Source organism: Phyllobacterium sp. MT110 (genome assembly GCF_058792715.1).
This window is the reverse complement of record NZ_JBXAFE010000007.1, coordinates 171,509-225,439: the sequence shown is the minus strand read 5'-3', so window position 1 is coordinate 225,439 and position 53,931 is coordinate 171,509. Positions and strand designations below refer to the sequence as shown.

Sequence of the window (53,931 nt, the reverse complement as noted above, 5' to 3'; positions counted from 1 at the left end):
TCATATGCCGAAGCCAGAAATGCGGGAGTCTCGATCACTGTTTGCATAATTTCTTATACGGAATTTCCGCACTTCTGTCAAGGGTTAATACGGGATTTCCGTACATTGGTGGAAGGGCGGCTTGCGTCGCCCTCTACTGTCATTCTGCTGCTTCCTCGAAATCGCCCGCGTCGAAATCACCTGTCTCTGACGGATCGATTTCCCCATCGTCCATGCTTTCCAGACTGGTCCCGATAGTGCCGTTCGGTTGCTCGATGCGCACATATTTCGGCAACCAGCTGGTGTCCTTGACCAATCGTTCGGCAATGATAACCGCTTCCGCGTTCTTCTTGACGCTGGCAACGACGCTTGCCGCCTATTCTCCGGCTGCTTGCGTCTCGAAGAATGTCAACAGGAATGATTATCGCGGTACGGATACGACAACGCCGATCACGGCCGGGTGACTAGATGAAAACTTTCGGTGAAGGCGTTAAGAATGACTTGGAACTGCACGGTGCAGTGTCCATAGTGCGGAAGCAAGGACAATCTGGATCTCGCTTGTTTGAAGGCTGAATGTGTTTGAGCATGGAATAGTGACCCAGTTTGTGGCCTGATGCGCACCGAATTTTGATCCACTTCGGGAATGGTCTGATCATCCGCTTTTTGCGAACGGATGGAGCTCAGCTACCATCGTAGGCATCGAAGTGACCCACATCATCCGCAAGAACCAGTTTGCAAACGACAGCCGCTCGCCATTTCAGGTCTTTGCGGAACTCGCAGCATAATTGCGTCCAGGGATAAGGACGCGTCTATCTGACCGAAAAATCTGCCCCAGAGCCATTTTTTGCACTGTTTCGTATCGCCGCTTCGCGCCCAGTCTAAGCGACTTGTAGAGGCTTTAGCGTCCGGGGCCCCTATCCTCAGCAATCTTGGCCATGCCCCTTGCCTTGGCAACCTTGCCCAGTGCTGTAATAAATGCCTCCGGATCATTGCGCTCGATGGCAGCTGACAGGTATTCAGTTATCACTTCCTCGCTATCCAGAAATTCTGAAGCATCATATCTGGAAAATTCGATCATGATTTTTCCTTTCCTATTTCCTTAGCCATGGCGATGGCTCGCTTGATATCTCGTGATTGTGTGGATTTATCGCCGCCGAGTAATAGCAAATAACCTACCTTCCCTTTGCGCGTGTAATAGAGACGGAATCCGAATTCGTAATGGATACGCATTTCTGAAACACCTTCGCCTACCGGCGCGCCGTTGCTAAAGTTTCTTCCTTCAGCAAAGTCGGTGCGATCCAATATGCGAGCCTTGGCTCTCTCATCAGATAAGATGTTCAGCCATTTTTTTGATTTGCAGGGATGGCGAGAATCCAAACATACGCCTGGTATCCCTGAAGATACTTTTCGTCAAACACCTATTGAACTATTCAGCGGTATAATTTCGAAGGATTGGCATGATTCAGAAACTGGCACCACCGTTCCAATGATGAAGCAGAGACTTGAGAACTATCGCATTTCGTGTTGTTTTGTGATTTTTCCTGATCTTCTCTCACCAGACCACGTTGCAGAACGCAACGACCGTGCAGACGGGAATAGCAATGTTGGCGTTTATCAGGTGGGCTCTGAAATTATGCCATCCATGCCTTGAAGTCCATCATTGGCCAAACACGTCGCTTGGTACGCGATGATCCTGCTTGAGCCGATTGTTAAGATGCTGGCTCTGGCGAATACACATCGGTTTCAGGACCCATGATGATCGATCCGGCATACGATCTTCAGCATCGCCCGCAATGACTTTGCCTCCAGCAACGCGCAAAGTCATTGCGGGAATGCATCCTCCGCTATTACCACTTCCGCAAACTTGGTAATGACAACGGTGACGAAACGTGTTATTACCAAACCCGCAACAATGGTAATAACAACGATGCAGCCACTCGATCACACATACCAAGTACTCTATTCCGAATTGACCCAACGTGCACTGGATGCATCATTCACCAGCGATTTTCCGATCCATGGCCGCTTTGTCTCGATGCAGAGCAGGGAACGGCGATACTGGTATTTCGATACGGCCAAAGAGGGGGGAGGGAAGCACCGCCGCTATGTCGGCCCGGTTGATGATGCGGAGATTACGCGTCGCGTCGAGAATTTTCGTGATTTGAAAGCTGATGCGCGGGCACGCCGCAAGATCGTATCAACACTAGTGCGGGAGGCTTACCTGCCGCGCCCTGAACGGTTCGTTGGCGATGTCGTCGAAACCCTGGCCGAGGCGGGCTTCTTCCGGTTGCGCGGTGTTCTCATCGGCACGGTTGCATTTCAATGCTACTCGGCCGTCCTTGGCATGCGTCTACCCAACACGGCGCTGCAGACGGCCGATGCCGATTTTGCCCAGTTTCATTCCATCTCCGCCGCAGTCGGTGATGCGCTGCCACCCATCCTTGACGTGCTGCGCAAAGTGGATCCGACATTCCGGGAAATTCCGCACCAGACGGACAGCCGTCAATCAACTAAATTCACCAGCCGTTCGGGCTACAAGGTGGAGTTCCTGACACCCAATACCGGCTCAGATCAACACAGCGGAAAGCCTTCGGCCATGCCGGCTCTCGGTGGCGCTGCTGCCGAACCATTACGCTTTCTGGACTTTCTCATCCATCAGCCTGTACGCGCCACGCTGCTGCACGCATCGGGCATTCCAATTCTCGTGCCCGCGCCCGAACGCTATGCCGTTCACAAACTCATTGTAGGGTCAAGGCGGCGCGCCGATACAGAAGGAACAGCCAAGAGCCGCAAGGATCGTTTGCAGGCCCAGATTCTGATGCAGGCCCTGATCGACTCCCACCAGGCGGCGGCCTTGGCCGACACATTCATGGAAGCCTGGGATCGTGGTGAGGCTTGGCGCGAGGCCATCACCACAAGTCTGAGTACGATGCAGAAATCCCTGAGAGAGAAGCTCGTGGCGAGCTTGGCTCAGGCGATCTCGGAATTAGGCGGAAACTCCGAACTGTACGGCATGGGTCAGACTGGCTAATAGTTCCATAATGTATATTATGCAACTTTGGCGTGTAGCACCGGGTTACAGATTGCAAGCGCGGCAATGCCAGCGCCTGCGAGAGAAAGTAGGACTGATTTGAGCATTTGAATTTCCTTTTAAGCATGTCGAACCGAGACGTCCGCACGTGCGTTCGAATTTCCGTGTCCCCATTTGGCCAAGGAGCGCGGCCGGTCGAAGGACTCTGAATGCCATTTTACGGAGCGTCGCTGCGCACCCGCGGTCTCAGAACTCCAGCAAGAGTGTCGCGATGAATACCAAGAACAACAGACAAACCGCGATCACGCCAACCCAGATCGGCAGCAAAATATGAGGAGGGCCTTTGATTTCCTGCTCTGCCCTTACTTCCGAACACGATGTCCTCAAGTGCTCCGGATGACCTTCCTCGCTGTAATCCGCCTTTAGCACCGCGCAACGAACCCTTTGCTCCGGGTGATCACAACTGGACGCATTTCCATTGGATCTCTGTTTCATCATGACACCGCCAGCTCCCGTTACGATGTAGTCAACACTGTCATCGGGCGCCACTCACTTGCGTTTGGAAGGCCGCTCGGCGAGCTGTTTCCAATAAAAATGCTTAGAAGTAATTCGGAACTGGTCCCATTTTGGGAGCATTTCAAATTGAAGAATGCTCGGATCCTCCAACCTACTGAAATTACTAAATTGTTATGCTTTCACAATGGAAGCGATTGTAAGCGATCAGCGGTCCTAGGGCACTTGCTGGGTGGGGGACCACGAGGAATTGTGGCGCAGGCTGAGACAAAATAAGTCGTCGGCATTGAATTTCGGCATCCCGCTTGACTTCATTTCGAAACCCGCCTAGTAAGTTGTAGGCCTAACCCTACAATTGGATGCCATGACCCAATCACCACACAAATCAACGTTCGCGTTGCCCCTGGCAGATTTGCCGGGACTGGACACGCCCATTCGCCGGCTGCACCATCCTGGCCGCTGGCTCAGCGGCATCGCCGTCATCCTGCTGCTTGCAGTGATCGGTCACGCCTTTGCCGTCGGGCAAATCCAGTGGCCCGTGGTCGGACAGTTCCTGACGGCCGGTGTCATCATCACGGGTTTCGGCTGGACCCTGTTGATCTCGGCCTGCGCTCTGGTGCTTGGTGTTGTGTTTGGCTTTGCCTTCGGCATCATGCGTCTTTCGGAAAACCCGATCCTGCGTTTTGCCGCCTGGCTTTACGTCTGGATATTCCGCGGCACGCCGGTGCTGCTGCAACTTCTCATCTGGTTCAACATCGCGCTCGTCTTTCCGCGGCTCTATGTTCCGGGCCTTGTCGATGAGCGCATGGTTGATGTGGTGACGCCCTTTGTCGCCGCAGTTCTCGGTCTCGGCGTCAATGAGGGATCTTATCTGACCGAAGTCGTGCGCGGTGGCATCGGCTCGGTCGATCGCGGTCAAAAGGAAGCGGCTCACACGCTCGGAATGACGCCCGGCCAGACGATGCGCCGTATCATCCTGCCGCAGACCCTTCGGCTAATCCTGCCAGTTCTCGGCAACAGCGCCATCGGCATGCTGAAATTTTCCTCGCTCGCAGCAACCATCGCCATGGGCGAAATGCTGAACGCGGCGCAGCGCATCTACTTCATCAACGGCGCGGTCATCGAACTGCTGTTCGTCTGCGCCATTTGGTATCTGGCCGGAACGACGGTGCTGTCCATCGGCCAGTACTATCTGGAGCGCTACTTCGGCCGCGACGCCGCAGCAGCTACCAGCAACCGGCACTGGTTCAAGGTTTGGGGGCGGCGCCCGGCCGTCGAGGGGGAAGCATGAATCTCGCGGTCAAGGCGGTTGGTATCCGCAAGAGTTTTGGTAGCCACGAGGTGCTGAAAGGCCTTGATCTGGAAGTTGCCTATGGCGAGGTGCTATGCATCCTCGGTCCGTCGGGCAGCGGCAAGAGCACGTTCCTGCGCTGCATCAACCATTTGGAAACGCCGAACAGCGGTTATGTCTGGGTCGACGGCGCCATCATGGGATACGAGTTGAACCGCGGCGCACTGCAGGAGTTGCCGATCAAGCGGCTGCGCGCCCAGCAGAGCCAGCTTGGCATGGTGTTCCAGCATTTCAATCTGTTCGCGCATCGCACCGTACTCGGCAATGTGATCGAGGGGCCGATGGTGGTGCGCGGTCTGCGCCGCGCTGAAGCCGAAGTCCGCGCCATGGACCTGCTGGAGCAGGTCGGCATGGCCGGGAAAGCGTTAAGCTATCCGTCGCAGCTTTCAGGAGGCCAGAAGCAGCGCGTGGCGATCGCCCGATCGCTGGCGATGGAACCGCGCGTGATGCTGTTCGACGAACCGACCAGTGCGCTCGACCCGGAACTGGTTGGCGAGGTGCTGGAGGTCATGCGCAACTTGGCGCGGGGCGGAACCACCATGATCGTGGTCACTCATGAGATTGGCTTTGCCCGTGAGGTTGCTGACCGTGTCGTTGTGATGATCGACGGAGAAATTCGCGAAACCGGCGCGCCGGGTCAAGTCCTAAGCAACCCCGGCGATCCGCGCGTGCGCACATTCCTCAGCCGCGTGCTGGCCTGACATTCATAACTTTAAAATGGGAGAACGAAGAGAATGAAACAACTGCTGCCAATGCTACTTGGACTGGCCTCCACAACGTTCATCAGCCTCGCCGTATGCGGTGCGGCCCATGCCGCCGATACAAAGCTGGCCGCAGCCCTGCCTGAGGCCGTGCGGGCCGCCGGCAAGCTGAACGTTACGATCAGCCTTGCCTATCCGCCGATGGAATATAACGAGGCCGGCTCGACGGAGCTGAAGGGCTTCGATATCGATCTCGCCAAGGCCATTGCCGAACACCTCGGCCTTTCGGCAGAATTCCAAAATGTCGAATTTCCTCAGCTGATCCCGCAGGTCGTCACCGGCCGATCGGATGTGATCATGACGGCCTTCTCCGACAAGGTCGAGCGTCAGAAGCAGCTCGATTTCATCGACTATTTCCAGACCGGCAACGTCTTGTACTCGACCGTCGACCACCAGAGCGAGATCAAGACCGAGGCCGATCTTTGCGGCAAGACCGTGGCTGTGGCCACTGGCACAAGCTGGGTCACCTGGACGGAAGAACTCGGCAAGGCCAAGTGTGCGAAAGACAAGCTGATCACCGTCATCCAAATCCCTACCCAAGCCGAGCATATCATGCAGATCCGGCAGGGCCGCGCCCAGGCCTCGGTGATTGGACTGGAAGGTCTTCTCGACTTGATGAAGCAAGAGCCCGGCAAATTCTATCAGATCGGCGAGGTCGGCGACGTCAACCACTACGGTATCGCCTTCGCCAAATCGAACGGTCAATTGCGCGATGCCGTGCTTGGCGCCCTTGACGCTCTGAAGGCCGATGGCACGTATACAAAGATCCTTGACCGCTACGGCTTGAATCAAGCTGGTGTGAAAGAGTTCAAGGTAAACGGAACCACGAAGTAACCGACCCATCGGGGAGCCAACGTTGACCCATCCTTCCACGCCAGAAGCCTCCATCTCTACGGGCGAACGCCCCGACGACAGGCTGTCCCGGCTGCGGCTCGATCTCTATTCGAGCGAGCAGCTCTACCGGCAACTTTACCGGGCGTTGCGCGCCGCCATCCTCAGTGGCGATTTCTCCGAGGGGGAAGCCATCCCCTCGGAGAACCAATTGCGCGATCAGTTCGGCATCGCCCGAACGACAGTGCGTAACGCGATGGCGCTTCTGGTGTCGGAAGGGTTGGTCCAGCAGGTTCGCGGCCGCGGCACGATCGTTTCGCATCGGCCGATCAGTCACAACATCTGGAATTTCGGCAGCTTTACCGAACTGGCGCGTCGGCAAGGCCAGCGCCCGGTGACGCGCGTACTCGAACACCGGGTGGATAACGGCGAGCTGCTGCTGGTGCGAGCCCGCGGCCTTGCCAATGGTGAAACGGTGAACTGGTTGAACGTCGATACATCGCGGCTTGATCTTGCTCTTTACCCCGGCATCGACCGCAACGACTTCGCGGCGCAATCGCTCTATGAGATATTGCGCCGCGATTATGACCGCCATCCCCTGCGCTCGGAACTGCTGCTGACGGTTGTACCGGCGTCCGATCGTCTGCGGGAGGTCTTTGCCCCGGCGCTGGATGTGCCGGGCTATCTTTGCGCCAGCGGGGACGTGCTCGACGCCGACGACCAGTTGGTAGAACGAACGTCGATTGTCTACTCGCCGGCGGTCCAGATGAAATTCGCAACCCGTTGGGGGCGTGATACCGCGCCGGCTTGAAAGCGGCGCAACGCAGGAGAAGAATATATGAGCCGTTTCGACGAGACTTTTACCAACCCAAAACCCATCCTCGGCATGCTGCATCTGGCCGGAGAAGGCCCCGCGGCGAAACTCGTCCAGGCCGAGGAGGAAGCCCGCATCATGGCCGGCGAAGGGATCGACGGTCTTGTGGTCGAGAACTATTTCGGCGATGCCGAAGATGTCGAACGAGTGCTGGAGCGGCTGTGCGGCCTTGATCTCGGCACACGCATCGGTGTCAACGTACTGCGAGACAATGAGCGCGCTTTTGTGCTTGCCAGACAGTTTCCGGTCTCTTTTATCCAGGTCGATTCTGTCGCCGGCCATCTGCCGCCCGAAGGGGACGCGCCCTTTGCTGCTGATCTCGCCGCTCGCCGTGAAAGCGTTTCGGCACTGTTGCTCGGTGGCGTGCGGTTCAAATACCAGCCGATCCTGTCCGGACGGCCGGAGGAAGAGGACGTGCGCATCGGCGCAACACGCTGCGACTGCCTTATCGTGACCTCGGACGCCACCGGCCAGCCGACTGACATGGATAAGGTGGCACGTTTCCGCACGGCCACCGGCGGAACAGTCCCGCTCCTGATCGGTGCGGGCCTGACCGAAACCAACGCGGCCGAACAACTGGCGCAAGCCGACGGAGCCGTCGTCGGCAGCTGGTTCAAGCACGACCACAAGGATACCGGCCGCGTCGAGGCCGCCCATGTCGGTCGCCTGATGCGGGCCGTGCGCGCAGCAAGGCATAGCGCATGAGCACCCCCGATGTTGTTGTCGCCCATCTGGTGACACCTGAGAATTTTGCCCGCTTCGGCACAGTCTACGATCTCACCAACGATATCGACGCCAAGGCGATCTGGACCACAGGTGATGGCTGGCGCGACGGCTTTACCAGGACGCCGCTGATTGAGGGGGCCGGCCATCTTGGTGTGACGCGCGGCGGCGGCAGCCCCTGGCTCTGTGCGTCAATGGAACGGCACCCCGGTACAGAAGAGGCGATCTTTTGCGGGGCACAGCCGGTCATCCTAGCGGTTGCCCCTGCATCGGATGCCCACGCGGCAAATCGCGACGACATCGAAGCCTTCGTGATTGTGCCCGGTCAAGCTGTCGTGATGCGACGCGGCGTGTGGCACGATGCCTGTCGGGGTGTTTCCGGTCCGGCGGCCTATTACTGGATGGCCGTTTGTGGTCTCGGCGAAAACCCCTGGGTTCCGGTAGCCGGCGGATCAAGGCTGGTGCTAGCGAAATTGAACGAGGAGCAAGACACGTGACCGCCTTCTTCATCGGCGATGTGGCAATCGACGAATATTACACCGCCGATCGCTGGCCCGGCCGCGCCGACAAGGGCATGGTTATCGAATTGCCCGATGAAATCGGCGGTTCTATTGCCAATGCCGCCGTCGTCCATGCAGGCCTTGGCGGCAAGACGCAGTTCATCTCTCTGCTGAACAACAGCCCGCTATCGCAGCGGCTGATTGCCGATCTGCGGGAGAATGGCGTCGGCGTCGATCACATGCTGACCGATCCGTCGATTGCAGAATCGCGCAATCTGATCTTCCTCGTCGAGGGCGAGCATATCGTGCTGACCGTCGAAATGGGTGAGCAGCCGATGTGGCTGACATCAAAGTGCCTTGAGGCGCTGCGCCAACCGGGCTTCCTTTATACGACACTTTACCGTGTTCGTCGGTTGCATGCCCAAACCGAAGACGGCGTTTTGAAACAGGCCGCGCTTCTGGCCGATTTGCGCCGGCATGGCCGCCGCGCGATCTTCGATCTCGATGTCGGCGGCTGCATGCCCGAAGACATGCCCTATCTCGCTGGTGCTGCAGTTGTCATCTTCAATCAGGTCGGCTTCCGCGCCGCCTTCGGCCATGACGATATCACCCGTATCGGCGATTGGGTGCGGAATCACCAGATCAGCTGGGTGGTGCGCACGCTCGCCGCCGACGGTGCCGAGGCAAGCAACGGCAAGACAGTCCTGCGCACCGCCGGGTTTCCGGTCAATGCCATCGACGTCACCGGCGCCGGCGACACATTTGGCGGCACGCTGACCTGGTGCTTGGCAATGGGCCAACGATTCGACGATGCACTGGACTTTGCAGTTGCAGCGGCCTCCAGGGCCGTAACGATCCATGGCCCGCGTGGCGGCAAGGCATGCGCTGACGAAATTCATCGTTGGCGCGACGAGCAGCGTTGGAAACCGCGATAACTTCGCCCTGTCCGAGGGCGAAATGGTCGCCATCCATGGCCTGGCAGGTATCGTAAATTTAAGGTGCCGGCCACTTAGACATGGGATCTGGGTTTATGACCCCAATAGCCAGTGATCTGCTCTATCGTCGTCACCGATTTCCAGCTGACCGGCAAAGGGTAGGCGCTACCGACGGACCAGACTTCACGATTGCCGTTTAGCGGCTGAAAGACGCAACGGTTTTCAGTGCGCCGTCGAGTGCAGTTCCCTTCTCGTCCTTGAGCGCCGCTTCGCGCAACCGCCTGATCCAATCAGCAGCATCAGCACGCCCCCTCAAATCATCAAGGCTTGAGAGCACGCGATCAAATTTCGACTGCCCGCGCACGTGCGTATCGCTGTATCCCTTGATCAACCGACGGCAATTAATGATTTCGACACCAAGCGCATAGTCATCCGCCGCATGATCCAGCGCGAGTTTGTACCAGCGCTGGAGATGATCCATCTCTACCTGATGACGCAGGAGCGAACGGCGCCAGCGGCGCAGTCCGCCGACGAACCAGAGCATGGCAAAGCCCGACATGCTGTCCGTTCGGATATGCCGGCCACGATTGATGCGCCGGTCCACCCAGGCAAAAAGTTGCGGCCGCTTTTCGATATAACGGCCGATAGCAAGCGGAAGTGTGCCACAGAATTCTTCCGCCCGCGGATGAAAGTACTCGGTCAGCTGCAATACCGCCGCGTCATCGATGCCGACCTCGGAGCGAACGCGGCGATCCCGTTTGGACCGTGTTTTCAGATCAGCCACCCGGATCATGTCGTCATAGCACATGGCGTTGGCGAGATGCTTTGCAGCGGCAATCGACAGTGCGTAGGCTTCCGCCGCAAGGTCCGCCTTGACGGCCAGATCCAGACGATCGAGATATTCCGACCCATAGGCAAGATCCTGATAATCCGTGACTTTGCGCAATCCGCGCAGCGCCATGTCCTGAACGGGCATCGGATAGGCCGCGACGCGCGCATTGAGCTGTTGCCACTTTGCGAGAAGCCGAGGAGGGCCCTTTGCCTGTTTCCCTATTGGTCGCGCCTCTGTCGCCGCTGCCGGTTCGGCTTGGCCTGCCTTGCTGGTTTGGTCATAGGCCGCTCCAAACGCCCGCATGCTGGCGGCTGCCCCTCGGCCCGAACTATTTAGGACGCTCTCATAGCTCTCGCGGTTAAATGGCAATGCACCCGACGCGGCCAGTGCGCCGAACAGACTTGCCGAGATCATTGATCCCGCTTCAAGCGCGACTTTTTCCAGATCAAGACAAACCAGATGCCGCGCAGCATTCTTCATCGTTGCCATCACCTGGTCCGGCGCTGCCCGCCCGTCGCCGGGCTCGATCTTCTCCGAAACCGCAGCGATGCGGTGGGAAGAGGCAATCAATGTCGTGCGGTTTGGCGTGACGAACCCCCGCATGACGGCGCGTCCCGCCTCCATCAGCTCAGCCGCAATCAGGATGTCCACATCCCCTTGAGCCGGTGCCAAGGCAAAAACCGGCATGCGGCCGGTATCCCGGCACATCTCGACATAATAAATGGTCGCGCCGGTGCGCTGGGCGACACCTGCCACCGATGTGGATTGCGCCCGGTAGCCATTGTGTTCGGCAACGGCGGTGATCCAGTCGGCCAGCACACCGCCGCCTTGGCCGCCAACCGCCAATATGGCGAGCTTGATGATCTCACCGGTTTCGTGCTTGATGTTGCCAGTGGCTGATGGGCCAGTCATGTCACGCATCCATAAACTCCAGCCGCCGTTTCTCGCGCCTGTTTTGCATCGTTCTGATTATCTTCCGGCGCAGTCTGTCAGCAAACCGCCGCCACGGGCCAGGATTGTGAACCACATCGGCCCTGTAGAACGATGGGCACAGCACGGCGGCATCCGCCACCTCCCCGCAATTGCCGCAACCAACACAGCTCTGGTCAATGTGGGCCACAGGATCATCCCTGAGCGGATCATCCAGTGTTTTTACCGACAGCGACGGGCAGCCGGACAGCCGCATGCAGGCATGGTCACCGGTACAGATATCTTCATCTATGCCGAATTTCGGTTTGACGACGGTCTGTCCTGCCTTGATCGCCGTGTCTATCAGGGGTTTTTCCCGGCGTTGCCGGTTCAGCATGCACTCGGACGAAGCAATGATGACTTTCGGGCCGGTTTCAGGCGTGGACAGGGCTTCACGCAAGGTGTTGCGCATCCGGGTGACATCATAGGTGTTTTCAATGTGGCGAACCCATTTAACCCCCATGCCCTTTACGGCTTCGGTAATCGGATGCTTCGTTGATTTTGACCGGTTATTGGCACGCGACGAGAGAATGTCCTGACCGCCGGTCGCTGCGGAATAATAATTGTCGACGATAACAATGACGCCGTCATTGCGGTTGAAGACGGCGTTGCCAATGGACGATGTCAGACCATTGTGCCAGAATCCGCCATCACCGACAAACGAGATCGAGCGGCGCCTGGCGTCCGGAGAATTGAAGGCAGAGGCCGAAGCCGGGCCCAATCCGTAGCCCATTGTCGTTGCCCCGAGCTCGAATGGCGGCATGATCGAAAACAGGTGACAGCCGATATCCGATGCGATGTGGTGCGGTCCAAGTTCCTGCTCGATCAATTTGGTTGCAGCAAAGATGGGTCGCTCCGGACAGCCGGTGCAAAAGCCGGGTGGCCGTCCCGGCACAATGGCGGCCAGATCGGAAATGTCCTGGGAAGTCTCTGTCGTGTTGGGTGCCCGGATGTGAGCGGGCAGCAACTGCGATGCGCGCGCGCGCAGGAACGCGCCAATGCCATCGAACATGACCTGACCCGTGTATTCTCCAGCCATCGGCATGACTTCCTTGCCGATGGCCCGCGTGATGTGACCGGCCTTGTGCAGCATGGACGCGAAGGCCTGCTCAATATAGTTCGGCTGCCCCTCCTCAATGACAAGAACCGCATCCTTGCCATCGCAGAAATTCAGGAACTCGTCTTCAACCAGGGGATAAACGGCATTCAGCACGTAAAGCGGCACGCTGGTCTCGCCGTAGAGATCGGCAAGGCCAAGGCGCTGCAGGGCACGAACAACACCGTTGTACATGCCGCCCTGAAGCACTATGCCGACCCGCGCGATATCCGGACCAAAAACTTCATTGATCTTGCGCGAGCGGATAAACTCCACGGCGGCCGGCCAGCGCTTCTCCACCTTCTCTTTCTCATGCAAGAAAGAGGCCGGCGGAAGAACAATGCGCTTGGTGTCCCGCCTTGGCGCATCCAGCGCATCCGCCACGGTCATCCGAGGCCGCTGATTGTCCTTGGCAATGAATTGCCCATGGACATGGCAACAGCGAATACGCACCTGCAACATGACCGGCGTATTGGAGGCTTCGGAAAGCTCAAAACCATCTTCCACCGACTTTACGATCGATGGAAGATTGGGGCGCGGGTCGAGCAGCCAGACCTGGCTTTTCATCGCGAAAGCATGGCTGCGTTCCTGCATGATCGAGGAACCCTCACCGTAGTCTTCGCCGACGATGATCAGCGCACCGCCCGTCACACCACCCGACGCCAGGTTGGCAAGGGCATCGGAGGCCACATTGGTACCGACGGTGGACTTGAAGGTTGCCGCCCCTCGAATGGGATAATGCACCGAGGCCGCAAGCATTGCCGTGGCCGTGGCTTCGGACGCGCTCGCCTCGAAATGCACTCCCAACTCGCCAAGAATATCCTGCGCATCGGCAAGAACGTCCATCAGGTGGCTGATGGGAGCCCCCTGATAGCCACCGACATAACCGACACCGCACTGGAGCAAAGCCTTGGTGATCGCAAGAATGCCCTCACCGGAGAACTCTTCGCCCGCGCCGAGCCGAAGTTTCTCCACTTCTTTTGCAAAGGATCGTTCAGCCATCGGAAAGTCTCCTGTATCGGATTGCCAGTCCGGGTGCCGCTAACCCAACGCTTTCGGGACGAGCGCCAGCACGCGGGTCGGGCTGCCGGTGCCATTCCTGATCTTCAGCGGCGCCGCGATAAGGATTGCACCCTTTGCTGGCAACCGATCCAGATTGCACAGGCTGGCAAGGCCGTAGCGGTTGGCCTGATGCATCAGGCTGTGCGCCGGAAATGGCGGGGTCATACCGCCGGCCTGTCCCGCGTCGGTGCCGATGGTCTCGCTGCCCCAGCCGATTGCGCCCGTCGCAATGATGTACTGAATGGCTTCGGCCGTTGGTCCGGGCGTATGCGGACCCGTCTCGTTGGCATTGAGGAAATCAGCCTCGGAGCCATTGCGCTTGTACCAGTCCGTGCGCATTGCGACCCACTCGCCGGCACGGATGGCACCGTGCTTCGCCTCCCATGCCTTCACATGATCGGCAGTCAGGAGGAAATCATGGTTTTCAGCGGCTTCCCTTGAACAATCGATGACATTGACGGGCGCGACGAAGTTTTTGACCGCTATGGTATCGGTCGACCCGTCGGCGTGATCCTTGCCAGTGATCCAATGGCGTGGCGCATCAAAATGCGTGCCGGAATGCTCGCCGAGTTTCAGCCAGTTCCATGCCCACCACGGACCATTCTTGTCATAGGCCGATATTTCGTGAATCTCGATCTTTGGCGTGTCCATCGCGAGTTCCGGCGGCAATTTGATGAGGGGCGTTTCCGGACTGAGTTCCGCGGCAAGGTCGACGACCTCCACGCCGCCGGACAGCAGCAGTTCAGCCAATTGGCCAAGCAATTCATTGGTCTTCATTGAAGTGTTTCCTCTCGTTTTCCGCGCTCTTTCAGTCGCTGTTCCCGCCGGTCGATGCTACCGCGCAATCGCAGCCTTTGCACCTTGTGATTGCGTTCCATGCCGGTTGATCAGGATGTGGAGCGCCTTCTCGAACCGGTGGATTTCCTCCATCGTATTATAGTGCACGAGGGAGAGCCGCACTGCTCCGCTGTCCATGCTCAAATTCAGCCGCTTCATCAGGCGCGGTGCATACATGTGCCCGTCGCGGATGCCGATCATCATGTCGGACATTGCCTCGGTGACGAGCTTGGGCGACAGATCGCCAATATTGAAGCAGAAGGTCGGAACCCGCTGATCGATACGGGCCATGTCGTCAATGCCATAAATCGTTGCGCCGCAATCTTTCAGAACGCGCAACATCTCGGCCGCGAGCTGAAGTTCATAGGCGCGGATTTTGTTCATGCCTGCAACGATGTTGTCGCGGCGCTTCCTGTTGTTGGATGGAGCAAAATTACGGCCGATGGACTCGAGATACCGGACCGCGGCATCCATCCCGGAAACATTCTCGTAGATGAATGTTCCAGCCTCGATCTTATGGGGCGGTACATCGGGAATGAAATCCTCGCGAAAGGTCGGCAGGCGTTTCAGCGTTTCGAAGCGTCCCCAGAGAAAGCCCATATGCGGCGAAAAATTCTTGTAGCCGGAACAGACGAGGTAATCACAATCCCAAGCCTGGACGTCGATCAGCCCATGCGGCCCGTAATGCACACAATCGAGGAACACTTCCGCGCCGGCCGCATGCGCAACCCTGGCAACCGACGCGACATCGACGATCGACCCGATGGAATGGGCGGTAACGGTGCAGGCCACGAGCCGGGTGCGGCTGGTCACCAGCGGCACAAGGTCGTCAACATGCAGGTTGCCGTCTTCGCGCATGCGCCACCAGACGAATTTTGCCCCGGCCGATTCCAGCGCCAGCCAGGTGGCGATGTTGGCATCATGATCCATGTCGGTGACGATGATTTCATCGCGATCACCCAGCATCTGGCCGATGCCGAGGCTGACCAGGCGGATGAAGGACGTCGCATTCATCCCGAAACAGACTTCCTGCGGGTCGCGCGCATTGATCAGGAGTGCCACACTTTCCCGCGCGTCGGCAACAGCCTTGTCGACCTGTACGCTGCGCCCATAACGGCCGCCGCGTTGAACGTTGAAATCGACCAGATGCGATTGAACGGCATCGAGTACGCTTTGCGGGATCTGCGCCCCGGCAGCGTTGTCGAAGAAGATGAACTCGCCAGCCTTCTGCAAGGCGGGAAACATCGATCGGACGGTGCCGATCGGAAACTCAATTTCGTTGGTATTGGCATGGGGCATGACGGGTTCCCTGGATGTTCGGCGTTTGAGCCGATGTGTCGAATTGTTGATGTCGGTTGCTTATCTCGAACGCTGCTGTTTGCTTCGCTCCTCAAGGTGGCTGACCAGCCGCACCAGCGGCCAAAGAAATGCGAGATAGATGACGGCCGCACCGATCAGAGGCGTTGGATTGGCCATGAGTGCCTGGGCATCGGTCGCCTGCTTCAAAAGATCCGGCATGGCAACGACGGAAGCGAGCGACGTGTCCTTGTAGATCGATACGCAATTGCTGGTGAGCGGCGGAATGACGATCTTGATCGCCTGCGGAAGTATGACCTTGCGCATGGTGATCCAGAACGGCAGGCCGAGAGCGGAGGCTGCTTCGAACTGCCCGCGCGGGATGTTCTCGATGCCGGCACGGCATACTTCGGCGGTAAACGCCGCCAGCACCATGGACAAGGCGATCGTGGCGGAGGTGAACGATGTAAAGCGGATGCCCGCCAGAGGCAGCGCGTAGTAGATCAGGATGAGGATGACCAATATGGGCAGAGCGCGGAAAATATCGATGTAAAAAATCGCCGCATATTTCAGCCAACCCGGCCCATAAAGCCGCATCAGACACAGGACAAGGCCGCCTGCGCAGCCAAAGACGATGGCGGCACACCCCAGAAATATGGTGTTGCCAAGCCCGCGCAACAGGATTGGGAATGACTCAACCAGAATTTCCCAGTTGAAGAATGTATTGATCAGTTCCATCGAATTACCTGCGCCTTGAAGAGGCCCCTGGTCAGCACGCGGTTAAACTGGCCGGCATGGAAGCCGGCCAAATAGTGTGCCAGTCGCTATTCCGCTTTGGGGACCGGCAATACGCTAAGCGTGCTGGTACCCGGCTCCGGCGCGGTGCCGAACCATTTCTTATGGATCCCGGCCATTGTGCCATCGGTTTTCATCGCGGAGATCGTCGCGTTGACTTTCTCGACCAGCGGGCTCGTTTTCTTCGCCATCATGGCAAAACGCTCGCCGGTGGGAATGCGCACCAATATCTTGAGCCCCGGCATTTTTGTCATGGCATATTGAAAGCCGGCAAGTTCGCCTGCGCCCCCGTCAATCCGCCCATTTTGCACTTCCATGAGAAGGTCTTGCTGCGTGTTGTAACTCTTGACCTCGGTGATGCCGAGCTTCTGGGAGTTGGCCTTTGCCCAGGCGTCCCCGGTAGACCCGGCAACCACGCCAATGGTTTTCCCCTTCAACTCATCGAGCGACTTGAGCGCCGAGCCGGATTTCCCGACCACGGTGCCATCGCTGTCATAATAGGGCTGGGTGAAAGACTGATTCTTCAGCCGCTCATTCGTGATCGAGATCGAGGAAATCGCAAAATCGACGCGACCCGAATTTGTCGCCGCAAACAGCGCCTGAAATCCCATGTCCTGAAAATCGGCGGTCAGGTTGAGGCGTTTGGCGACCTCGCGAACAACGTCGATTTCATATCCTTCAAAATCGCCGGATGCCGTTTTGTATTCCCATGGCGGATTTGCCGGATAGGCTCCGACGACGATAGATTCAGCGCTGGCCGAGGCGGCTGCGAAGAAACTCGTTGCAACAAGAATTCCCATTAGACGTGAGCGGTTCAGCATTTTTGTTTCCCTCTGTTTTACCGTTTCTGTTGTCTTCTCTCAGGCTTGTGCCCTCATCTTCATTCGGGCTTCATTTGCTCCCATCGGGCGTTTATTTCATTGGATCATTTGCTTGAGCGAATGACACAGCTCTTCAACGTCGCTGCGGCTCGTCACAAATCCGGGGGAAAGCCGCAGGGTTGATCCGCGTGCGTCACAATAAAGGCTTTGCTCGCGCAAAGCCGAAACAAGACGGGCTGCATCAATAGTCTCCGGCAATGAAAGCATGACGCTTCCGCCACGCTTGCTCTCGTCCAGCGGCGAACCCAGGGACCAGCCGTTTTCCAATGAGTGCTCTACAATAAGGCCGGTCAGGGCGGCATTCTGGGCGGCGATGGCATCGACGCCCGTATCGATTGCCCATTCAAGGCCCGGCAGGGATGCTGCAGACGCCAGTATGGCTGGCGTCCCATGATCAAAGCGGCGGGCATCCGATGCGTAGGAAAAGCGGTTCAGGTCCCAGGAGAAGGGGTTTTCCTGGCTGAACCAGCCGCGAAGTTCCGGCTCGCAATTGGCAAGCAGCTCCGGCTTTACCTGCAGAATACCGGCACCCGAGGTTCCGCACAGCCATTTGAGCGAGGTGGAGACAACAAAATCCACATTGTTTGCGGTGAGCGAGAAGGGCGCAACGCCGACGCCTTGCGTGATATCGGCACCGACAATCGTGCCCATGCGACGTCCATGCTGTGCCAGCCGCCCGATATCGGAACGGTGTGAGGCAGTGGAGGTCACGAATGTCAGCAGCGCGACACCGACGTCGTCCTGCCAGCGCGCAAGGATATCGTCATCGCGAACCCATTTTTCCCCCGGCCGCAGCGGCACGGTATCGAGGGCAAAACCAAAACGGCCGGCAATCCTCGCCAGCATGAAATGCAGGCTCGGAAAGCAGTCCTCGGCAATCAGGAAGCGGCGCCCGGAAAGTGCCGCTCTGGGAAGTCCACCAATCAGGCTGTACAGGGCGGTCGTCACATTCTCAGCTGTTGTGAGCGAGCCTGCCGGTGCGCCGATCAGTCCGGCCCATGCATCGATGAACCGCTGCCGAGCGGCGAGTGCCGCAGGCCACTGCCCGTCATTTTCCGCACACCATACTTGCGAAAATTCCGTCAGCGCCATGCTTACGGCGGCTGCCTTGCCGGGAAACGTGCCGATCGAATGGTATAGAAAATAACCTGACATGCACCGCCTCTTGCCAATTTGTGATCATTTGATCACAAATCTAAAAAAGCGTCAATTGCCCCCTCACCTGCATCTTGCAAAAACGGTTCTGCGCATTCAGCTTTACGGGCAAGATGTCAGGCGGATATGCTGCAGCCTTGGGTTCCTCAAAGAGATTCAGTCCTCTCGGACTTGCAGTGCCTCGTGACAGCTTTGCTTGATTGTAATCGTCACCCGTTTCAGGCTATCAGCCATGAATTGAACAGCCCGGCGGATCTGTTCCTGAACGCAAGGGAACACACGCTCGCGCAGCGAAGAAGGAAATGTCCAGGTGGAAATGAGTTTTGGGCCGGTTTCTTCACGCACCACCATTCAGGATGGCGTTTATCAGCAATTGCGCCAGGCTTTGATGAATGGACAGTTCGATCCTGCTCAAAGCCTGACCATAGCCGGCCTGGCCGAGACCTTCGGCACCAGCAACATGCCGGTGCGGGAGGCACTTCGCCGCCTTGCCGCAGAAAATGCGCTGGAGATTGCCTCGAACGGTTCAGCGCGGGTTCCCATCGTTACCGTGGCACGGCTCGACGATCTTTGCCGCGCGCGCATTGCCGTGGAGGCTTTGGCAACGGAACTTGGAGCACCGCTTTTAACGGAAGCGGATCTCGAGGTTCTGGAAAGGATCGTTGCGGAGCAGCGGGCAATCGGCCGACAGGAAAATATCTACACGCTCATCGGCAAGAACCAGCAGTTTCATTTCACCATATACCGGGCTTCCGGGTCCGACGTCCTCAATCAGCTTATTGAAACATTGTGGCTGCGTTTCGGACCTTACATGCGCATGCTCTCGACCCATGTGGCACCCTTGATCCGTGCGGGCGAGTCAGAACCGTCCGGACGTCACGCCACCATTGTCGAGGCCCTACGGCAGAAGGACTTCGCCCGCGCCAGGGACGAAGTAGTTGCTGACATTCGCGCCACACAGGATGTCTTGCGCGCCCTTTGCCCGAAATAGCAGGCAGCGTTCAGAGACGCTGATACCGCGCAAGCAGATCCACCAGCGTCTTGGCATTGATCGCATCGACCCGGACCCGGTCATATGAGGTCCCCCCCAGGCTTTCCGCAGCCAGCATCGCGTTGACGACAGCCTCTTCAACACAGTCGACAACGGCGGAGTAAAGTGGGTCAAACCGTTCGTCATTGATGATCTCGAGCGGCAGGTGCGTCCCGGATTTGTGGCGCATCGGCTGCTTGTTGGCCGTCGAGAAGGCGAGGAAAATATCGCCTGAATTATTGCCGCCCGGCGTGCCGTTGCGGCCAATTCCGATGGTGCAGCGGCGTGCGATACGTTTGAGCTGGTGCGGCGCCAGCGGCAGATCGGTCGCCACGACGACAATGATCGATCCGCGCTCCCTGAGCTGGCTGGCCGGCGTGCCGTCACGCAGATGTTCTCCAACCGGAACGCCGCAGATCGTCAGCCAATCACGCTGGCCGTGATTGGCCTGCACCAGCACACCCAATGTGTATTCCGTGTCGCCGACCTCTACGACGCGGGAGGAAGTCCCCGTTCCACCCTTGAAGCCGTAGGTGATCATTCCGGCGCCGCCGCCGCTGTTACCCTCGGCAACGCGACCCGTGGCGGCTGAATTCAACGCGGAAAATACATTCTCTGCGGTCACATGCTGGCCATTGATGTCATTAAGCAGGCCATCATAGGTTTCCGCAACGACCGGCATCAGCCAGAGCAGGTCCCTAGCATTATAGGTATCGGGATAGCGTTCAAGCATCCATTTGATGGCGGCATGATGGGCAATCCCGACACTATGCGTATTCGTCAGCAGGACCGGTCCGAGAAAATAGCCGCCATCCTCGATCCAATGCGACCCGGTCATCTCGCCATTTCCGTTGTACCGGTGGATTCCGGCATACACGATCGGGGGCTCGGCATCCTCGGCATGCGGTATGATTGCCGTCACGCCCGTGCGCACCGGCAGCTGGCGGCCTGCCCGCGGAGCATTCTCGATGAGCGTCTCGAACCCTACCTTTATCCCCTTGACATCGGTGATCGCATTGAACGGTCCGGTTCTTCCCTTGAAAGGCAATCCCAGCTGGCGAGCGCGCAGGGTTTTGTTGTCGTTTGTCATGATTGTGTCTCGTCGTTCAGGATTTTTGGCGGGAACGGAAATAGAGGCCCAAAGAGGCGATGATGACGGAGAACATCAGCATCATCACCGCAATGGCATTGATTTCCGGCTTTATTCCACGACGCATCATGGAAAAGATGAACATCGGCAGTGTCGTGACGTCGACGCCCGCGATGAAATAGGTAATGACCAGGTCATCCATCGAAATGATGAATGCCAAGAGTGCCCCGCCGATGATCCCCGGCATCAGCTGGGGCATGACCACGCGCCTGAACGTCATCCACTCATTGGCGCCAAGATCGGCCGAGGCGTGTTCTAGCGTGCGGTCCATTCCGGCCAGACGCGCCGAAACCACGATGAACACATATGAAATGAGAAACGTGCACTGGCCGATGATGATGGTTCCGATGCCAAGGTGAATTCCGGCCGAAACGAAGAAGATGAGCAGTGCAATTCCGAGCACGATATCCGGCATCAACATGGGCAAGAACAGGAGAACGCGATAGAGCCTCTTGCCGAAGAAATGGAAGCGGTGCACGGCAAGCGCAGCGGCCGTGCCGAAGAGCGTCGCGACCGCTGTCGTTGAAAGCGCGATCAGCAAACTGTTGCGCACCGCCTGAAGCAGTTGATCTGTCGATTCCAAATAGAGCGCATTCTCCGAAATCGTCGTCTTGAAGCCGAGAACCTGAGCATACCACTCCGTAGTAAAGCCGGACCACGTCATCATGTTCACAGGATTGGCGTTGAAGGAATAAACAATGATCAGGAGCAGCGGCAGGTAGACAAAGACAAAGAACAACACCGTGTAGAATGCGAGGGTGCTGCGTCCGATGGATCTCATCAGTTTCATGGTTATCTCCTACCGGCCGGATGCAGGGACTTGGCTGCCACGGCTTTCCTGCCGGACATAGAAAAACAGGAGAACAAGCATGACACTCATCACAAGCATCGCCAGCGCGGAACCGAACGGCCAGTTTCGGGCGGACAGAAACTGCTGTTCGATGAGGTTGCCGAGCATCTGAACCTTCGCACCGCCCAGAACTGCCGGGACGACAAAGTTTCCAAGCGCCGGAATGAACACGATGATCGAGCCGCCGATGATACCTGGTAGAGTGAGTGGCAGGATGATCCGCAGGAAGGTGCGGACCGGACCGGCCCCCAGATCCTGCGATGCCCGGACGAGCGACCAGTCGAGCTTTTCGACACTTGCATAGACGGGCATGAACATGAACGGAATGAAGATGTAGACCATCCCGACAATGATCGCGCCGTCGGTATAGATCATCTCGAGCGGTCGATTAATGAGACCTGTTTTCAGGAGAAGCTCGTTGATGAGACCGGTCTGCCGCAGGAGCAGAACCCACACAAAAAGCCGAACGATCAGACTTGTGAAGAACGGCAGCGTGATGAGGAACAGGCTGATGTTCTTCCAGCGCTCGGACAACCGACTTATCTGGAATGCGGCGGGATAACACACCAGAAGCGTAACGACGACCGTCAGGGCTGCAATCCGGATCGACCGGAGAAAGATCGCGATGTAGATCGGATCGTATTCCTCAAAGGCCGGATCAGCGAACCCGAGAATGCGCCCGAAATTGTCGGGGTAGAAGTGCCATTCGACGCCGCCATAAAGACCCGGCGCCAAGAAACTCGTCACCATCATGATGAAGAGCGGCCCAAGGAAGAAAATGGCGAGGAACAGGCTCAATGGGCCCAGCAATGTTCCGAGTTGAAGGCGGTCGCGCGTCTGGAGATTCATGCGGAAACCTCCCCTTTGGCATTGCCGGGCATGAGATGGACGGCAGCGGGATCATAGGTCAGCACCGCCCTGCGCTCCTGTTCCGCCGCCGCAATTCTTGCCGTATAGGCAGCGGGGATGGTCGCCGACAATTTGCGTCCCCGCGCGGTGTGCCCCAACAACTCGAATGATGATCCGACGAACACGATCTGCTCGACCTCGATTTCGATGGAAGGACCTTCCGTGGCAGTTGCGGAAAGCGAGAGCTGTTCGGGACGTATCAGGGCAGTCACTGCGTTGCCGTCCCGGAACGCCTCGAGACCATGCAGGCAACGAATGACATCGCCGTCTCCCGTCATCACGGATTGTCCGCTGACGGCTCCTTCGAAGAGGTTGCTTGCACCGATGAAGCTGGCAACGAACGGGTTGGCTGGCTTGTCGTAGATCTTGCGCGGTGTATCGAGCTGCTGGATTGTGCCTCCCTGCAGGACCGCAATGCGATCCGACATGGTCAAGGCCTCCTCCTGGTCATGCGTGACGAAAATGAATGAAATACCCAGTTCATGCTGGAGCGTCTTCAATTCGATCTGCATGGCCTGGCGCAGATTGCGGTCAAGCGCCGACAGGGGTTCGTCAAGCAACAGCAATTTTGGCCGGGCAACGATGGCGCGCGCCAGGGCGACCCGCTGCTGCTGGCCGCCCGAAAGCTGGCGCGGGCGCTGGCTTCCCAGATCTTCAAGGCCGACCATGCGCAGGGCCGCATCGACGCGCTGCTTGCGTTCGCCCTTGGGAACACGGGCAACCTCCAGCGCATAGCCGGTATTCTCACCCACGGTCATGTGCGGAAACAGGGCATAATTCTGAAAAACCGTATTGACGGGCCGCCGATGGGGCGGCGTATCGATCACGTTCTCCCCGTCGATCATGAGACGCCCCGCATCCAGCGCGACGAATCCATTGATGGCCTGCAGCAACGTCGTCTTGCCGCAACCCGATGGTCCCAACAGCGTCAGAAATTCGTTGCGCCGAACGTTAAGATCAATCCCGTTCAGGGCATTGATCGTCCGGCCTCCCGGAAGCGAAAATGACTTTCGCGCGCCCTCCATTCGAACAATGGAATCCTGCATCTTTATTCCCCTTTGGCATGTTACTTAAATAACTCTTGCGCCTTTCTGATATAGAGATATCATTTATCAGGTGAAGTCAACGGCTCGTCAGAAGTCGGCATGAGACACTCAAGGGAACCAAGAACAGGCACAAGGTGCTGAATGAGGAGAACTGAAAGATGGCCCGAAAAAATTATTCATCCGCGCTCGGCGCGCTCCGCCGGCATGCACTCGTTGCCGTGATGACCGGCACGATGCTGGCCGGCTGGAGCGCGGGCGTTCAAGCAGCTGATCAATTGAACATCTATAACTGGGGTGAATACATCAATCCTGAGGTCCTCAAGAAGTTCGAGGACGAGACCAAGATAAAGGTCAATCTCGCCACATACTCCTCGAACGAGGAAATGCTTGCCAAGATCCAGGGCGGCGCGACGGGTTACGACATCGTATTTCCCTCCGTGCACATGCAGGACATCATGGCCAAGCTCGATCTTCTGCAAAAGACCGACATCAATCAGTACGAGGGCTTCAAGAATATCGATCCATCGTTCCTGCGCACCAAGAGCGACACGAAGGGTGAGTACTGCCTGCCCTATGCCTGGGGTTCGGTCGGCATCATGTACAATCGCAAGGTACTCGGCAAGGACGTCACCGGATGGCACGACCTCCTGGCAATTGTGAAAGAGAAGAAACTGAAATTCACGCTGCTCGACGACATGCGCGAAGTGCTTGCGGTTGGCCTCATTCTCAATGGCAACAGCATCAATTCCACCGATCCCAAGCAGTTGCAGCAGTCGGCCGATACGATCATAGCGATGAAACCCCATGTCGCGGCATTCACCTACGACTCACGGCCATTGGTGCAATCGGGTGATGTCGCGGCGGCACATTTTTTCGTCGGCGCAATGGTTGATGTATTTGGCAATCAAAAAGATCTCGGCTATGTCATTCCGGAAGAGGGAGCCACGATGTATCAGGAAGATATGTGTGTGCTCAAAAGCGCGCCAAACAAGGACAATGCGATCAAGTTCCTGCAGTTCTATACGCGGCCGGAGGTTGCAGCATTGAATGTTTCCCAACAAACCAATGGTACGCCCAATGTCCCGGCACGTGCACTCACACCGGACAGGATCAAAAACAGCACAGAGATCAACCCTTCGACGGAAACAATGAAGCATCTGCAAATATTCGAAGATCTCGGCGCGAACCTGCGTCAGGTTGATCGGGTCTGGACCCGGGTCAAAACTGCGCAGTAAATATACGCCATCCGGCCAGCACCTCGAACCTGGCCGGAACTCGATCAAAATGGAGGAGCCGCACGTGAGCAAGCTCATACTGGAACGCGTCAGGCACCAAGAGATGCGGCAATCCAATTCGGACAAGCTGATTTCGAGCTACCTCGAACGCAACATCAATGAATTACCGTTTGAAACGGCACGGTCAATTGCCGGCAGGGTAGGTGTTAGCCCCATGACAGTGGGCCGCTATCTGCGGCGCCTGGGTTTTGAAGGCCTCGACCAATTGAAGGATGAACTCAGGCGCGGGAGCAGCAATCCCGCATGGCAGGTCAAAGGGCCTCTCGAAGGCCTGCAGGCAGACATTCGTGATGGCGAATTGCTGGCCGGCCTCATCAAACAGCAGATCGACAATCTCGGCCACATCTACGAACTGACGACGAAGGCCGAATGGCGCCACGCCGTGACGACACTGATAGAGGCTCAGGAAGTTTATGTGGCAGCTTTTCAGAATGTACGCGGCATCGCCCAGTATTTCGCCGCCCAGCTTTCCTATGCGCGGCCGCGGGTGGAATTCATCGACGGCCTCAACGGCACCTATGCAGAATTGCTCGACGGCTCCGTGGAGAACCGGTGCCTGTTTCTCTACGACGTGCGCCGGTTTGCGGCAAAGGCACGTCCCTTGGCAATCGAGGCTCGCAAATCCGGCGTCAAGGTCATTCTACTAACCGATGAATTTTGTCCGTGGGCAGAAGATGTAGCTGACGTCGCCCTCATCCTGCCCGGTACTCACGGACCGCTGTGGGATGGCGCCGCAACCATTACCGCCGTTCTGGACCTGATGGTCAGCAATGTCATTGTTCTCTTAGGCGAGCAGGTCAATGAACGCGTGGCCAAAGTGACAAGGTTGCAGGATTGCTTCGGAGATTTCGAGGCATAGACATTACCCTGACCCGAATGCTCCTCCCGAACGGGAAGTAAAGCAACCGGGTCTTGCGATGTGGAGGTTCATCTGTCTGATAGGGTACATCGCATTCATCAATCGTTTGTCAGATGCGGTTATCGTCGCATCACAGCGATGCTGCACCGTGCGGATTGGGTGGTGAACCAAAACGGATTGAACGGATATGGCAGCGTGAGGGGCTCAAAGTTCCACACAGACAACCCAAACGCGGGCGCTTGCGGCTGAATGAAAGCTCTTGCATCCGGCTGCGTCTGGAATATTCCAACCATGTCTGGTCCTATGACTTTGCTGAAGCGAGCACGCACAATGGAAGGAAAATCCGCATGCTTCGCGACAAACGCTCTGCGTTTACACCGACGTGATCAATGAGTTCACACGGGAATGTATTGCCATCTGGGTCGACAGAAAGCTGAAGGCGACGGATGTCATCGACGTTCTGTCCGATCTGTTTATTCTGCGATGAATTCCATGCCATGTCCGATCCGAGAACGGCCCTGAATACGTCGCAGAGGTCTTGAGGGATTGGATTGCTGCTGTCAGTGCCAAAACCGCCTACATCATGCCGGGCAGTCCATCATGATACCGGAAATATGCAAAAATCGTGATACCAACTTTGATAGTTGCGGGGCGAATGGTGGCTGGGGAGTGATTTGTCTTTGCCGAACGGTTCGCCGCTATTTAATATTCGGATAACAACACAGCCTGACCAGTTCGGAAATATTCAGGGGATAGAATTTCTCGGAATCACTCCAAGTTCAGCTTATAAGGGTGCTATTATCGGAATTTCTTGATAATCAGACCTGATGCTGCGGAGACAAGCTCAGACACTGTGTTGGTCGAGTTGCTAACTGGGCACCGTGACCAACCGGCATGTGATGACTTGAAGAAAATTCCCAATAAATAGCAAAGCGGAGAGCGTTGGATGTCGGACAAGAGCTGGGACAGAGTGCCGATTGACGCGCAAAGTATCGACGCACCGCTGTCACAAGCGGCAGTCTTTCTTGTTGTCACCGTTGCAGGTGATCCAACCGCTCTTGCAAAAGCGTTCTCGGTACTCGGTGGGCTCGACGATCTCGTCAAGACAGTTGGATTCCGTGATCTATCTGGTCGACTGTCGTGCATTGCCGGGCTCGGTCGCAATCTGTGGGATCGTGTTGATTCAGAACAGCGGCCAAAGGAACTAAAACTGTTTGCGTCGACTGCGGGGGCGGTTCATACGGCGCCATCGACACCGGGTGACCTTCTCTTTCATATCAGATCCGAACGCCCCGATTTATGCTTTGAGTTTGAGCGTATTCTACTCGACAGTCTTGGCGATGCGGTGAGCGTCATCGATGAAGTCTCAGGCTTTCGCTATTTCGATGCGCGTGACCTGCTTGGCTTTGTCGACGGGACGGCCAACCCGACCGGTCTCGATCTGCCTGCCGCAGCGCTTGTCGGCAATGAAGATTTCGAGTTCGCCGGAGGTAGCTATGTCGTTGTCCAGAAATATCTCCACGATCTCAACGCCTGGACGCGAACGCCTACGCCAGTCCAGGAGGCGATCATCGGGCGCACGAAGATTGACAATATCGAAATCGATGACGACGACGCGCTGCGCAAATCGCACAAGTCTTTGGCAACCATCGTCGATGCCAAGGGTGTCGAACACGACATCCTGCGCGACAACATGCCCTTCGGCCGACCAGGGCAAAAAGAATTCGGAACCTACTTTATTGGCTATTCCGGGCGCCTTTGGGTAATCGAGAAGATGCTGGAGCGAATGTTTATCGGTGACCCGCCGGGAGCTTACGACAGGTTGCTTGATTTCTCGACGCCACATACAGGCACGACGTTCTTCGCGCCTACACGATCGACGCTGCAAATGCTTGTCAATAAGGTGCAGCAGAAGCTGACGACCGCTTGATCGCCCGATGCATCATAACGTTGAAAACACAACGCTGATTTTGGGCGTCACCTGCACTTGGATAGGATTTTAACTCTACGTGGACACTGACCACTCAACACCAGAAAAGCTAGGCGACGGTAATCTCTCGGATATCGTTATGGGAACACATAGCATGTATGTGAAAAAGCTCACGGTTATATCTGGGCACTCCAGCGGATTGGATAGGTTCCTTTGTTTATGCCGATAACAGGCGATTTTTGGTGGTTTTGATCGCGGACAAAATTCCATGTTCACTCATCCGCGCCTTCGGATCAGCCGTATAAACTCTCATCATTCAACGGTCTTCGCGCGTATGCCATATCCGCAAAACGTAGATTGTCACATTCTGGATTTCATAGCGCATCTCATAGCGGCCAATCAGAATCCGGCGAACCTCACGTGGCTGAAATTCATCTACCCTACTCATGGAAACGAGATAAAGTTGCTTGGAAACAGGTCGTGACGCTGCTTTCCATGTTCCGAAAGCGTATTCTTACGCAATCGATGACCACGATTTTGTTTGAATACGCGTTGAGATAGGAGCAGTGAGACCGCTCTGGCGCGTCTGGGCCAGTGCCGTAAGAATCTCTCTGATTTGAAATGCTCGATGTCTGCCAATAGCAGAAACCAATTCGGCGTGTAATGTGGTCCGGTGGTGTTCAGACACGGACAGACAACCGCTCGATGAATAGCTGATCGCCAGGCCGGCACGAAAGAACGGCGACGCCGGAGCTGCCGATCTGTACTTCCACGTCCTCGAAATCGGAAATGGCGAACTTTGCGCCGCTCTTTATCAGGTCTTCTCCGCCGATGCCAACGCAGTAAGCACCGGCGGTGACCGCTGAGGTGACACCGCTGATAGCGTCTTCAAAGACCACCGTCCTTGAGGCGGGAATGCCTAGGCGCTCAGCTGCGAGTAGATAAGGATCCGGATGGGGTTTCCCACGAGCCACATCATCGCGTTGGACGATCACTGAGAAAGACGACTGCGCCTGGAGTAATTCAAGCACGCGATCTATTTTGTACTGCCATCCACTGGTGACAAGGCCGATCGTGATCCCGGCAGCATGGAGGCGAGTGATAAGCTGTTTGACACCTGGGATGGGCTCGTAGTCAGCCGTGTTTTCGACATGAATGACGTGCGCCTGTATCTTCTCCTGATCGGCGCGCGGGAGATCGCCAAACAGAGCGCGAATGGTATGCGGACCCGGCTGTCCGTGGATGTGATTGTGTATGTCCTCCTCGGTGATCCGGCGACCACAGAGTTGCGCTGCCTCATTCCACGCACGTTCAATGACGGCTTTGGAATCAACGAGAACGCCGTCCATGTCGAACAGAACCGCAGATACGCTGACTTTATCTTCACTCATCTTAGCCTCATTTATCAATTGAGCTTCACACGATTCCGCGGGCAGCTGCGACCACTATCTGACCGAGCGAGATGCCGCCGTCGTTTGTTGGTACCAGTTGATTGCAATATGGTTTGAAGCCACGCGCCTCAAGATCCTTCAGCGTGTTGACCAATACCAACTCGTTGGAAAAGACACCACCGCTCATCACGATCTGTTTGACCCATAGCGCCCAACAAGCCGGTAACACGCCCTGATCAAAGATCGGGCTAATGCGTCGCTTGAGGAATTCCCCGAGAAACGGTCACAGCTTGGAGCGCTGTCCTGCTGCGGCCGCGTTGAACACCCTGTTCCGGCCGAGTGCCTTCGCTTCATAGAGTGCGGCGTCGGCACGCATCAGCAGCTCGCGAAAATCCTTCGCATCCGCCGGAAAGGTCGCGATGCCTATACTGACGGTGACCGGCCGGTCGAGACCGGGATGCGAAACGGCTGACACGGCTGCGAGGATACGTTCGGCCGTCGCTATTGCCCCCGGCGGCGCCTCCGGGCAAAGCAGTGCGAACTCCTCGCCGCCGTAGCGAAACAGTTCGTCCGCTTCGCGCTTGTTGCCCATGATCATATCGGCCACCGCCCGGATAACACTGTCTCCCTGGGGATGCCCATGCCGGTCGTTGATCGCCTTGAAGTGGTCGATGTCGATCATCATCAGGCTAACCGACAGTTCCGATCGTAAGGCTGCCTGCACCATGGCCGGCGCTTTCGTCTCGAACCGCCCCCGATCCTGTGCTCCGGTCAGGGCGTCCCTGCCGATCCGCTCGACTAGCTTTTCGTAACGATGACGATAGGTCAGGCGATCGAACACATCGGCGGCACCGTGCGGGCGAGTACGAACTGCGGTTGTCTCGACGAAGCGCAAATAGAGCGTCAGCATGAGGCTAAAGAAGCCGGCGGCGCCGATCTTGGCGATCCAGCCACCGTAGAACGCCGAGAGCGGGACGCCGGACAGGAGACGAAGACCCGCATAGAAGAACACCTGATCGAAGCTCAGCACGATTGCCAGGCTCATGAAGATCCGGCCCGGAATCGTGTTGGTCACCAGCGTCCCGAGCCGTTCGTAGATCACGACCAACGCGAACAGGTCGACAAAGAGCAGGACCGTGCCCCAGATCATGAGCAAGCCGATCTGGTCTAGGAAGCGAAGGTCCGGATTGTAGTCCGGCAGGCGTACCGGATCGCTGTAGACACGCAGAACCATCGCCAGCACCACCATAAGAATGTTGCCGATCAGCAGCCCGTAAACGGGCTGGCGCATGCTCTCGGCATCTTCCTTAATGTAGAGCAGTAGAAAAAAGGCGAGCTTGCCCGCGAACATCACTGTGGAGCCCGGCGAGATCAGCCCAAAAGGCAGCTCGATGAAGAAAACTGCTGCGAGGTAGGTCTCAAGGAAATGCATCGCACCGAGAACGCAGTAAAAGACCCCGATCCCAATCGCTGTCCTGAAATAAAAGATGATCGCCATGGCGGCAAAGTAAATAGCTGCCTGAGTCAGAAGGACTAGAAAACCTGTCATATCGTCAATCAACCCCCAACCTCAATCCGTGCTCAGTTTCCTTCCGCTGCTGTTCTGGCCGTGTCGCTTAGGCGACCACGCCTCTATCCGCGAAAGCCCCCATTGCGCAGGAACGCGGCTTCCTCCCGCGTTGTCTCGCGCCCAAGCATCGGGTTGCGGTGCGGAAAGCGCCCGAAACGACGGATGATGCAGCGATGGCCTTCGGCATGGGAGATCCACGGTTCGCCAAGCTTCGCATTCAACATCACCGAGACATCCTGATCGGCAATTTCTTCCGAATGAGCGTAGGGTAGGCAGAAGAATAGCCGCAGGTCAGGTTCGATGCGCTCCATATATCCAGCCGCTAGTGCCTGCCGGGCATAGTGCCGGGCAAGCAGATCTGTCGCGTACATATGACTGGTGCCGCGAAAGGCGTTGCGCGGAAACTGATCAGTCAGGATCAAGAGCGCCATTGCGCCATCGGGCGTTTCAGTCCAGCTGTCGTGCCGCCGTGCAGCAACTTCCATATGCAGGTCAAGAAACCGGTCGCGAAAGCGCTTATCGAACCCCTTATCCCTGGCGAACCATCTGCCTCTCGTTCCCGCGTCCTTCCAGAAGCAGATAACGGCATTGATGCGCTCCGCATCAATAACCGGACTGAATGCGCCAACCAGGCCGTCGGCGCGGCCTGTGTTGGTGGCCACGGCAACGGTTCGAAGCGCGGGAGGTAAAGAGGTCGCCATTGGCTTATTCCTTCAGATTTCGAACGGCTCATGCCGCTTGGCGATCAAGTCCTCGCCGGTTGCCAAACGCCGATAACCGCAACGGCAACACGAACGGCGAACACCGTGAGCAACCGCAGCCCTGCTGTGATAGTGAGGAGCATGTGCATGGTGCGCCTTTCTGTTTCCCGGTTGCATTTTAATTGGAGCGACCGCCGATTTTCGACCGCAGGCCGGCCACCATCTTCCGTACCGCAACTACTTGGTGGTGTACCCGCCATTGACGAGGATCGTCTGGCCGGTCATCCACCAGCCCTCCGAGACAAGGAAGCGGATATAGGGGACGATATCCTCGATATCGGTCAGGCCGGTCTTGGAGAACTTCGACAGCGCTGCCGCCGTCTTGTGATAGGCGACCGCGTCCTTGCCTTCCGCCGGATAGAAGAAGGACGTATCCATCGGTCCGGGACCGATCGCCGTCACCGAGATTCCTCGCTCGCCGAACTCCTTCGACGCTGCCCGCGTGAAATGCTCCACCGGTGCCTTGGTGCCAGCATAGGCTGCATAGAAAGGTGTATAGGCACCGAGCAGCGAAGTGACGAGCGTGCAGATCTTGCCGTCGTCGCTGAGATGCTTGCCGGCTTCCTTGATGAAGAAGAATGCGGATTTCGCGTTCACATCCGTCATCTCATCATATTCCGCTTCGCTGATCTCGACGATCGGCTTCTTCAGCACCTTCCCGACGGTATTGATGGCGATGTCGGGCTTGCCGATCGCCGCGATCGAATCCGCGAAGAACCTTTCCATTGCGCTGGCCGTGGTGAGGTTGGCCTGGAAGATGGCGGCTTCCGCCCCGCTGGCCCTGACAGCGGCGGCGGTTGACTCCGCTTCCGCCTTCGTGGCGGCGCTGTTGTAGTGGATCGCGATCGCCTTGGCGCCGTGCTCAGCGAGATCGCGCGCGATCAATCCGCCGAGGTTCTTCGCGCCACCGGCGATGATGACGGTCTTTCCCTTGATGCTGTGATCGGTCATGGCGTCAGCTTCCTCGTTCTTGCACGACCACGCTATGCAGCCGCTTTCGAGAATGAAGGATATCGTCTATATCAATGCTATAAAGGCGATCATTCTGACATCACTTGTCGCCAATTTCGAACAATGGAGACTTCCCCCACTTGGATCGCATCGACCTCTTCCGCATCTTTGTCCGCGTCGTTGAATGCTCAAACTTTACCCGCGCGGCGGATACGCTCGGCATGCCGCGCTCGTCGGTATCGGCGGCCGTGCAGGAATTGGAGGGCCGTGTCGGAGCAAGGCTCCTACACCGGACCACGCGAGTGGTCTCGCCGACACATGACGGCTCGGCCTTCTATGAACGCTGCCTGCGGCTGATCGCGGATGTTGAGGAGGCCGAAAACATTTTCCGTCAATCTGCAACGCCCTCAGGCAGGTTACGGATAGACGTTCCGGGCCGCATCGGACGCCTGATTATTGCACCGGCATTGCAGGCCTTTCTCGACGCCTACCCGGACATCGACATCGATCTCGGCGTCACCGACCGCACCGTGAATCTCGTTGAGGAAAGCGTCGACTGCGTCCTGCGCATCGGGCCACTGGCTGATTCCGGCATGATCGCGCGTTCGATCGGTGAGCTTCGGCTGATCAACGTGGCAAGCCCGGCCTATCTGGAGCGTTGTGGCCTGCCCCAATCGCCTGACGACCTGCAAAACCACCTAGCGGTCAACTACACCTCACCGTCGAGCGGGCGCGTTGAGGCCTGGGAGTGGGTCGAGAACGGAGTGTTGCGATCGATGCCAATGCTCGGCCGCGTCGCGGTCAACAGCGCTGAAGCCTATATTGCCTGTTGTCTGGCGGGCATCGGCCTGATTCAGATTCCTGCCTATGATGTCAGGCGCCATCTCGAAATCGGCGAGCTCGTTGAGGTGCTGCCGTCGTACCGCGCGGAGCCTATGCCGATGACACTGCTCTACCCGCATCGTCAGCATCTTTCCCGGCGGGTCCATGTTTTCGCCGACTGGCTGGAGAGCCTTCTGAAGCGCGAAGTGCAATGATCCCTGTATTGGAAAGACACGCCTATGAGGTCCGCGGTATTGAAGCTCTCGGCGCACAGCACGATCGATACGATGAGCCACTGCAAGTCCGTTGGTTATGTCGGCGGGCAAACTCAAGTTAAGGCGATGTTGCCTCTCAAATGATCCTGAAGTAGTCGTTCGGTCGTCTGGATACTATGTAGGCAAATAGATCTCACGCACGCGCGTGTCCCTTGAAAGTTTTCCGGCCGGACCGGACACATGGATCTGCCCATGTTCGAACGCATACACGTAGTCCGCGATTTCAAGCGAGAGGTCGACATTCTGTTCCACCAGAAGGATCGATACACCGGCTTCCGCAAGCTTGATGATGATCTCGAATATCTGGTGAATGATGATCGGTGCAAGGCCTAGCGACGGTTCATCAAGCAACAGCAATTCGGGGCTGCCCATCAATGCGCGTGCAATGGCCACCATCTGCTGTTGACCGCCCGAAAGACGCCCTGCCTGGCTTTTCCTGCGTTCGGCGAGTACTGGAAACAGACCATATACCTCGTCGAGAAGCTCGGCTTCCGATTTGCCACGTCCTTCCAAATAGCCTGCCATCAGGTTTTCCTCAATGGTGAGATGTTGGAAGACTGCGCGCCCTTCCGGGCAATGACCAAGACCGCGCATGGCGATCTGGTAGGGCTTCAGCCTGTCAATACGTTCACCCTTGAAGCTTATTTGACCCGTCGTGATGGGGCAGACACCGCTGATGGAACGCATAAGCGTGCTCTTGCCAGCTCCATTGGGGCCTATGAGCGAGACGATCTCGCCAGCATGCAGCTCAAGGCTGATGCCACGCAAGACTTTCACCCGCCCGTATCCGGACTCGATTTGCTCGACCGCGAGCAGCGGCTTCGATCTCGCTGATTGCACCTGGCTGGCCAAGATAAGCCTCCTGTACTTGCTGATTGTTGCGGATCTCGGCCGGCGTTCCATGTGCCAGCACGCTACCACGGTTCATCACGTAGATTTCGTCAGAGATTGACATGATCAATTTCATGTCGTGTTCGATTAGGACGACGGCGATCTCCCCCGTCTTCAAATCAAGAATATGATGCTTGAGCTGTTCTGTTTCGCCATGATTGAGGCCTGCGGCAGGCTCATCAAGTAGGATGGCATGCGGCTTGTTGACCATCGCGCGGGCAAGCTCGACCAGTTTCTGTTGACCGTAAGCCAGTGAACCGGCCAAACGGTTGGCATGGTGGGCAATGCCCAGTTTTTCGAGCAGCTCATGACATAACTCACGGCGGTGTCGCTCCGCACTGCGCCCCGGCAGTGCGTCCACGATCAAGGCCCCAAGCGTGCGGGGAACAAGGGCTACTTCGAGATTTTGCATCACCGTCATGCCGTCGAACAATCGTATGTTCTGATAGGTGCGGCCAAGCCCGGCATGCGCGACCTCATGCTTGGGCAATCGCTGAAGCTCGATGCCGTCAAGGACAATCCTGCCCGACGTCACCTGATAGGAGCCCGCAGCCATGTTAACGAGCGTAGATTTACCCGCGCCATTCGGTCCGATGATGGCTGTGATCTTGCCCGATTGCATGACCAGCGACGCATCATCGACAGCCTTGTGTGCACCGAATGCTTTGGTGACATGTTCGAAGACAAGCATCAGCGCCTCCCCAGTTTGGCGGCAAGCCACGATGGGCCATATTGACGGCTGATAATACCCATTGGTCGCAGCAGGATCACTGTGACGAGTGCCAGACCGAAGACCAACTGACGGTAGTCGGCGTATTCGCGCATGAGTTCAGGGATAAGAACCAGAATGGTGGCGCCCAGCATGGCTCCAAATGGATTGCCCAGTCCACCAACCACCAGAACCAGAACGATGGTGAGCGACTCCCAGAAAGAAAAGCTTTCAGGACTGACGAAGCGCTGCATAGACGCGAATACGACACCGCAGATGCCGCCGATCACGGCACTTGTGGCGAAGGCCACTAGCTTCACTTTGGTGGTGTTGATGCCGCACCCACGCGCTGCATCCTGATCTTCACGGACAGCCGAAAGAGCGATTCCGAGTGCGCTTTGTTGCAACTTCCAGACGAAGAGAAAAGTAATGATCAACAGCCCGATCAGGAAGTAGAGAAAGTCGAGCGGAGTCGAGATCGTCCAGCCTAGAAGATTTGGTTCATCGATACGCGCAATACCCTGCGGACCATTGGTGAGCCAGTTCAGGTTGTTCATGAGAACGCGAATGATCTCGCCGAAGCCAAGCGTGACAATTGCCAGATAATCGCCACGCAACCGGAGCACCGGCAGCCCCAGAAGGAGTCCCGCCATGCCTGCCAGCACAGCCCCGATCACCAGAATGACGGGAAATGGAAGGTGCAGTCCCAACTGGTCAGACGCCAGCAATGCGTAGGTATAGGCCCCGATCGCATAAAAGGCGACATAGCCGAGATCGAGAAGGCCGGCATAGCCAACGACGATGTTCAGTCCCATGGCCAACACGGCGTAGAGCAGGATCGTATCGAGGATGCGTAGCGGATAGGTGGGCAGAAACTGCCCTAAAATGATGAGCAGCAGCGGAAATATTGCAAGCACCAGTGCTGTGCGTCCCATGGAAGTGGCGGATGTTGGCGCGGTGCCCGCGTTTAAGGAAGGAGCTTCAGAAGTCACTTTTGTACACCATCGTTTCTTCGCTGACCTTGGCGCCCAGAAGACCGGACGGACGGAACAGCAGGATGAGAACAAGGACGGAGAATGCGAAAATGTCGCGATACTCCGTGCCGATGACGCCGTTGGTCAGACCAGGCAGGAGGGCTGTAGCGAATGTCTCGATGAAGCCGAGCAGGATGCCGCCGAGCATGGCGCCGGGTATGGAGCCGATACCACCGAGAATTGCGGCAGTGAAGGCCTTCATGCCTATGACGAAGCCCATGGTGAATGTCGCAACGCCATAATAAGAAGCATAGAGCAAGCCTGCCACGGCGCCGAGACCGGGTCCGATGAAGAAGATGGCGGAGATCGGGATATTGGGATTGATGCCAATCAGCGACGCCGTATTGGCGTTTTCCGCAACGGCGCGAATGCGTATGCCCATCCGGCTGCGGTTGACGAACAATTCCAACGCCAACATCAGAACGAGAGCAATGGCAAGGATCGTGATCTGCTTCCAGGTGATCACAATGCCGCCAATCTCGATCACGCCGCGTGGCAGCATCGATGGATAAATGATCGGGCGGCGGCCAGCAAGCAGCATGACCACGTTCTGGATGATGACAGCCATGCCAAGTGCTGACAACATCGGTGCGAGACGCGATTTATTGCGTAGGGGCCGATAGGCCGCGACCTCGATCGTCATGCCGAGAACGCCGATGATCACGAAGGCCAGAATGCCCACGACAACGGCTGCGCCGGGAAAGCCCGCAATGCCGAGCGATCCCGTCAGAAAAACCGCAACGAACGCGCCCGACATGAACATTTCGCTGTGCGCGAAGTTGATGAGGCGCAAGACGCCGTAGACCATCGTATAGCCCAGCGCGATAAGGGCATAGATTGAGCCAACCGTCAGCGCGTTGACGGTTTGCTGAACTAGAAAGGAAGACATCTGCGAACCCTCGATTTTTAAGGAGCACCGGAGAAACACATGATTGAGCCATGCTGGCGTATTCCCTGGCGCTCCGATTTCAGCCTTGAAAGAACGAGCCCTCCCAAGGAGTGGCCCCGACTTACAAGGGTCGCGTTACTTCACGAGCGCGAACTTGCCGGCTTCAACCTTGTAAAGGAAGATGAAGGGGTTGGTGAGTTCGCCATCCGGTTTGAAGGTCACGGTGCCGACCATGGTTTTCAGGTCGGTTTTAGCAATCTCGTTCGAGATGGCTTTGCGTGTAAGCGGTGCCGGCAGCTTCTTCATTGCTTCGAGGATGATGGAGGTTTCCACAAAGCCATATGCAGAGTAAGGCCCTGGCTCTTCACCAAAGGCTTCCTTATATGATTTCGCGAAAGTTTGCAGATCTGGCGAGGAATCGTAGGGAGGGGCCTGGAATGAAACGACGGTGTCTTCCGCGCTTTCGGCGCCAGCGACGTTAACAAAGTCGGGCGCAAAGGCAGAGTCAGCGGCAAAGACCGTGGCCTTGATCCCGAATTCACGAGCTTGCTTCACGAATAGGCCGACGGCAGGCATGACGCCGCCAAAATAGATGACGTCAGGATTCTCCGACTTGATACTCGTCAGAAGCGCGGAAAAATCCACATCCGTCTGCGTGATGCCGGAGAAAGACGTTACCTTGCCACCATCCTTGATAAAGGTATCGCGGAAGACCTCTGCCACGCCCTGTCCGAACGCCTGCTTGTCATGGACAACGGCAGCGGCCTTGGCTTTGAGTGTATTCACCGCGTAATTGGCCGGGGCCGACCCTTGCGAGAGATCGTTTGCAATCGGACGGAACAGATTCTTGTAGCCGGATTTGGTTACTTTCGGGTTCGAAGCATTTGTCACCTGAGGCATATCGCAACGATGATAGACGTCGGATGAGGGAATGGTCACGCCGCTGTTAAAATTGGCAACCACGCCGAGCATAGCGGAATTGTCGCAATGTTTCTGGGCAATCAATGTACCCTGCTTGGGGTCGGCATTGTCGTCATCGCGTTGCAAGACGATTTTTTCGCCGTTGATGCCACCGGTTTTGTTGACCTGGCGGATTGCGAGTTCCATTCCGTTCATCCACGTCACACCGAAAATGGATTCAGCGTTGGTGAGCGGACCTGCCGCTCCGATGACGATATCCGCATATGCGGCACTCGACAGGCCGACTGCCGCGATGGTTGCGGCAAGAAACTTCTTGTATGCTTTCATGTTGTTACCCTCTTTTGATTTTTTCTGGCCTTCATGGGCCATTGCTTTTTATAATGCTGCGGGTGGGCCGTTTTCCCACCGACACTCCTTTGCATTCAGGCTGTTTTCGTATTCCGGCCTTCCGATCGGTTCTCGATCAGGGATTTCATCAGACTGTTGGCCACGCGCTGGATGTGCATGCGCAGCATCTCCACGGCGCGTTTTGTGTCCCCCAGGCGCGCATAGGCGACGAGCGTACGGTGATCGGCAAGCTCCAGTTCAACGTTCTGGGCGACTGCGATCTGCAGGTTGATGTAGCGGTTGGCATTGTCGTGCACGCTTTTGAGCAGCTTCAGAGCGACGGTCCGACCGCTCGGCGCATAGAGCGTTTCGTGAAACTGCCAATTCAGTTCACCCCAGTTTTCCACATTGCCAGCGGTCATCGTATCATCCGTCAGCCGCTCAGCCTGGCGCAGATCGTCATCCGTCAGGCGCGGTATCGCCATTTCGAAGAGCCAGGTTTCAAGATGGATGCGGATGTCGAAAAGCTCTTGAATTTCGGCAAGCGAAAGAGCGCGAACGATGGTTCCCTTGTGCAATTCGGATTGGACGAAACCTTCCGCCTCCAGCTGGCGAATGGCTTCGCGAATTGGAATGCGCGATACGCCCAGTTCGGTTGCCAGAGCCTCCTGCCGTAGTGGGCTGCCCTCAGGAAGTTCACCGGCGATGATGCGGCGGCGAAGCTCCACGACGATCTGATCCGTCAGCGACTGTCGTCCAATCTTGCTTGTCATCGAACTCTCCATTTATAGATTGGATATGATATACAAAACTCTAAGTCAATAACGAAAAAATGGTCCGAACAGCGGATTTTCATCAATAATTGGCCGTAATACGGCATTGACGTGGGTAATTTTTAAGCTACGATTGTATATCGTATCCAATATTGATGAACTTAAGTTCACATCAGGGGAATGAAATGACCAAAAAGGAAACGCGGGCCGTTGCTGGTGAGGGTCTTTGCGGAGAGGTGCTTATCGTTCAGCCAGGCAACGCCGAAAGCTATTGGCAGCCGGTGCCTGCCAACGGTTCTATTGATGTTATTTTCGCGCCGCACACGGTTCCCATGGATCACCCGATTGGCTTTGGCACGCAAACGGTTCCCCCCGGTGGTTATGTCCGCGAGCATGCCCATGACCAGAACGAGGAAGTGATCTTTGTCGTTTCGGGCAAAGGCCGGGCAGTGATTGATGGCGAAAGCCATGAGATGAAGCCGGGATCAGCCTTCTTTATTGGCAAGAACCGTCGTCACATGTTCATCAATGACGGTGACACCGACATTTTCTGGACATGGTTGATCGTACCGAATGGTTTGGAGGATTTCTTTCGGCTGATTGGTCGCAACCGGAGTGACGGTGAACCCGCGCCTGAGCCATTCCCACGACCGGAAAACGTTCTGCAGATCGAGCGCGACACTGTTTTCGCAGCACCGCCGTCCGATCCTTACAAGGTCTGATCCAAACAAACCGGCTAGCAGCGGTCTTTAACTGCGCACGGCTCTGCTGGCGTTTTACCAATGCATCCGACGGGCCATGGAAATGCGGGCCGTTGAGCATGCCTGATTTTCAGAGGAAAAAATGCGTCTTAAAAACAAGGTTGCGATCATCACAGGTGCAGGTGCCGGTATCGGCAAGGCCGCCGCCGAGATATTCGTTCGCGAGGGGGCCAAGGTTCTGGTGGCGGATCGCGACGGTGTAAAAGCCGCTGAGGTCGCGGCCGCCTTGGGCGATGCGGCGCTTTCTTTCATGGTCGACGTTTCCCGAGCCGATGAAGTCAAAGCAATGATTGACACCGCGGTTGAACGTTTCGGTCGTCTGGATATTCTGGCCAATAATGCAGGCTACGGTATTCCGGGCACGGTCGTCAGCACCAATGAAGATGATTGGGATGCCTTGATGGCAGTCAATCTCAAGGGTGTCTATCTGTGCTGCAAGCACGCCATCCCGGTCATGGCCGCGCAGGGCGGCGGCACTATCGTTAACACCGCTTCCAATGTTGCGACTGTCGGCATTTTCGACCGCGCGGCTTACGTGGCGTCGAAAGGCGGCGTTGCCGCTTTGACAAAGGCCATGGCGCTTGATCACGCCAAGGAGAAAATCCGTGTCAATTGCGTGGCGCCGGGCGTCACGTGGTCAAGCTATTTCGAAAAAATGGTGGAGACAACGCCTGACCCGGACGCTTTCAAATCCGCCCTCAAGGCCCGTTCGCCAATCAACCGTTGGGCTGAGCCGCACGAAATCGCCAATTGCATCCTTTGGCTCGCTTCGGATGAGGCGTCCTTCGCCACAGGTGCGATGTTCACCGTCGATGGCGGCATGTCGGCCTGGTGACCAGATCATGACGGCGACAACCGACATCACACCTCACATCGCGATTTTGGGTTTCGGCGCAATTGGAAGAGATTTGTGCCGCAAGCTTCTGGCCCATGGTTGCCAGGTCAGTGTGCTTTTGCGCGAAGGTGCGGCAATAACGGATCAGCCACCCCATAGGGTCCGGTTTGTCGATACAATCGAAGCGTTACTGACAGCAAAGCCTTCCGTTGTCGTCGAAGTTGCTGGACAAGGTGCCCTGCTGGCGCTTTGTCCGGATTTTCTCAACGGCGGGCTTGATGTCATTGCCGCATCCGTTGGCGCGGTCGGCGTCGATGGCTTCATGCAAAAGGTCGACGCGATCACGCAGCGTGGTGGTGGGCGGCTTATCCTTCCGACGGGAGCAGTCGGTGGCATCGACTATCTCAATGTCGTGGCGACAGCGGATGATCTTTCGGTGATATATATCTCGCGCAAGCCTGTAGGCGCGTGGAAAGCCGAACTCGAAGCACTGGGGCATGATCCCACCGCGCTCAAGAAAGAAGTCGCGCTTTTCGAAGGTGATGCAATCACCGCCGCGCGTCTTTATCCGCGTAACCTCAATGCTGGTCTGACCGTTGCGCTGGCGGCTGGCATGAAGCGCACGACTGTTCGGGTTATCGCGGACCCAGAGGTCAGCCTTAATAGTCATGAGATTCTGGTGCGCAGCGCGTTTGGAACCGCATCCATGCGCTTCGCCAACAAGCCTTCGCCAGACAATCCCAAGACATCGGCCATTACAGCCGCAAGCCTTATGGTCGAAGTGAAGCGTTATCTTGCCGGGCAATTGCATCCGGCGCATTGAATGGATGGAGTGCTGAATGAGCAATGTACTCATTGCCGGTGCCGGAATCGTGGGACTGAGTACCGCGCGGGCGCTTTTGGCGGATGGTCATGGTGTGACTGTCGTGGACCGCGATCCGACAGGCGACAAGGCATCCTTCGGCAACGCCGGAGGGCTCGGTGTTACTGAAATCGTTCCTGCCAGCGTCCCCGGTCTTATCTGGAAAGTGCCAGGCTGGCTTTTTGATCCGCTCGGCCCGTTGTCATTGCGCCCCGCTCATTTTCCAAAACTTGTACCCTGGCTCATCCGCTTCCTGCGTAGCGGTTCGCAATCCGAGATGCTGCGTATCACCAAAGCGCTCGCCGCTCTAACCGCTCCTGTCTATGACGACTATCTGCCGCTGCTTGAGGAGTTGAAACTGACGCGCGAGCTTCATCAGGTTGGAGCGCTATGGGTTTACGAAACGGAAGCAGCCTTCAAGGCGGACGCAGCGGATCGTGACCTGCGCCGCAGCCATGGCGTGATCTTCAACGAAATGGATGGCAGCGAAGCCCGTAAGCTCGAACCGGCATTGAGCAAGGCGGTCGTGCGCGCGGCCATGACGCCGCAATGGTCGCATTTTTCCGATCCCAAGCGCGTCGTCGACCGTCTGCGGGAACTGGTTATCGACAAAGGCGCCAAGATCGTGACCGGCGAGGCTGTCGCGGTCGAGGGCAAGGCCTTGCGCCTGCATGCTGGCCAAGCGTTGCCGTTTGACCAACTGGTCATTGCGACCGGTGCCTGGTCGGCGTGTCTGGCGCGGACATTCGGCGACCATGTTCTTATGGAAAGCGAGCGTGGGTATAATATTACACTGCCGCATTCGGACATCAAACTCACGCGTGAAGTGATTTTCGCCGAGCGCAAGTTCGTTGCTACGCCAATGGACATGGGCGTGAGGATTGGCGGCGCGGCTGAATTCGCCGGACTGGATGCGTCCGCCAATTTCAAGCGCAGCGACACGCTGGCAAAACTTGCCCGCATCTATCTGCCGGATCTGAAGCTGGACAATGGCACCAGGTGGATGGGGCATCGCCCGACAACACCGGACAGCCTTCCAGTCATCGGACGCTCCACCCGCCGTGCCGATATAATCCACGCTTATGGACACGGTCATGGCGGTCTGACGCTTGGTCCGACAACCGGCAGGCTTGTGGCCGACCTTGTTGCCGGGCGCACCCCGCCCATTGATCTTTCACCCTTCGCAGTCAGCCGATTTTCCTGAACGGAGCCCTGTCATGAACCCACATACTTTTCTTTGCGTCGACGCCCACACCTGCGGCAATCCCGTGCGTGTTGTTTCCGGCGGCGCACCGATGCTGCCCAATGTCAGCATGGCCGACAAGCGTCAGATTTTCCTCAAAGATCACGACTGGGTGCGCCAGGCGCTGATGTTCGAGCCGCGCGGGCATGATGTCATGTCCGGCTCTATCCTCTACCCTTCATCACGGGATGATTGCGATCTAGGTGTTCTCTTCATCGAGGTTTCGGGCTGTTTGCCCATGTGCGGCCACGGCACCATCGGCACGGTTACCGTGGCGCTCGAGCAGGGCTTTGTCGTTCCAAAGAGCGAAGGCAAACTGGCGCTCGAAGTGCCGGCGGGTCGCGTTGAGGTCGAGTACAAGCGCAACGGACGCTTCGTGGATGAGGTTCGCATCTACAATGTGCCTGCCTATCTCCATGCCACCAATGCAAGAATCAATGTTCCCGGCACGGGGGAACTGGTGGTCGACGTGTCCTATGGCGGTAATTTCTATGCCATCATCGAGCCGCAGAAAAACTGGCCTGGTCTCGATGCCATGACGGCTGACGATATTTTGAAAATCAGCCCGCTGGTTCGCAAGCTGGTTCAGGAGGCTGTTGCGCCGGTTCATCCCGAAGATGACCGCATTGCAGGCGTCAGCCACGTCATGTGGGCCGACAAGGCAAAGCATCCCGAAGCCGATGCGCGCAATGCGGTCTTCTATGGCGAGCGCGGTATCGACCGTTCACCTTGCGGCACCGGCACCTCCGCGCGCATGGCGCAACGTGTCGCCAAGGGTCTTCTCAAGGTTGGCGATACCTTTGTTCACGAATCGATCATCGGCACTCTGTTCCATGGCCGTGTGGAAAGCACTGCGGACATTGCAGGCCGCCCTGCCATCCGCCCGAGCATCGGCGGCTGGGCACGCGTGACCGGCTACAATACCATCCTTGTCGATGAACGCGATCCGCTCGCACTCGGCTTTCAGGTCAAGTGAGGTGGCGCGATGATTCTTGAAGAACGCGACTATCACATCGTGTCAGGCCGCATGGGCGAGTTTATCGCCACCTACGAAAGGCTGGGGCTTGCCATCCAGAAAGAAATGCTGGGCGGGTTCGTCGGGCATTTTGTTACCGACATTGGCGAACTCAATCATGTCGTCTCGCTCTGGCGCTACGAGGATATCGCCGAGCGGGAGGCAAAGCGTGCCCGTATGCTGGTTCATCCCGGATGGCAGTCTTATCTCGACGCCATCAAAGGGATGATCACGCAGCAGAATATACGCATCCTGAAACCCACTGCACTGTCACCGATGGTATAGTTATGAAAACCGTTCTGCCTGCCCTTGCCGATCTTGTCCCCGAACGCATGCGGCCGGGAGCCGATCTGCTCGCGCAAGGCCGGCTACTTGCGCGAGATTGGCGGGTCGGACGAAACGCCTTTCTTGATGCGAACGGCGTTTCGAGCGAAGCTGAATACAAGCGCCGCGAAGCCGCCGAAGGTCGCATGATGCAGCATGCGCATATCGGCTTTCGCAGCGTCGAGCGTACTGTAGAAGCGATTGCCGAGGTGCATGGCACTTGCGCGCGGCGCGGCGTTACCGTGGATCGTTTCGGGATCACGCTCGACTGGTCAATGGGCTATCCTCCAGCTCTGCGCAACGAACGCCCCAAGGGGACGGGCATTGTTCTGAACGGGCCTGAAGATTTCGCGCGCATCACCAATGCTGCACCGGCCGCTGCCCATTTCGGCGATTTCATGCTGGGTTTGCCCGGCGCAATAGAGAACACCAAGGGCGCCCTGGCAGCCGGGGCCACTTCCATTGGCAATCTCGGGCAATATTTCACGTTCCGCCTGCCTTACTGGGACGACGATGTCGCAACGACAGAAGCTGCGGTAACCGCGCTTGGCCTCATCGCCGCACAGGATGAGGAAGTTCTTGTTCACTCCAATCTCGATGATGGCTTTGCAGGCCTGTTCGCCGATATGAGTTCGGCGCTCGGCATGGTGTTGATCGAGCGCCATATTGTTGAGAACCTGATTGGCGGACGCATGTCGCATTGCTTTGGCCACCACTATACAGCGCCGCTCATCCGCATGGCCTTTCACAAGGCTTTGTCCGAACTCAGCGTCGCACCCGGTACGATGCTCTTTGGCAACACGGTGAGCTACAAATCCACGCCTGCGGGTAATTTCGCCAGTCTGGCGAGCTATCTGCAGGCCGACATCTGGGCTTTGACACGCCGCCATACCGGCCATGCAATCAATCCGGTTCCCGTCACGGAAAACCAGCGCATTCCCGATATTGACGAAATCATTGACGCGCAGACATTCGCCGCCCGCATGGCGGAACACGCCATGGCAACGGCAGATCTGATCGACCTGGAAAAAGTGGATACCGCCGCGAACTCGCTTGTCGAGGCCGGAAAGCGCTTCAGCGACAATGTTCTGACCGGTCTCAGCAATACGGGCGTCAATATCAATGACGCGGCCGCTTTGATGCTCGCGCTACGCCGCATCGGTCCAAAGCGGCTTGAAAATCTTTACGGTGCCGGCAGCGAAGACACCAATGCATGGGGTGGACGCCGCTCCGTCATGCTGGCCGAATGGGTCGAAGAGCTCGAGGAAAGTGCGCAAGAATGGGTGGAGCGCATTTCGCCTGCCGCACGCAAAGAAATTGCAGCAAGCGGGCTTAAAGCCTGTGTGGCGTCGTCCGACGTGCATGAGCATGGCAAGAACCTGATCGAGCGCATTCTGGCCATGAGTGCTGTCGGTGTGATAGACGGGGGCACATCCGTAGACCCTGAAACCGTGGTTGCCGTGGCCCTGGCGCAGAAGGCCGATTTCATCGCCGTCAGCACCTATAACGGCATCGCGCTGCGCTATGCGCGTGATGTTTTGACCGCTCTTGAGACGGCAGGCGTGAGAATGCCGGTGCTGATCGGCGGCAGGCTGAACCAGATTCCGGAAGATTCCAATTCGGGCCTGCCAGTCGATGTCAAAGCGGACATCGAGGCGTTGGGCGCATTGCCCTGCGAAACGCCTGAAGCGATGACCGGTTTCATTGAAAAATTCATAGAGAAATCCAGAGAGGAAATAGCATCATGACACGTTGGACAGGCGTTTTTCCGGCCGTTACAACCAAGCTGAAGCAGGATGGCGGTCTTGACCTTGACGCCACTGGCGCATCGATCGAACGGCTGATAACAAATGGTGTTTCCGGCATTATCGTTTTGCCCATGCTGGGCGAAAACGCTTCGTTGAAGGCCGAGGAACGCGATCAGGTTATCCTTGCCGCCAAGGAAGCAGTGGCAGGTCGCGTGCCGCTCCTGTCCGGTCTGGCCCAGATTTCGACCGCCGATGCAGGTATGGCAGCGCGCCATTATGAAAAGCTCGGGGCTCAAGGCCTGATGGCTTTTCCGTCGCTTGCCTACAAATCTGATCCGCGCGAAACGGTTACCTGGTACAAGTCGCTTGCCGCCAGCAGCAGCCTGCCGATCATGATCTACAATAACCCGATTGCCTATGGTGTCGACGTCACACCATCGATTCTGAAAGAGCTGGAAGACACGCCGTCCATCGTATGCATCAAGGAAGAATGCGGCGACGTCCGGCGTGTCACCGACCTTTATAACGCTTGCGGTGACCGCTTCTCCGTCTTCTGTGGCGTAGACGATCTGATCGTCGAAAGTCTGGCGCTTGGCGTAACGGGCTGGGTTTCCGGCATGACCAATGCATGGCCCGCAGAATGCGTGAAACTGTTCAGTCTCGCGTCCTCAGGCGACTTCTCGGCTGCCCGCAAACTCTACCGGATTCTGACGCCGTCCTTCCATCTCGATACCCATGTAAAGCTGGTGCAATACATCAAGCTTGCTGAACAGCTCGTCTATGGCGCGCCCGAATGGGTTCGGGAGCCGCGCCTGCCGCTCATCGGCGATGAACGCAATCACGTCGAAAGCGTCGTCAACGACACCATTGCCGCCCTCGCAGCCATGAAGGACTAAACAATGCGCTTTTCAAGAATGATCAACGTCGTCGGCGTGCACGCGGCGGGCGAGTTGAACGAGGTCATTACCGGTGGCGTTCTCGATGTTCAAGGTGCGTCGATGTTCGAGAAAATGCAATATCTTGAACGGAAGGGTGATGACCTTCGCAATTTTCTGCTCAATGAACCGCGCGGACGGGTAACACAATGCGTCAATCTGGTGCTGCCAGCCACTAGACCGGAGGCTGACGCTGGGTTCGTCATCATGGAATCGGATTTCTATGTGCCGATGTCCGGCACCAATACGATCTGTACCACGACGGCTCTTCTTGAAACCGGCATGATCCCCATGCAGGAACCGGAAACAAAGCTGGTGCTCGAAGCACCGGCTGGTCTGGTCCCTGTAACCGCGCATTGCAAGAACGGGAAATGCATCAGTGTGACTTTTGAAAATGTGCCGTCCTTCGTTTTTGCATTTGACGCGAAAGTGGATGTGCCGGGCCTTGGCGAGATTACCGTCGATGTCGCCTATGGAGGCATGATCTATGTGCTGGTCGATGCAACGGCCATAGGCTTCAATGTCGACAAGACCGAAGCGGCCAAGCTGGTGGAAGTCGGCGAGCGGATCAAGAAGGCAGCTGCCGAACAGATCCCTGCAGTGCACCCGGAAAATTCAGAGATCCATACGATCAACCAGACGCTCTTTGCGGGACCTCTGGAGATACGCGGCGGGGTAAAGCGTTCACGCAATGCCGTGATCGTGTCGCCCGGACGCATTGACCGGTCTCCGTGCGGCACCGGCACCAGCGCGCGTTTGGCCGTCATGCACGCGCGTGGACAGATCGCCACCGGCGAAACGTTCATACATGAATCAATTATAGGCACGGAATTCATCGGCCGCGTGCTTGAAACCACGACCTGTGGCAGCAAGTCCGCAATCCGTCCGGCAATCACCGGTCAGGCATGGATCACGGCATTCCATCAATATGTTCTTGATCCAACCGATCCGTTCCCGACCGGCTTCCGTCTGGGCGATACGTGGCCGGGCAACTGAGGAGACGACCATGAGCATAGTCGAAGCCGATGATGGCTGCCGTCTTTTCTACGATGCAAAGGGCAGAGGCACGCCGTTGGTGCTGATTCCCGGCCTTGGCGGAGATGGTCGCTTCTGGGCCGGGGTCGAACAACATCTCAAGGAGCTTTTTCGCCTGATTACGGTTGATCATCGTGGGGCCGGACGCAGCGATCGCCCGGAAGGCGCTTACTCCATTGACCGCATCGCAAAAGACGTTGTCTGCATTCTCGACGCTGAAGGGGTCGATGCTGCCCATATGGTGGGACACTCCACGGGCGGCACGGTGGTGCAAGCGCTTGCGCTGGACGCCCCCAAAAGGGCCAAAAGCCTCACGATCAGCGGTAGTTGGGCCAGGCCTGACGCCCGGTTTAGGGCGCTCTTCTCCGCACGATTCGAACTCATGAAAAAAGGCGAAGTGGAAGCCTACCAAAACCTTACCCATGTGCTTGGCTATCCGCCGCAATGGATCGCGGCAAACGAGAACGCACTTGCTGCGGCAGTGGCCAGCGCCGCGGCAAGCCTTGCTCCATTCGCAGTCACGGCGTCACGTATTCGCATGCTGCTCGATTTCGACAGGTCTGCAGAGCTGGAAACAATAACGCAACCAGTGTTGCTCATCGGTGCGCGGGACGACACCATGATCCCATTTGACAGAACCGAAGAACTGGCGTGCCTTATCCCGCATGCGACCGTCAGCGAAATCACCGGAGGGCATTTCTATCCACGCGTCGATCCGCAGGCTTTCGCGCACCGTGTTGCAGAATTTGTTGCCAATAAAAGCTGAAGGCAGCATAAACTCAACCGATTGCCGATGATTGTGTTTCGGCGTGGAATATTGCCCCCTCAAAGGCTTGGGTCAACACGAAATGGTTTCTGGTCGTTACAGGAACCGTTTTTGGATTAATGGCATTTCCAAGCCTGACCAAGCAGACGTTTGTTGCCACAACTCCGCCGCCTCCCCTCGGACCGCTTTCGGATGAAGAGCGTGGCTCGATCCACAGCGATGTGTTGGACCTGCCTAAGCAGTTGGTCGAACATACAGCGTTTGCTCGTATCACCGGTCAATAAAGATCGTCTGACGTTTCACTACACACTAAACCAGGCGGCCGCCAATGGCTTCGATGCGACAGAACGCAGGACCGAGGTATTCGATCAGTTCTGCAATCTGATCCAGGGCATGTTTGCCAAAGGCAGGCACGGTGAGATTGAAGCAAAATATCTGATCGACAACAAACCGCAAAGTTTTGTCATTACTCGAATGGATTGTGCAAGCAGATAGCGCCAGGGATCAAAACCAAAGGGCCCGGCAGCCAAACGCACCGGGGCCTTTTGACTGAAGCTGCGGGAGAGACGCGGACTTGGGTGAAAACGGGCAGAAGCGGGCTCGATGGCCGCCACCTGCACGAGGACGGGCGCTTTGCCTGGAGGCATCGCCCCTGCTCAACTGGTTCTGTCGATCCTGCCTCTTGCCGATTGCAACAGTGGCCGCAAGGCGCGCTGTATTTCGAGCAGGAACTTATTGCTGAAGCGACCTTGCGGCTCTTGGCTCGTATCAAAATGATAGGATCGCTCGGCAACGTCGTAATTGTATTCACTAATGGTCAGCCACGCCCGTTTATGATCCCGCAGCCCTGCCCGTCTTATCTCAAGCGCAGGAATTTCTATTGCGGCTTGTTGGTCCAGTGGCGATGTCCCGGAGATTGCCAAGATAACCAGATGGGTCAGATTCTGGCGAGGGTCAGGGAACGCCATGGCGAGACAAACGGGTCGGTTTTTTTCACTGTGTTCACGGCCTTTCTCTGATTGCCAGCGCCACAGATACGGATAGCGGACAATTGATCCGCTGCTGAAGCGAGCTTGGTCACTCATCGGTTTTTGCCTCTAGATCGGCGATTTGGCTGTTCAGGCCGTTCAGCAGCACATCCGCCAAGTCTGCAGGCGTCTCTCCCAAGGCGAAAACGCGGCGCGGATCAGCACTGACCATCATGCGTTCAAATGCCTCCTTGGAGAGAACAACAACGGTGTCCCGGCCGTGTTTCGTGAGCACAATAGGTTCCTTTTGGGCCTGATCATGAAACCGGCCAAAATGGCGGATAAATTCAGCAGTCGATACTTTCGTGGCCATGTCGTCCTCTTATTCTGTATTTTCTGTATAATACAGAATTTCGCAATTCGTTCAATAATAATCGGCAACGAATGGGCGGCTTTCGCCGCCCCTCGCCGGTTATTCCGCCGCCTGTTCGAAATCGTCCGCGTCGAAGCTATCTGTCTCAGACGGATCGGTATCGCCATCATCTTCGATGTCATTGATGCTTTCCAGATCGGCAACAATGGTTCCGTTCAGCGGTTCGATACGTACATATTTTGGCAACCAGTTGGTGTCCCTTACCAGTCGTTCGGCAATGACAACCGCTTCGGCCTTCTTCTTGGCACTGGCAATCGCGCTTGCCGCCGGTTCTCCAGCCGCTGGTTCTGTCGCAAACTGATTACTTACCGTTCGTCCGGCATAAAGCTACCGACAATTATGGGAGCTTATCATGTTCAAGGGCCGCCATTTCGACCAATCAGTGATCTTGCGGTGCGTACGTTGGTATCTAGGCTATAGTTTGAGCCTGCGGGATCTGGAGGAAATGATGGCTGAACGCGGCTTGAGCGTCGATCACTCCACCGTACATCGCTGGATCATCCACTACTCGCCAAAGCTGCTTGACTGCTTCAACCGGCGCAAACGCATTGTCACGGGTAAATGGCACGTTGATGAGACCTATATCAGGATCCGCGGTCAGTGGATGTATTTCTATCGAGCTTTTGACAGCGTCGGAGACACAGTTGAGTTCTGGTTCAGCCAACGTCGGGATTTAACAGCAACCAAACGGTTCTTGCGAAAGGCGTTCCGTCGGCATGATCGCCCGGAACGCATTGTCATCGACGGCAGTCAAACCAATCGGGAAGCTATTGTTTCCTGTGACACGATGTGTCGCCTTCAAGACCGGTCCCGGCGGAAGTTAGAGCCCATACGTATCCGGCAGAGCCGCTATTTGAATAATCGGATTGAGCAGGATCATCAGCGTATCAAGCGCCGCGTACGATCAATGCTCGGATTCAAGTCTGAAGCAACAGCGGCCATCATCCTGGCTGGCATCGAGATGATCCACATGATGCGCAAGCCGCAAGGTCTGTCTGCATCTGCCAAGGCCCATTCCCTCAAACAGCTCTGCTCGGGGCACTCTCAACATAGCTGTAGCTCTAAGCAAGCCTTTCTCTATCCAAAGCAAATACTTGCAACAGAGCCCCATTCATGGTCCGTAAGTTCATAGCGGCGGCGGGTCATCAGAGCGCCTTATCCGGAAGCCTTGAATTACGACACAACAAAAACGCCAAACAGATTTATGAGTTTACGGTCTAAGTTCAAATCGCGGTCTTGCGGGCCTCATCGATATAAAGCGCACGTAGGCTGGCAGCCACGACTCCAGGCTGGCCGGAGCCGACCGGCTTGCCATCGATGGAAATGACCGGCGTGACAAAGGTCGAAGCGCCGGTGATGAAGGCTTCGTCGGCACTCTGGGCTTCCTCAATGGTAAAATTACGCTCGACAATTTCCAGATCGGTGCCTGCCACATAGCGCAGCAGAGCGGCACGGGTAATGCCATGGAGAATGTCATTAGACAGGGCGCGAGTGATAATCTTGCCGTCCTTGACGATATAGGCATTGTTAGCGGTGCCTTCGGTGACGAAACCGTCCTGCACGAACCACCCATCATCGGCACCGGATTGCTTAGCCATCATTTTTGCCATGGATGGATAGAGAAGCTGCACCGTCTTGATATCGCGGCGCGCCCAACGCAGATCAGGGATGGAAATCACCTTGATACCGATCTTTGCCTTGGGAGCATCGACCAGATTGGCAACCGTTTGCGCGAACAACACGATCGTCGGGTTCACATCTTCGGCAGGATAAACAAAATCGCGGTCGCCCGGATTGCCGCGCGAGATTTGCAGGTAGATCAGCCCTTGCTGGATAGCATTGCGTGCCACCAGCTGGCGATGAATTTCCAACAACTGATCACGATCGACAGGCTGGCGGATGCCCAGTTTGTTGAGAGAACGCGCCAGACGGGCGCTGTGCCCGTCAAAGTCCAATATCTTGCCGTCGATCACCGAAGTCACTTCATAGACCGCATCGGCAAACAGGAAGCCTCGGTCAAAGACCGATACTTTGGCTTCGTCTTCTGGAACATAATTTCCGTTTAGATACACAATCCGAGTTTGTTGCATTTTTCATCCTATCCGCAGTCTGGCGTCGAAAACTGTCTCGCGCAGCGTCATTTTGCGACTAACATGTCATAGAAAACCCTTCCGATAGCAGGAAAAGCCTTTGGAAAATCCTCGCAGATTTCTTTGCCCTGCGTCATCAGGCAGATGATGATCGGCGCCTTGCCATCAATCGCAATACGGATCAGATCATGCTTGTAATAGGATGCCTTGGGATCACCCGTCCACGAGTTTTGGCCAGCCTTACTCCAGATTTGCGCTTCTGCAGGAATACCGCCGCCCAGAAAATCTTCGATCTGAAAATGCGGCTGCCTGGCTTCCGCACTGTTGCGATCGCGCAGCAATATCTGTCTGGCTCGTTTTGTCGATCCTTCAGAGAGCGGCACCTGACCGGAGAAAATATTGTTGAACAGGCGTGCCGAGACGAGCGGCGTCAGCGCGTTGAGATTTTCGCCAGTGCGTCCGGCATATTGCGCCTCGCGACCGTAGCGGACATCATCCATCAGCTTTTGGGTAATATTGCAGTTGCCAAATTCCGGCCAGCCGAGAGTGGAGAAGAAGCCGTTCAGTCGTTCACGCTTTTCTCGCCATTTTTTGAACTCGGCCCCTTCCAGCATCGTATCACCGGTGGTTCCGGTAATGATGTCGATCACGTAATTGGTACCGGTATTGGATGACCACAGGATCATGTCGCGCATGGCACGAGACAGTTCTTCGTGATCGGCAACGTCGCCACAGTCAATGGCGTTGAGAATATGCACCAGATGAAACGCCTTGACGAGACTGCAGGGATAGCAGCGCCAGTCGCCGCGATAGGCAAAACCGTCCGGCTTTGCATTGGCAGAATTCTCGCGCAAGGCGACAAAACCAAAATTGTCAGCGCGCAGCCCCTGGTTGGCAAACTCGTCGGTCAGACGGCGGGTAATGTCTTCACAGCGGCTGGACCAGTCGGAATTTTCTTCAAAGAACACTGGAAAATCTTTCTGTATAAAAGCGTTCAGGAATGATTACGGTCAGCCTTCCAGCAGCGGACGACACCGCCTTTGGCAACAGGCTGCATGGGTTGGGCTTTCTGGCAATCAGCCTCGGCAAACCGGCACCGTGTTGCGAAGCGGCAACCAGGCAGGATCGCAAACGGATCCGGTATCTCCCCGGTGATCGGCTCGCGCAGGGATTGGGTGCGACGCACATCTGGTACCGCCGCAATCAGCGCCTGCGTATAGGGATGACGAGGCGAGGCAAACAGGTCAGCACTATCCTGCAATTCCACGATTTCGCCCAGATACATCACCGCGACGCGGTCACAGAGGTAGCGGACCACATTCATGTCATGGGAAATGAACACAATGGTCAGTCCCTTGTCCCGGTTGAGGCTCTTCATGAGATTGATGATCTGCGCCTGAACCGAAGCATCGAGAGCGGAAACCGGTTCATCGGCAAACAGGACCTGCGGATTGGCGCACAGCGCCCGGGCAATGGAGACGCGCTGTCTTTGTCCACCAGACAAGGCATGCGGGAATTTCAGCGCCGTTTCAGCAACGAGATTGACTTCATCAAGCACGCGCAGCACCTGTTGCTTACGCTCCTTTGCAGGAATGTCACGGCGATAATGGGCAATCACCTCTTCAAGCTGGGCGCCGATGGTCATGCGTGGATTGAGCGAGGAATAAGGGTCCTGGAACACCATCTGAAGACGCCCGTCATAATCCGGTCCGTCAATCCGCTGACCATTGAACAAAACCTCACCGGCGCTACTTGGCTGCAGTCCGACGCCGATGCGGGCAAGCGTGCTCTTACCGCAGCCGGATTCGCCGACAATGCCGAGTATCTCGCCCTGTCTGACGTTGAGATCAACGCCGCGCACGGCATGCAGATAGACCGGTGGCCGGTTGGCGATAACGTCACCGAGGCTGCGCTTGACGGCAAAGCGTCTTTCGACCTTCCGGAAATCAAGCAGCGACATGGACAACCTCATTCAGAATGCAAGCATCAAGATGTCCGGATTGTCCGCCGCGGCGTTGCTGTAGGGCGGGTGGCCGGCCGGTTGTGCATTGCTGTTGCGCGAAAGAACAGCGTTGTGCGAACCGGCAACCGTCAGGAGGGCTGATTAGGCTT

Annotated in this window: 60 protein-coding genes and 4 pseudogenes (2 of these 64 only partly in view); 30 read left to right on the top strand and 34 right to left on the bottom strand. The window is 56.8% G+C overall.

All coding sequences use genetic code 11. The features are described from left to right. Positions 1 to 47, bottom strand: the 5' end (the start) of a protein-coding gene (locus AC1Q5O_RS24665) for a type II toxin-antitoxin system RelE/ParE family toxin (RefSeq protein ID WP_492566639.1). The gene continues 328 nt to the left of window position 1, outside the view; only the first 47 of its 375 coding nucleotides appear in the window; the start codon lies at positions 45 to 47; its stop codon lies beyond the left edge, outside the window. Positions 48 to 254: 207 nt separating this feature from the next. Here AC1Q5O_RS24665 and AC1Q5O_RS24660 point away from each other — a divergent pair, with 207 nt between their 5' ends. Continuing rightward, complete coding sequence (locus AC1Q5O_RS24660; RefSeq protein WP_492566637.1) at positions 255 to 443, top strand: hypothetical protein; 189 nt, start codon at positions 255 to 257, stop codon at positions 441 to 443. Between the two features lie 213 nt (positions 444 to 656). After that, positions 657 to 764, top strand: a pseudogene (locus AC1Q5O_RS24655) (IS6 family transposase); the annotation flags it as partial. Positions 765 to 877: 113 nt separating this feature from the next. On the opposite strand, the gene AC1Q5O_RS24650 reads toward AC1Q5O_RS24655, so the two are convergent. Beyond that, on the bottom strand, positions 878 to 1,057 hold the full coding sequence (locus AC1Q5O_RS24650) for an addiction module antidote protein (protein WP_492566635.1): 180 nt from the start codon (positions 1,055 to 1,057) through the stop codon (positions 878 to 880). After that, positions 1,054 to 1,281, bottom strand: coding sequence for a type II toxin-antitoxin system RelE/ParE family toxin (locus AC1Q5O_RS24645; RefSeq protein ID WP_492566633.1), 228 nt, complete (start codon positions 1,279 to 1,281; stop codon positions 1,054 to 1,056). Before AC1Q5O_RS24645 ends, AC1Q5O_RS24650 begins: the two co-directional genes overlap by 4 nt. Positions 1,282 to 1,312: 31 nt before the next feature. On the opposite strand from AC1Q5O_RS24645, the gene AC1Q5O_RS24640 reads away from it, so the two are divergent. Together AC1Q5O_RS24640 and AC1Q5O_RS24635 are read left to right on the top strand one after the other, a co-directional pair. After that, positions 1,313 to 1,630 (top strand): hypothetical protein, encoded by a 318-nt coding sequence (locus tag AC1Q5O_RS24640; protein WP_492566631.1) that lies wholly within the window; start codon positions 1,313 to 1,315, stop codon positions 1,628 to 1,630. Positions 1,631 to 1,906: 276 nt separating this feature from the next. Continuing rightward, positions 1,907 to 3,010, top strand: coding sequence for a nucleotidyltransferase family protein (locus AC1Q5O_RS24635; RefSeq protein WP_492566672.1), 1,104 nt, complete (start codon positions 1,907 to 1,909; stop codon positions 3,008 to 3,010). A gap of 246 nt (positions 3,011 to 3,256) precedes the next feature. Here the strand turns inward: AC1Q5O_RS24635 and AC1Q5O_RS24630 are convergent, their stop codons facing one another. Beyond that, a complete protein-coding gene (locus AC1Q5O_RS24630) occupies positions 3,257 to 3,508 on the bottom strand; it encodes a hypothetical protein (RefSeq protein WP_492566630.1) in 252 nt (83 codons plus the stop codon). Between the two features lie 379 nt (positions 3,509 to 3,887). Here AC1Q5O_RS24630 and AC1Q5O_RS24625 point away from each other — a divergent pair, with 379 nt between their 5' ends. The 7 genes from AC1Q5O_RS24625 to AC1Q5O_RS24595 are packed head-to-tail and all read left to right on the top strand — an operon-like array spanning position 3,888 to position 9,498. Next, positions 3,888 to 4,814 (top strand): amino acid ABC transporter permease, encoded by a 927-nt coding sequence (locus AC1Q5O_RS24625; RefSeq protein WP_492566629.1) that lies wholly within the window; start codon positions 3,888 to 3,890, stop codon positions 4,812 to 4,814. Beyond that, positions 4,811 to 5,575 (top strand): amino acid ABC transporter ATP-binding protein, encoded by a 765-nt coding sequence (locus tag AC1Q5O_RS24620; RefSeq protein ID WP_492566627.1) that lies wholly within the window; start codon positions 4,811 to 4,813, stop codon positions 5,573 to 5,575. The genes AC1Q5O_RS24625 and AC1Q5O_RS24620 overlap by 4 nt, the downstream gene beginning before the upstream one ends. 33 nt (positions 5,576 to 5,608) lie before the next feature. After that, positions 5,609 to 6,469 carry an ABC transporter substrate-binding protein gene (locus AC1Q5O_RS24615; RefSeq protein ID WP_492566625.1) on the top strand — a complete coding sequence of 287 codons (861 nt, stop codon included), beginning with the start codon at positions 5,609 to 5,611 and terminating at the stop codon, positions 6,467 to 6,469. Positions 6,470 to 6,491: 22 nt separating this feature from the next. Then, the gene (locus AC1Q5O_RS24610) at positions 6,492 to 7,277 is read left to right on the top strand and encodes a GntR family transcriptional regulator (protein WP_492566623.1); all 786 of its coding nucleotides are present in this window, start codon (positions 6,492 to 6,494) and stop codon (positions 7,275 to 7,277) included. A gap of 27 nt (positions 7,278 to 7,304) precedes the next feature. Continuing rightward, positions 7,305 to 8,045, top strand: a complete 741-nt coding sequence (locus AC1Q5O_RS24605) for a BtpA/SgcQ family protein (protein WP_492566621.1) — start codon at positions 7,305 to 7,307, stop codon at positions 8,043 to 8,045. After that, on the top strand, positions 8,042 to 8,560 hold the full coding sequence (locus tag AC1Q5O_RS24600; protein ID WP_492566620.1) for an ureidoglycolate lyase: 519 nt from the start codon (positions 8,042 to 8,044) through the stop codon (positions 8,558 to 8,560). Before AC1Q5O_RS24605 ends, AC1Q5O_RS24600 begins: the two co-directional genes overlap by 4 nt. Beyond that, entirely contained in the window at positions 8,557 to 9,498 is a 942-nt protein-coding gene (locus AC1Q5O_RS24595; RefSeq protein WP_492566619.1) for a carbohydrate kinase family protein, read from the top strand. Before AC1Q5O_RS24600 ends, AC1Q5O_RS24595 begins: the two co-directional genes overlap by 4 nt. 196 nt (positions 9,499 to 9,694) lie before the next feature. Here the strand turns inward: AC1Q5O_RS24595 and AC1Q5O_RS24590 are convergent, their stop codons facing one another. The 7 genes from AC1Q5O_RS24590 to AC1Q5O_RS24560 form a co-directional block, all read right to left on the bottom strand. Beyond that, on the bottom strand, positions 9,695 to 11,251 hold the full coding sequence (locus tag AC1Q5O_RS24590) for an indolepyruvate oxidoreductase subunit beta family protein (RefSeq protein ID WP_492566617.1): 1,557 nt from the start codon (positions 11,249 to 11,251) through the stop codon (positions 9,695 to 9,697). Beyond that, positions 11,244 to 13,397 carry a thiamine pyrophosphate-dependent enzyme gene (locus tag AC1Q5O_RS24585; RefSeq protein ID WP_492566615.1) on the bottom strand — a complete coding sequence of 718 codons (2,154 nt, stop codon included), beginning with the start codon at positions 13,395 to 13,397 and terminating at the stop codon, positions 11,244 to 11,246. Before AC1Q5O_RS24585 ends, AC1Q5O_RS24590 begins: the two co-directional genes overlap by 8 nt. Before the next feature lie 39 nt (positions 13,398 to 13,436). Continuing rightward, positions 13,437 to 14,234: a cyclase family protein gene (locus AC1Q5O_RS24580; protein WP_492566614.1), complete on the bottom strand. Its 798-nt coding sequence runs from the start codon at positions 14,232 to 14,234 to the stop codon at positions 13,437 to 13,439. A 57-nt stretch (positions 14,235 to 14,291) separates the two neighbouring features. Further along, positions 14,292 to 15,593, bottom strand: a complete 1,302-nt coding sequence (locus tag AC1Q5O_RS24575) for a cysteine desulfurase-like protein (RefSeq protein ID WP_492566612.1) — start codon at positions 15,591 to 15,593, stop codon at positions 14,292 to 14,294. A gap of 60 nt (positions 15,594 to 15,653) precedes the next feature. After that, complete coding sequence (locus AC1Q5O_RS24570; protein ID WP_492566611.1) at positions 15,654 to 16,328, bottom strand: amino acid ABC transporter permease; 675 nt, start codon at positions 16,326 to 16,328, stop codon at positions 15,654 to 15,656. An 86-nt stretch (positions 16,329 to 16,414) separates the two neighbouring features. Then, positions 16,415 to 17,206 (bottom strand): ABC transporter substrate-binding protein, encoded by a 792-nt coding sequence (locus AC1Q5O_RS24565; RefSeq protein WP_492566609.1) that lies wholly within the window; start codon positions 17,204 to 17,206, stop codon positions 16,415 to 16,417. Positions 17,207 to 17,302: 96 nt separating this feature from the next. Further along, positions 17,303 to 18,421, bottom strand: coding sequence for an aminotransferase class V-fold PLP-dependent enzyme (locus tag AC1Q5O_RS24560; protein ID WP_492566608.1), 1,119 nt, complete (start codon positions 18,419 to 18,421; stop codon positions 17,303 to 17,305). Positions 18,422 to 18,737: 316 nt separating this feature from the next. Here AC1Q5O_RS24560 and AC1Q5O_RS24555 point away from each other — a divergent pair, with 316 nt between their 5' ends. Next, positions 18,738 to 19,412: a GntR family transcriptional regulator gene (locus tag AC1Q5O_RS24555; protein WP_492566670.1), complete on the top strand. Its 675-nt coding sequence runs from the start codon at positions 18,738 to 18,740 to the stop codon at positions 19,410 to 19,412. Between the two features lie 10 nt (positions 19,413 to 19,422). Here AC1Q5O_RS24555 and AC1Q5O_RS24550 read toward each other — a convergent pair whose 3' ends face one another. From AC1Q5O_RS24550 to AC1Q5O_RS24535, 4 genes are read right to left on the bottom strand one after another with little or no spacing between them, the layout of a single operon-like run. Further along, positions 19,423 to 20,541: a DmpA family aminopeptidase gene (locus AC1Q5O_RS24550; RefSeq protein ID WP_492566606.1), complete on the bottom strand. Its 1,119-nt coding sequence runs from the start codon at positions 20,539 to 20,541 to the stop codon at positions 19,423 to 19,425. Between the two features lie 16 nt (positions 20,542 to 20,557). Then, complete coding sequence (locus tag AC1Q5O_RS24545) at positions 20,558 to 21,391, bottom strand: ABC transporter permease (protein ID WP_464665285.1); 834 nt, start codon at positions 21,389 to 21,391, stop codon at positions 20,558 to 20,560. Positions 21,392 to 21,400: 9 nt separating this feature from the next. After that, entirely contained in the window at positions 21,401 to 22,300 is a 900-nt protein-coding gene (locus AC1Q5O_RS24540; RefSeq protein WP_492566604.1) for an ABC transporter permease, read from the bottom strand. Beyond that, the gene (locus AC1Q5O_RS24535) at positions 22,297 to 23,406 is read right to left on the bottom strand and encodes an ABC transporter ATP-binding protein (RefSeq protein WP_492566602.1); all 1,110 of its coding nucleotides are present in this window, start codon (positions 23,404 to 23,406) and stop codon (positions 22,297 to 22,299) included. The genes AC1Q5O_RS24540 and AC1Q5O_RS24535 overlap by 4 nt, the downstream gene beginning before the upstream one ends. Positions 23,407 to 23,564: 158 nt before the next feature. Here AC1Q5O_RS24535 and AC1Q5O_RS24530 point away from each other — a divergent pair, with 158 nt between their 5' ends. The 4 genes and pseudogenes from AC1Q5O_RS24530 (at position 23,565) to AC1Q5O_RS24515 (ending at position 27,490) form a co-directional block, all read left to right on the top strand. Further along, complete coding sequence (locus AC1Q5O_RS24530; protein ID WP_492566601.1) at positions 23,565 to 24,641, top strand: polyamine ABC transporter substrate-binding protein; 1,077 nt, start codon at positions 23,565 to 23,567, stop codon at positions 24,639 to 24,641. A gap of 49 nt (positions 24,642 to 24,690) precedes the next feature. After that, positions 24,691 to 25,560 carry a MurR/RpiR family transcriptional regulator gene (locus tag AC1Q5O_RS24525; protein WP_492566599.1) on the top strand — a complete coding sequence of 290 codons (870 nt, stop codon included), beginning with the start codon at positions 24,691 to 24,693 and terminating at the stop codon, positions 25,558 to 25,560. A 111-nt stretch (positions 25,561 to 25,671) separates the two neighbouring features. Continuing rightward, positions 25,672 to 26,158: pseudogene (locus tag AC1Q5O_RS24520) on the top strand (DDE-type integrase/transposase/recombinase); the annotation flags it as partial. 348 nt (positions 26,159 to 26,506) lie between these two features. Then, positions 26,507 to 27,490 carry a Dyp-type peroxidase gene (locus AC1Q5O_RS24515; RefSeq protein WP_492566597.1) on the top strand — a complete coding sequence of 328 codons (984 nt, stop codon included), beginning with the start codon at positions 26,507 to 26,509 and terminating at the stop codon, positions 27,488 to 27,490. Positions 27,491 to 27,806: 316 nt separating this feature from the next. Here AC1Q5O_RS24515 and AC1Q5O_RS24510 read toward each other — a convergent pair. From AC1Q5O_RS24510 to AC1Q5O_RS24485, 6 genes and pseudogenes are all read right to left on the bottom strand, one after another. After that, positions 27,807 to 27,932 (bottom strand): annotated as a pseudogene (locus AC1Q5O_RS24510) (type II toxin-antitoxin system RelE/ParE family toxin); the annotation flags it as partial. 238 nt (positions 27,933 to 28,170) lie between these two features. Then, a complete protein-coding gene (locus AC1Q5O_RS24505; protein ID WP_492566595.1) occupies positions 28,171 to 28,881 on the bottom strand; it encodes an HAD family hydrolase in 711 nt (236 codons plus the stop codon). Positions 28,882 to 28,906: 25 nt separating this feature from the next. Next, positions 28,907 to 29,071 carry a Kae1-like domain-containing protein gene (locus AC1Q5O_RS24500; protein ID WP_492566593.1) on the bottom strand — a complete coding sequence of 55 codons (165 nt, stop codon included), beginning with the start codon at positions 29,069 to 29,071 and terminating at the stop codon, positions 28,907 to 28,909. Between the two features lie 93 nt (positions 29,072 to 29,164). Then, positions 29,165 to 30,442, bottom strand: a complete 1,278-nt coding sequence (locus AC1Q5O_RS24495) for a GGDEF domain-containing protein (RefSeq protein ID WP_492566591.1) — start codon at positions 30,440 to 30,442, stop codon at positions 29,165 to 29,167. Positions 30,443 to 30,513: 71 nt separating this feature from the next. After that, a complete protein-coding gene (locus AC1Q5O_RS24490; RefSeq protein ID WP_492566589.1) occupies positions 30,514 to 31,152 on the bottom strand; it encodes a DUF924 family protein in 639 nt (212 codons plus the stop codon). A 237-nt stretch (positions 31,153 to 31,389) separates the two neighbouring features. Continuing rightward, positions 31,390 to 32,163 (bottom strand): SDR family oxidoreductase, encoded by a 774-nt coding sequence (locus AC1Q5O_RS24485; protein WP_492566588.1) that lies wholly within the window; start codon positions 32,161 to 32,163, stop codon positions 31,390 to 31,392. 140 nt (positions 32,164 to 32,303) lie between these two features. On the opposite strand from AC1Q5O_RS24485, the gene AC1Q5O_RS24480 reads away from it, so the two are divergent. Beyond that, the gene (locus tag AC1Q5O_RS24480) at positions 32,304 to 33,200 is read left to right on the top strand and encodes a LysR family transcriptional regulator (RefSeq protein WP_492566586.1); all 897 of its coding nucleotides are present in this window, start codon (positions 32,304 to 32,306) and stop codon (positions 33,198 to 33,200) included. A 174-nt stretch (positions 33,201 to 33,374) separates the two neighbouring features. Here AC1Q5O_RS24480 and AC1Q5O_RS24475 read toward each other — a convergent pair whose 3' ends face one another. From AC1Q5O_RS24475 to AC1Q5O_RS24450, 6 genes are all read right to left on the bottom strand, one after another. Next, the gene (locus AC1Q5O_RS24475) at positions 33,375 to 34,076 is read right to left on the bottom strand and encodes an ABC transporter ATP-binding protein (RefSeq protein WP_492566668.1); all 702 of its coding nucleotides are present in this window, start codon (positions 34,074 to 34,076) and stop codon (positions 33,375 to 33,377) included. Further along, positions 34,009 to 34,842, bottom strand: coding sequence for an ABC transporter ATP-binding protein (locus AC1Q5O_RS24470; protein ID WP_492566584.1), 834 nt, complete (start codon positions 34,840 to 34,842; stop codon positions 34,009 to 34,011). The genes AC1Q5O_RS24475 and AC1Q5O_RS24470 overlap by 68 nt, the downstream gene beginning before the upstream one ends. Continuing rightward, on the bottom strand, positions 34,842 to 35,852 hold the full coding sequence (locus AC1Q5O_RS24465; RefSeq protein ID WP_492566582.1) for a branched-chain amino acid ABC transporter permease: 1,011 nt from the start codon (positions 35,850 to 35,852) through the stop codon (positions 34,842 to 34,844). The genes AC1Q5O_RS24470 and AC1Q5O_RS24465 overlap by 1 nt, the downstream gene beginning before the upstream one ends. Beyond that, positions 35,842 to 36,783 (bottom strand): branched-chain amino acid ABC transporter permease, encoded by a 942-nt coding sequence (locus AC1Q5O_RS24460; RefSeq protein ID WP_492566580.1) that lies wholly within the window; start codon positions 36,781 to 36,783, stop codon positions 35,842 to 35,844. The genes AC1Q5O_RS24465 and AC1Q5O_RS24460 overlap by 11 nt, the downstream gene beginning before the upstream one ends. A 135-nt stretch (positions 36,784 to 36,918) precedes the next feature. Beyond that, positions 36,919 to 38,073, bottom strand: a complete 1,155-nt coding sequence (locus AC1Q5O_RS24455) for a branched-chain amino acid ABC transporter substrate-binding protein (RefSeq protein WP_464665273.1) — start codon at positions 38,071 to 38,073, stop codon at positions 36,919 to 36,921. Between the two features lie 53 nt (positions 38,074 to 38,126). After that, the gene (locus AC1Q5O_RS24450; protein WP_464665272.1) at positions 38,127 to 38,804 is read right to left on the bottom strand and encodes a GntR family transcriptional regulator; all 678 of its coding nucleotides are present in this window, start codon (positions 38,802 to 38,804) and stop codon (positions 38,127 to 38,129) included. 185 nt (positions 38,805 to 38,989) lie between these two features. On the opposite strand from AC1Q5O_RS24450, the gene AC1Q5O_RS24445 reads away from it, so the two are divergent. The 11 genes from AC1Q5O_RS24445 (at position 38,990) to AC1Q5O_RS24395 (ending at position 48,823) form a co-directional block, all read left to right on the top strand. Continuing rightward, positions 38,990 to 39,526: a cupin domain-containing protein gene (locus AC1Q5O_RS24445; protein ID WP_492566577.1), complete on the top strand. Its 537-nt coding sequence runs from the start codon at positions 38,990 to 38,992 to the stop codon at positions 39,524 to 39,526. A 121-nt stretch (positions 39,527 to 39,647) separates the two neighbouring features. Then, complete coding sequence (locus tag AC1Q5O_RS24440) at positions 39,648 to 40,400, top strand: SDR family oxidoreductase (RefSeq protein WP_492566575.1); 753 nt, start codon at positions 39,648 to 39,650, stop codon at positions 40,398 to 40,400. Positions 40,401 to 40,407: 7 nt separating this feature from the next. Next, positions 40,408 to 41,223: an aspartate dehydrogenase domain-containing protein gene (locus AC1Q5O_RS24435; protein ID WP_492566573.1), complete on the top strand. Its 816-nt coding sequence runs from the start codon at positions 40,408 to 40,410 to the stop codon at positions 41,221 to 41,223. 16 nt (positions 41,224 to 41,239) lie between these two features. Further along, positions 41,240 to 42,466 (top strand): NAD(P)/FAD-dependent oxidoreductase, encoded by a 1,227-nt coding sequence (locus AC1Q5O_RS24430; RefSeq protein WP_492566571.1) that lies wholly within the window; start codon positions 41,240 to 41,242, stop codon positions 42,464 to 42,466. Between the two features lie 13 nt (positions 42,467 to 42,479). Beyond that, complete coding sequence (locus AC1Q5O_RS24425; RefSeq protein ID WP_492566569.1) at positions 42,480 to 43,481, top strand: 4-hydroxyproline epimerase; 1,002 nt, start codon at positions 42,480 to 42,482, stop codon at positions 43,479 to 43,481. A gap of 9 nt (positions 43,482 to 43,490) precedes the next feature. Beyond that, on the top strand, positions 43,491 to 43,805 hold the full coding sequence (locus AC1Q5O_RS24420) for an NIPSNAP family protein (protein ID WP_464665266.1): 315 nt from the start codon (positions 43,491 to 43,493) through the stop codon (positions 43,803 to 43,805). A gap of 2 nt (positions 43,806 to 43,807) precedes the next feature. Continuing rightward, positions 43,808 to 45,592 carry a cobalamin-dependent protein gene (locus AC1Q5O_RS24415; RefSeq protein ID WP_492566568.1) on the top strand — a complete coding sequence of 595 codons (1,785 nt, stop codon included), beginning with the start codon at positions 43,808 to 43,810 and terminating at the stop codon, positions 45,590 to 45,592. Next, entirely contained in the window at positions 45,589 to 46,488 is a 900-nt protein-coding gene (locus tag AC1Q5O_RS24410; protein WP_492566567.1) for a dihydrodipicolinate synthase family protein, read from the top strand. The genes AC1Q5O_RS24415 and AC1Q5O_RS24410 overlap by 4 nt, the downstream gene beginning before the upstream one ends. Before the next feature lie 3 nt (positions 46,489 to 46,491). Next, positions 46,492 to 47,523 (top strand): proline racemase family protein, encoded by a 1,032-nt coding sequence (locus tag AC1Q5O_RS24405; RefSeq protein ID WP_492566566.1) that lies wholly within the window; start codon positions 46,492 to 46,494, stop codon positions 47,521 to 47,523. 10 nt (positions 47,524 to 47,533) lie between these two features. Continuing rightward, on the top strand, positions 47,534 to 48,328 hold the full coding sequence (locus AC1Q5O_RS24400; protein ID WP_492566564.1) for an alpha/beta fold hydrolase: 795 nt from the start codon (positions 47,534 to 47,536) through the stop codon (positions 48,326 to 48,328). Positions 48,329 to 48,529: 201 nt separating this feature from the next. Beyond that, complete coding sequence (locus AC1Q5O_RS24395; RefSeq protein WP_492566562.1) at positions 48,530 to 48,823, top strand: hypothetical protein; 294 nt, start codon at positions 48,530 to 48,532, stop codon at positions 48,821 to 48,823. Between the two features lie 161 nt (positions 48,824 to 48,984). Here the strand turns inward: AC1Q5O_RS24395 and AC1Q5O_RS24390 are convergent, their stop codons facing one another. From AC1Q5O_RS24390 to AC1Q5O_RS24380, 3 genes are all read right to left on the bottom strand, one after another. Further along, complete coding sequence (locus tag AC1Q5O_RS24390; RefSeq protein WP_492566561.1) at positions 48,985 to 49,413, bottom strand: hypothetical protein; 429 nt, start codon at positions 49,411 to 49,413, stop codon at positions 48,985 to 48,987. Beyond that, positions 49,406 to 49,669 carry a type II toxin-antitoxin system Phd/YefM family antitoxin gene (locus AC1Q5O_RS24385; protein ID WP_492566560.1) on the bottom strand — a complete coding sequence of 88 codons (264 nt, stop codon included), beginning with the start codon at positions 49,667 to 49,669 and terminating at the stop codon, positions 49,406 to 49,408. Before AC1Q5O_RS24385 ends, AC1Q5O_RS24390 begins: the two co-directional genes overlap by 8 nt. Before the next feature lie 99 nt (positions 49,670 to 49,768). Next, a complete protein-coding gene (locus AC1Q5O_RS24380; RefSeq protein WP_492566558.1) occupies positions 49,769 to 49,915 on the bottom strand; it encodes a hypothetical protein in 147 nt (48 codons plus the stop codon). A 166-nt stretch (positions 49,916 to 50,081) separates the two neighbouring features. On the opposite strand from AC1Q5O_RS24380, the pseudogene AC1Q5O_RS24375 reads away from it, so the two are divergent. Then, positions 50,082 to 50,738: pseudogene (locus AC1Q5O_RS24375) on the top strand (IS6 family transposase); the annotation flags it as partial. Between the two features lie 214 nt (positions 50,739 to 50,952). Here the strand turns inward: AC1Q5O_RS24375 and AC1Q5O_RS24370 are convergent. Together AC1Q5O_RS24370 and AC1Q5O_RS24365 are read right to left on the bottom strand one after the other, a co-directional pair. Further along, positions 50,953 to 51,819, bottom strand: a complete 867-nt coding sequence (locus tag AC1Q5O_RS24370; RefSeq protein ID WP_492566556.1) for a D-amino-acid transaminase — start codon at positions 51,817 to 51,819, stop codon at positions 50,953 to 50,955. A gap of 47 nt (positions 51,820 to 51,866) precedes the next feature. After that, positions 51,867 to 52,577, bottom strand: coding sequence for a serine hydrolase (locus AC1Q5O_RS24365; protein WP_492566554.1), 711 nt, complete (start codon positions 52,575 to 52,577; stop codon positions 51,867 to 51,869). A gap of 3 nt (positions 52,578 to 52,580) precedes the next feature. Here AC1Q5O_RS24365 and AC1Q5O_RS24360 point away from each other — a divergent pair, with 3 nt between their 5' ends. Continuing rightward, positions 52,581 to 52,823: a hypothetical protein gene (locus AC1Q5O_RS24360; RefSeq protein WP_492566552.1), complete on the top strand. Its 243-nt coding sequence runs from the start codon at positions 52,581 to 52,583 to the stop codon at positions 52,821 to 52,823. On the opposite strand, the gene AC1Q5O_RS24355 is transcribed toward AC1Q5O_RS24360, so the two are convergent. Continuing rightward, positions 52,814 to 53,779 (bottom strand): ABC transporter ATP-binding protein, encoded by a 966-nt coding sequence (locus AC1Q5O_RS24355; RefSeq protein WP_492566550.1) that lies wholly within the window; start codon positions 53,777 to 53,779, stop codon positions 52,814 to 52,816. The two genes, AC1Q5O_RS24360 and AC1Q5O_RS24355, sit on opposite strands and share 10 nt — an antisense overlap. Next, positions 53,766 to 53,931, bottom strand: partial view of an ABC transporter ATP-binding protein gene (locus tag AC1Q5O_RS24350; RefSeq protein ID WP_492566548.1) — the 3' portion only. It continues 830 nt past the right edge of the window; 166 of the gene's 996 nt are visible here — the last part of the coding sequence; the start codon falls outside the window, past its right edge; it ends in the stop codon at positions 53,766 to 53,768. The genes AC1Q5O_RS24355 and AC1Q5O_RS24350 overlap by 14 nt, the downstream gene beginning before the upstream one ends.

Excerpts from the sequence above, each read along its gene's own strand:
- AC1Q5O_RS24575 (WP_492566612.1), bottom strand. The coding sequence starts at position 15,593 with ATGCCCCATGCCAATACCAACGAAATTGAGTTTCCGATCGGCACCGTC.
- AC1Q5O_RS24470 (WP_492566584.1), bottom strand. The coding sequence starts at position 34,842 with ATGCTTGTCTTCGAACATGTCACCAAAGCATTCGGTGCACACAAGGCT.
- AC1Q5O_RS24580 (WP_492566614.1), bottom strand. The coding sequence starts at position 14,234 with ATGAAGACCAATGAATTGCTTGGCCAATTGGCTGAACTGCTGCTGTCC.
- AC1Q5O_RS24565 (WP_492566609.1), bottom strand. The coding sequence starts at position 17,206 with ATGCTGAACCGCTCACGTCTAATGGGAATTCTTGTTGCAACGAGTTTC.
- AC1Q5O_RS24360 (WP_492566552.1), top strand. The coding sequence starts at position 52,581 with ATGAAACGCCTTGACGAGACTGCAGGGATAGCAGCGCCAGTCGCCGCG.
- AC1Q5O_RS24450 (WP_464665272.1), bottom strand. The coding sequence starts at position 38,804 with ATGACAAGCAAGATTGGACGACAGTCGCTGACGGATCAGATCGTCGTG.
- AC1Q5O_RS24435 (WP_492566573.1), top strand. The coding sequence starts at position 40,408 with ATGACGGCGACAACCGACATCACACCTCACATCGCGATTTTGGGTTTC.
- AC1Q5O_RS24590 (WP_492566617.1), bottom strand. The coding sequence starts at position 11,251 with ATGCGTGACATGACTGGCCCATCAGCCACTGGCAACATCAAGCACGAA.
- AC1Q5O_RS24370 (WP_492566556.1), bottom strand. The coding sequence starts at position 51,819 with ATGCAACAAACTCGGATTGTGTATCTAAACGGAAATTATGTTCCAGAA.
- AC1Q5O_RS24660 (WP_492566637.1), top strand. The coding sequence starts at position 255 with ATGCGCACATATTTCGGCAACCAGCTGGTGTCCTTGACCAATCGTTCG.
- AC1Q5O_RS24540 (WP_492566604.1), bottom strand. The coding sequence starts at position 22,300 with ATGAATCTCCAGACGCGCGACCGCCTTCAACTCGGAACATTGCTGGGC.
- AC1Q5O_RS24605 (WP_492566621.1), top strand. The coding sequence starts at position 7,305 with ATGAGCCGTTTCGACGAGACTTTTACCAACCCAAAACCCATCCTCGGC.
- AC1Q5O_RS24545 (WP_464665285.1), bottom strand. The coding sequence starts at position 21,391 with ATGAAACTGATGAGATCCATCGGACGCAGCACCCTCGCATTCTACACG.
- AC1Q5O_RS24355 (WP_492566550.1), bottom strand. The coding sequence starts at position 53,779 with ATGTCGCTGCTTGATTTCCGGAAGGTCGAAAGACGCTTTGCCGTCAAG.
- AC1Q5O_RS24550 (WP_492566606.1), bottom strand. The coding sequence starts at position 20,541 with ATGACAAACGACAACAAAACCCTGCGCGCTCGCCAGCTGGGATTGCCT.
- AC1Q5O_RS24445 (WP_492566577.1), top strand. The coding sequence starts at position 38,990 with ATGACCAAAAAGGAAACGCGGGCCGTTGCTGGTGAGGGTCTTTGCGGA.
- AC1Q5O_RS24455 (WP_464665273.1), bottom strand. The coding sequence starts at position 38,073 with ATGGCCCATGAAGGCCAGAAAAAATCAAAAGAGGGTAACAACATGAAA.
- AC1Q5O_RS24385 (WP_492566560.1), bottom strand. The coding sequence starts at position 49,669 with ATGGCCACGAAAGTATCGACTGCTGAATTTATCCGCCATTTTGGCCGG.
- AC1Q5O_RS24390 (WP_492566561.1), bottom strand. The coding sequence starts at position 49,413 with ATGAGTGACCAAGCTCGCTTCAGCAGCGGATCAATTGTCCGCTATCCG.
- AC1Q5O_RS24460 (WP_492566580.1), bottom strand. The coding sequence starts at position 36,783 with ATGTCTTCCTTTCTAGTTCAGCAAACCGTCAACGCGCTGACGGTTGGC.
- AC1Q5O_RS24640 (WP_492566631.1), top strand. The coding sequence starts at position 1,313 with ATGTTCAGCCATTTTTTTGATTTGCAGGGATGGCGAGAATCCAAACAT.
- AC1Q5O_RS24630 (WP_492566630.1), bottom strand. The coding sequence starts at position 3,508 with ATGATGAAACAGAGATCCAATGGAAATGCGTCCAGTTGTGATCACCCG.
- AC1Q5O_RS24570 (WP_492566611.1), bottom strand. The coding sequence starts at position 16,328 with ATGGAACTGATCAATACATTCTTCAACTGGGAAATTCTGGTTGAGTCA.
- AC1Q5O_RS24635 (WP_492566672.1), top strand. The coding sequence starts at position 1,907 with ATGCAGCCACTCGATCACACATACCAAGTACTCTATTCCGAATTGACC.
- AC1Q5O_RS24530 (WP_492566601.1), top strand. The coding sequence starts at position 23,565 with ATGGCCCGAAAAAATTATTCATCCGCGCTCGGCGCGCTCCGCCGGCAT.
- AC1Q5O_RS24415 (WP_492566568.1), top strand. The coding sequence starts at position 43,808 with ATGAAAACCGTTCTGCCTGCCCTTGCCGATCTTGTCCCCGAACGCATG.
- AC1Q5O_RS24600 (WP_492566620.1), top strand. The coding sequence starts at position 8,042 with ATGAGCACCCCCGATGTTGTTGTCGCCCATCTGGTGACACCTGAGAAT.
- AC1Q5O_RS24555 (WP_492566670.1), top strand. The coding sequence starts at position 18,738 with ATGAGTTTTGGGCCGGTTTCTTCACGCACCACCATTCAGGATGGCGTT.
- AC1Q5O_RS24650 (WP_492566635.1), bottom strand. The coding sequence starts at position 1,057 with ATGATCGAATTTTCCAGATATGATGCTTCAGAATTTCTGGATAGCGAG.
- AC1Q5O_RS24425 (WP_492566569.1), top strand. The coding sequence starts at position 42,480 with ATGAACCCACATACTTTTCTTTGCGTCGACGCCCACACCTGCGGCAAT.
- AC1Q5O_RS24405 (WP_492566566.1), top strand. The coding sequence starts at position 46,492 with ATGCGCTTTTCAAGAATGATCAACGTCGTCGGCGTGCACGCGGCGGGC.
- AC1Q5O_RS24485 (WP_492566588.1), bottom strand. The coding sequence starts at position 32,163 with ATGACCGATCACAGCATCAAGGGAAAGACCGTCATCATCGCCGGTGGC.
- AC1Q5O_RS24615 (WP_492566625.1), top strand. The coding sequence starts at position 5,609 with ATGAAACAACTGCTGCCAATGCTACTTGGACTGGCCTCCACAACGTTC.
- AC1Q5O_RS24525 (WP_492566599.1), top strand. The coding sequence starts at position 24,691 with ATGGAGGAGCCGCACGTGAGCAAGCTCATACTGGAACGCGTCAGGCAC.
- AC1Q5O_RS24620 (WP_492566627.1), top strand. The coding sequence starts at position 4,811 with ATGAATCTCGCGGTCAAGGCGGTTGGTATCCGCAAGAGTTTTGGTAGC.
- AC1Q5O_RS24585 (WP_492566615.1), bottom strand. The coding sequence starts at position 13,397 with ATGGCTGAACGATCCTTTGCAAAAGAAGTGGAGAAACTTCGGCTCGGC.
- AC1Q5O_RS24535 (WP_492566602.1), bottom strand. The coding sequence starts at position 23,406 with ATGCAGGATTCCATTGTTCGAATGGAGGGCGCGCGAAAGTCATTTTCG.
- AC1Q5O_RS24490 (WP_492566589.1), bottom strand. The coding sequence starts at position 31,152 with ATGGCGACCTCTTTACCTCCCGCGCTTCGAACCGTTGCCGTGGCCACC.
- AC1Q5O_RS24420 (WP_464665266.1), top strand. The coding sequence starts at position 43,491 with ATGATTCTTGAAGAACGCGACTATCACATCGTGTCAGGCCGCATGGGC.
- AC1Q5O_RS24560 (WP_492566608.1), bottom strand. The coding sequence starts at position 18,421 with ATGTCAGGTTATTTTCTATACCATTCGATCGGCACGTTTCCCGGCAAG.
- AC1Q5O_RS24440 (WP_492566575.1), top strand. The coding sequence starts at position 39,648 with ATGCGTCTTAAAAACAAGGTTGCGATCATCACAGGTGCAGGTGCCGGT.
- AC1Q5O_RS24625 (WP_492566629.1), top strand. The coding sequence starts at position 3,888 with ATGACCCAATCACCACACAAATCAACGTTCGCGTTGCCCCTGGCAGAT.
- AC1Q5O_RS24410 (WP_492566567.1), top strand. The coding sequence starts at position 45,589 with ATGACACGTTGGACAGGCGTTTTTCCGGCCGTTACAACCAAGCTGAAG.
- AC1Q5O_RS24400 (WP_492566564.1), top strand. The coding sequence starts at position 47,534 with ATGAGCATAGTCGAAGCCGATGATGGCTGCCGTCTTTTCTACGATGCA.
- AC1Q5O_RS24515 (WP_492566597.1), top strand. The coding sequence starts at position 26,507 with ATGTCGGACAAGAGCTGGGACAGAGTGCCGATTGACGCGCAAAGTATC.
- AC1Q5O_RS24430 (WP_492566571.1), top strand. The coding sequence starts at position 41,240 with ATGAGCAATGTACTCATTGCCGGTGCCGGAATCGTGGGACTGAGTACC.
- AC1Q5O_RS24505 (WP_492566595.1), bottom strand. The coding sequence starts at position 28,881 with ATGAGTGAAGATAAAGTCAGCGTATCTGCGGTTCTGTTCGACATGGAC.